The organism is Microbacterium sp. Gd 4-13 (assembly GCF_003095395.1).
Lineage (GTDB): Bacteria > Actinomycetota > Actinomycetes > Actinomycetales > Microbacteriaceae > Microbacterium.
The window spans coordinates 1-48,897 of sequence record NZ_QEIJ01000013.1 but is presented as its reverse complement, the minus strand read 5'-3'; the positions used below and the strand labels follow the sequence as shown (position 1 = coordinate 48,897).

The following is a 48,897-nucleotide window of genomic DNA, read 5'->3' as shown; positions in this document are numbered from 1 at the left end:
TCACGAACTACATCGCCAGATCACTCCTCGAGAGCGGAGGATTCAGACCCGCGCTACACCCTGGAATGCGATGAGCCCCTTTACCTGGAAGCGCGCGACGACGCTCGCCGCGGTCGCCGCCGTGACCGCACTCACCCTCTCCGCCTGCACCGACGGCGCGAGCGAGACGCCCGCCGCCGACGGCACCTACGTCATCGGCTACGACTCGTACTTCGTCGGCAACACCTGGTCGGCCCAGCTCGAGGCGGAATTCACCGCGGCCACGAAGCGCGACGCCGATCAGATCTCCGACGTGATCATGACGCAGTCCGACAACGACGCGCAGAAGCAGATCTCCAACGTGCAGTCGATGATCGCCCGCAACGTCGACGCCATCATCGTCACCCCGATCTCGCCCGAGGGCATCGTCCCCGTGCTGCAGCAGGCGTCCGCTGCGGGCATCGACGTCATCCTCAACGCCTCAGGCGCCGAGACCGACGACTACACCTCCTACGTGAACGTCGACGACGAATCGTTCGGCGCGACCGGCGCCGAGTGGCTGGTCGACAAGCTCGGCGGCTCGGGCCGCATCATCGCGATCAACGGCATCGCCGGCATCCCCACGAGCGATCTGCGCTACGCGGGCGCGCAGGCCGTCTTCGACGGGAACCCCGGCATCGAGGTCGTCTCCACGATCGACGGCGGCTGGGACCAGGCCACGACGAAGACGGCGGTCGAAGCCGTACTCGCGGCGAACCCCGACATCGACGGCGTGTGGTCGCAGGGCGGGTCGATGACCCTCGGCGCGATCGAGGCGTTCGAGGCCGCGGGCGTTCCGCTGGTGCCGATGACCGGCGAAGACAGCAACGGTCTGCTGAAGAAGTGGCAGTCGCTCGTCGCCGCCGGCGAGACCGGTTTCGACTGCATCGCGGTCGCCAAGCCCACGTGGATCTCGGCGCAGTCGCTCGAGAACGCCCTCGCCGCGCTCTCGGGCACCGAGGTCACCAAGGACGACATCCTCGACCCCGAGGTCATCACGTCCGAGAACCTTACCGAGTTCGTTCGCGACGACCTGCCCGACAGCCTGTGGGTCAACACCCGCATGACCGACGACGAGATCACCGCCCTGTTCGGCTGAGCGCCGCCCACCCCCACGAAACGAGGAACTCCCCCGTGTCTCAGCCCGCCCTGACGTGCCAACACGTGTCGAAGTCGTTCGGCGCGACCCGCGCCGTGGTCGATGTCGACGTGACGCTGAACCGCGGGGAGATCCTCGCCCTCGTCGGCGAGAACGGCGCCGGCAAGTCCACCCTCATGAACATGCTCTCGGGCCTGCTCTCCCCCGACACCGGATCGATCACCATCGCCGACCCTCCCGAGGGTGGCCGCGCGGTGTCGATGGTGCATCAGGAGCTGAGCCTGTTCGCCAACCTCACCGTCGCCGAGAACCTGTCCCTCGGCGACGGTGACACCACCCACCGGTCGGAGCGGGCGAAGCGCGACTTCGCCCGCTCCACCCTCGCGGGCCTCGGCGTCGACATCGACGTGGACGCGACGGTCGGCGATCTCACCGTGGGGCAGCGCCAGCTGCTGGAGGTCGCCAAGGCCATCGCGGTGACGCCGACGCTCCTCATCCTCGACGAACCGACCTCGTCGCTCGAGAATCCGCAGGTCGAGCTGCTCTTCGCTGCCGTACGGCGGCTGAGTGCCGCGGGGTCTGCCGTCGTGTTCGTCTCGCACCGCATGGACGAACTGTTCGAGCTCTGCGATCGCGTGCTCGTCATGCGCGACGGCAGACAGGTCGACGAAGGCCCCCTGGCCGACCGCACCCGCGATCAGCTGGTGGCGTCGATGGTCGGCCGCGAGGCGAGCGACCTGTACCCGCCGCGCGACGCACGCGGTGACGAGAAGGATGCTGCGGGGCCTGCGGCCGTCGAACTGGTCGACGTCTCGCTCGAGGGAAGCCTCTCCTCCGTCGACCTCCGCGTCACCGCGGGGTCGATCACCGCGATCGCCGGACTCGAAGGTCACGGCCAGTCGGAGGTCGCCGAGGTGGTCGCGGGCGTCCGCATGCCCACGAGCGGAACGCTCCGCCGCGCCGGACGCCCGGTGCGTCTGCGCTCCCCGCGTCAGGCGGTGCGCTCCGGCATCGGCTACGTCGCCCCCGACCGCCGCCTCGACGGACTGCTGCTCGACCAGTCCATCTCGGCCAACGCCCTCCTCGCGGCCATGCCCCGGCTCTTCCCCTCCGGCATCGTCAGCCCGCGCCGCGCTCGCCAGGTCGTGCAGCGCGTTGTCTCTCACCTCGCGGTCAAGCACGCCGCGCTCACCCAGCCGATCGTCGAGCTGTCGGGCGGCAACCAGCAGAAGGTGCTCATCGGCCGCTGGCTCGTCGACGACGGCCTCGAGGTGCTCGTGCTCAACGACCCCACGCGCGGCGTCGACGTCGGCTCGCGCGCCCAGATCTACCAGAGCATCCGCGAACTCACCGAGCGGGGCGTGGCCGTGCTGCTCGTCTCGACCGACCTGCAAGAGATCCTCGGGCTCAGCGACGAGGTGTACGTCATGTACTCCGGCCGCATCACCGGTCGCCTCGATTCCCGCACCGCCACCGAGACCGCCGTCATGCACCTCGCCACCGGAGGAACCGCCGTTGTCTAGCACCACCAGAGCCTTCCGCCCGCAGGCCCTCTCGACCACGTCGCTGCGTGCGCTGTCACGCGCGAAGTTCCTGTGGATCCTCGCCCTCGCCGTGATCGTCATCGCCTCGATCGCGCTCCCCGCTTTTCGCAGCACCGTCAGCGTCAACTCGCTGCTGGCGTCGCTGGCCCCGATCGTGCTGATCGCGGTGGGTCAGGGCATCGTCGTCATGTGGGGTGGCATCGACCTCAGTGTCGGAGCCATCGCCGGACTCGCCACCGTCGTGCTCTCGCTGAGCCCGGTGCTTCCCGGTGGGGCCGCCCTCGCCGTCCCGCTCGTGCTGATCGCCGGCCTCGTCGTCGGTCTCGCGAACGGTTCCGGAGTCATCGCGGGCATCAATCCGCTGCTGATGACGTTCGCCGCATCCGGCGTGGTGCAGGGTTTCGCCCTGCTTCTGCAGTCGACCCCGGGCGCCGGCATCCCTCTTCCCCTCCTGACCGTGCTCGGAACGAGCCTCGGTGCGGTCCCCCTGTTCGCGCTCATCGCTCTCGTCGTGCTCATCGCCGCTTGGGCGTGGATGGGTCAGAGCCGCGCCGGCCGCTACGTGCAGGCCGTGGGATACGACCAGCGCATCGCGACGCGCCTGGGCTTCCCGGTGCGCCGATCGGCGTTGCTCGTGTACGGCCTGTCGGGGGTCTTCGCCTCCCTCGGCGGCATGGCGATCGCCTCGCGCACGTACACGGCCGATGCGCTCGTCGGTGCCAGTTCGGTGATCGATTCGATCGCCACGGTACTCGTCGCGGGTATCGTCATCACCGGCGGCATCGGCTCGCTCCTCAGCATCCTCCCCGCCGCGGTCATCATCGCCGTGGTGGGTCAGGTGATCACGTTGACCGGCACCGACACGTACTACCAGACCATCTTCAAGGGCGTTCTGCTCATCGCCGCGATGGGCGTGTACGGCCTCGCCGATCGGGGGCTGAAGATCCCGTGGCGGTTGAGGCCGAAAGACAAGGATGCTGCACCCGCCCAGACCCGATCGGAGCCCGCGCGATGACCGCCCTCGATTCGCCACCGCTTCGCACCGACCGGCCCCGTTCGGGGTTCGGCTCGGCGCTCGGGCGCATTCCCACCTCGCTGTGGGTCGCTTACGGGCTCACGTTCGCGTGCCTGATCCTGCTGGGCGTCAGCACGTCCGACGGGTTCAACCCCGACCGCCTGCTGCGCATCCTCTCCAACGCCGCGCCGCTGGGCGTCGTCGCCATCGCGCAGACCATCGTCATCATTAACCGGGGTCTCGATCTCTCGGTCGGCCCGGTCATGAACTCCGCCGCGATCCTGACCGCCGTGCTCTCCGCCGCTCCCGGCGCGAGCCTCGCGACGACCGTGCCGCTGGTCATGCTCATGGGTGCCGCGATCGGTCTCGTCAACGGTGTGCTGCTCGCCTTCACCCGCATCCCCCCGCTCCTCGGCACGCTGGCGACGGCGACGATCATCGGCGGCGTGAATGCGCTGGTCACCCGCGGTCAGCCGCGCGGCATCGTTCCCGACGAGCTGCGCGTGCTGGCCGATGGGCGCCTCTTCGGCACCCCCTTCTCGGCCTCGCTCGTCATCTGGATCGTGCTGCTCGTGATCGTCGGACTCATCCTCACGGGCACCGTGGCCGGCAGGCGCTTCAAGGCCGTCGGGGCGAACCCCCGCGCGTCGTGGTTGTCGGGCGTGCCGGTGCGGCGCCACACCCTCGTCGCGTACACCGCCTCGGGAACCCTGGCGGCGATGGCCGGCATCCTGCTGATCGCCTACTCGGGGTCGCCGTCCCTCACCGCCGGTGACAGCTACGCGCTGAACTCCGTCGTCGCCGCGGTCATCGGCGGGGCGGCCCTCGCCGGTGGCACCGGTGGCATGGTCGGCACCTTCGCCGGCGTCGCGGCGCTGGCCTTCCTCACCACGGTTCTCAACTCGTTCAACATCCCCTCCCCCGTGCAGTTCATCGTCAACGGGGGTGTGCTGATCGGGATGCTGCTGATCAACGGTCGCCTGTCGGCTCGGCGAGGTGCGCGATGACCCGCTGGGCCGACCTCACCTGGCCCGAGGTGGCAGGCGCTGTCGAGAAGCAGCCGTGGGCGCTGCTGTGCCTTGGGGCGGTCGAAGAGCACGGTCCGCACCTGCCGCTGGGCACCGACGCGTTCGCTGCCGAGGCGTTCTCCGCGCGGCTCGCCGATGAGGCCGGCCTGATCGAATTGCCCGTGCTGCCCTACGGCCAGGTGTGGTCGCTCGAGCATTTCGACGGCAGCCTCTCGATCAGCGACGGCACGCTCGTCTCGCTCATCGTCGACCTGGCCGAGGGGCTTGCCCGCAACGGCGTGCGCGGGCTCGTGCTGTTCTCGGCGCACCTGGGCAACGCGGCCGCGATGAAGGCCGCGACGCGGGCCCTCGAGGAGCGCGGTGGCCTGCCCGCGATCGCGCTGACCTACCCGGGGTTGGCCGAGGTAGCCGCCGCGGTGGCCGAGAGCCCGCGAAGCCACCCCGCCATCATGCACGCCGACGAACTCGAGACCTCGATCATGCTGGCGCTGCGCGACGATGTGGTGCGCATGGATGACGCGGTCAGCGAATACCCCGACTACCCGGCGCATTTCGACGTCGCGCCGGTGCGGTGGGACACCATCAGCGAGAGCGGCGTGTTCGGCGACGCGACGGCCGCGACCGCTGAGAAGGGTCGGCGCATCGTCGACCACGTGGTGGCGACAGCCGTGCGCCTGATCACGGCATGGAAAGAGGCGCAGAAGTGAGAGACGACGAAGAGGCGCTGGGCGCCGATGTGCTGCGCGACCTCGACACCGACTCCCACGTGAGTCGCTACCGTCAGATCGCCGACCAGCTGGCGGCCGTCATCCTCGATCAGCGTCCGGGCGTGCGGTTGCCGTCGGAATTCGAGATCGTGCAGCGGCTGTCGGTGAGTCGGGCGACCGCCACCCAGGCCCTCCGCGACCTCGAGCAGCGCGGGCTCGTCATCCGCCGTCAGGGCCGGGGCACGTTCGTGGCCGATTCGAGCCGAGCCATCCGGTCGAACCGGGCAGGAATCCTCCCGTCCTTCAGCGAAGACCTGCGCGCCGCGGGCCGCCAGACCCGCGAGCAGGTCATCACGCTCGAGGTCGTCGGTGCGCCGAGCGAGGTCGCCGCGACCCTCGGACTCATCGCCGGCGACGACGTGTGGCGCGTCGAGCGCCTCATCGTCAGCGACGGTGATCCCGTCGTGCACCTCACCTCCTGGCTCCCCTGCGCGCTCGTGCCGACGCTCACCCGCTCGGCGATCGAGCAGGGGTCGCTCTACGAGCAGCTCGAGAAGATCGAGGGCTCGCCCGGTCGCCCGTGCTCGGCCGACGAGCAGTGGACCGCCGCATCCGCCCTCACCGAGACCGCGACGCTCCTCGCCGTCCCGCGCCACACTCCCGTCATGCGGGTGTCCCGCACCGCGTACCTGCACGACCAGCGCGCGGTGGAGTACTCCATCTCGTACGTGCGGGGCGAGATCTTCGCGGTGTCGCTGCATATCGACGCCCACAGCCACCGCAGTCTCGCGCAGATCGCCGAGGCTCCGTGAGCGCGACGACCGCGCTCAGTCTGGGCATCGACCTCGGCACGACCAGCACGAAAGCGCTGCTTCTCGACGCCGAGGGAACCGTCGTCGCGGTGGCGAGCGCCCACCACGGCATCGACCCCGTCTCGGACGGCGTGCAGGTCGATCCGGCCGTGTGGATCGCCTCGGCCCGGCGGGCGGTGGCCGAGCTCGGCGCATCGATCGACCTCGGTCGGGTCTCGGCGATCGGGTTGAGCGGCAACATGAGCGCCGTCGTCCTGGTCGACGGCGCCCTCGATCCGGTGGTGCCCGCGCTGCTGCTCGCCGACCGCCGCGGTGCCGACGAGCTGCGCGCCCTCGACGACGACATCACGGCGCGGATGCTGCGCCAGTCGGGCAATCTGCCGAGTGCCGTGTTCTCGCTCTCGAGCCTGCTGTGGTGGCAGTCGCGCTACCCCGAGACGCTCGCACATGCCCGCGCCTATCTTTCGGCGAAGGACTACCTGCGCGCCACACTCACCGGCGACATCGCCACCGACTCGACCGATGCGTGGAACGCCTTGCTCCTGCGCCCGGACGGCCAGTGGGACGACGACCTGATCGCCGCGGTGGGGCTTCCCCGCCACCTCTTCCCCGCCGTGCTCTCGAGCTCGTCGACGGCCGGCACCGTGCACGAGGGCGCGGCGGCCGCGTTCGGCGTGCCGCTCGGGGTGCCCGTCGCGATCGGCGCGGGTGATGTCGCCGCGACGCTCGAGGGGCTGGGCGGCATCGACGGCGACGAGGTGGCCGTGGCACTGGGCACGTCCGCCGTGATGATGGCCGCCATCGATCCGGCCTCGGGTTCGGGTTTCGCCGACGGCGCCTTCACACAGCATCCGGCCGTCGACGGCACGCGCTTCGCGCTGGCTTCGCTCCTGACCGGCGGGCTCGCGCTGAACTGGCTGCGAGCCACCGTCGGCGCCGCAGCGATCGCGCAGGCACCGTCTGATCCCGACCCCGACGATCCTCTGTGTTTCCTGCCCTACCTCGCCGGCACGGGCAGCCCCGATTTCGATGAGCGCGCCACCGGGGCGCTCATCGGCCTCACACCGACGACGAGCGCACCGCGCATGGTGTCGGCGGCGCTCGAGGCGATCGCCTTCGACCTGGCCGATCTGATCGACAGGCTCGAGCGCGACCGCGCCACCCCGTACCGGCACATCACCGCGTGCGGCGGGGGGACGAACGTCGCCGCGTGGCCGCAGATCATCGCCGACGTCACCGGTCTTCCGGTGCGCGTCGTCGCCCAGGCCGACCTGGCCGCGGTGGGCGCCGCCCAGCTCGGGTGGGCCGCCGTCGGCCACCGGGTGCGCTCGCCCCGCGCCGAGCACGCGGTGCTCCCCCGGCCCGCCTTCGCCGACGCGTGGCGTCGACGCCGCGACCGATTCCGCATCGTGCGCCGCTCGCTCCTCGAGCTCGAGCGGCAGCCCCACACCCCCGATCCCCCGTCACAGAAAGCAGCATCATGATCCGCACCGTCACCGGAGACATCCACTCCAACGACCTCGGCTTCACCTATTCGCACGAGCACCTGCTCGGCGCACCTCCCGTGCACAAGCGGGTCGACGAAGATCTCGTCATCCTCGACCCCGCGATGGCGAAGGTCGAGGCCCAGGCGGCCCTCGACGTCGGAGTGAGGAGCTTGTACGAGGCATCGGCGTGGGACTACTCGCGTCAGCCCGAAGACTTGCGTCGCATCTCGGAGGAGACCGGACTGCAGATCATCGCGTGCGGCGGGTTCAACAAGGGCGAGTGGTTCGACGACCTGCTCGCCGACCACTCGATCGAGCAGCTCCAGGCGCAGATCGTCGCCGACGTCACCACCGGGATGAACGGCACGACCGTGCGCGCCGGCGCCATCAAGTACGGCACGAGCTACAACCGGGTCACCCCCGCCGAAGACCGCGTGCTGCGCGCGGCCGCGCGCGCCCACCGCCAGACCGGTGCCGTGCTGCACGGTCACACCGAGACGGGAACGATGGCGATCACCCAGCTCGACATGCTCGAGGAGGAGGGCGTCGACCTCAACCGGGTCGGCATCGTGCACCTGATGCGCAACCCCGACCCGTACGTGCACAAGCAGATCGCGAAGCGCGGCACCTACCTCTGCTACGACGGGTTCGCGAAGATCAAGTACTTCCCCGAGAGCACGCGCATCCACGTGATCCTCGACGTGGTCGAAGCCGGGTACGCCGACCGCATCCTCATCGGTGGCGATCTCGCACGTCGTACCGACCTCACCGCCTACACCGGGGGCCCGGGCCTGCACTACATCGCCGGCGCGTGGCTGCCCCGCTTCCGCGACGAGCTCGCCCAGCGCCACTACTCGCAGGCCGACATCGACGAACTGGTGCGCCTGTTCTTCGTCGAGAACCCGAAGCGCTACTTCACCTTCGGCGAGCCCTACTGAGCCGCGCTCCCGCCCGCACCCGCACCACCTCGAACGGAACCGTCATGCCTCACGCCTCCCTGCCCGCCATCTCCGACGCCGGTGTCATCGCGACCCTGCGCGCCCCCAGTGCCGACGCGGCCTACCGCGCCGTCGATGCCCTGGTCGAGGAGGGCCTCGTCGCCATCGAAGTCACGTACACGACGCCGGATGCGGGGGCGGTCATCGCCGGCGTCGCCGAACGGTTCGGCGATCGCGTACTGCTCGGTGCCGGAACGCTGACCACGGTCGCGCAGGTCGAGGAAGCACGCTCCGCCGGGGCGGTCTTCCTCGTATCGCCAGGGTTCGACGACGAGGTGACCCCCGCCATCATGGCGTCGGGGGCCCTGTCGATGATCGGCGGCTACACCCCCACCGAGGTGCAGCGCCTTCGCCGGATCGGCGTCGACGTGGTGAAGTTCTTCCCGGGCAGCATCGGCGGACCGGCGGCGCTCAAGGCGCTGCGCGGCCCGTTCCCTGATGTCACCTACATTCCCACCGGGGGCGTGAACGGTGAGAACCTGGGTGAGTGGCTCGCCGCCGGCGCCGTGGCCGTCGGCGCAGGAAGCGAGCTGCTGCCCGCCGCCGCGGTGCGCGACGGCGACGCCGAGACGATCCGGGCGAACGCTCGCCACTTCCTGCAGTCCCTGCGCACCGCCCGAGCCTGACCGGCCTGCGTTCGAACGAGTTAGCCTCGGCCTGAGCCTGTCGAAGCATCCGATCGCTGGGCCCGCCGATTCTCCCGGCGGCGCAGGTCGCTGAGCCTGTCGAAGCGTCCGCTCAGAACCCGTCGATGAACATCTGGGTCGCGGTGGGCACGTAGTCCGCGCTGGTCTCGGGATCCCATCCGACGAGCGCGATCGCCGTACCTTCGTGCACGGCGGTGATGCCGACGAGCGTGAAGGGAGCGCCGGCGACCTCGCCGGTCGCCCGCCACGAGACCGACTCATCGGTGTCGGTCACGGTCGTGGGGATGGTCTCGAGCTGCAGGTCGATGGGGAGTCCCGACAGCTCGAACGACTGGCTGCCGTCGGCGCACGTCGCGAGCGCTTCTTCGGCGTCGGCGAACAGGGTCTGGGCCTGCTCGGGGTCGGCCGAGCTGACGACCACCGCGGTCATCGACCGGTCGTTGCTGGTCGCCATCTCTGCCGCGGCGTCGTCTGCGGTCGCCGCCGACTCCCATCCGGCGCCGAACGGCGCGAGGCACGAGGGGTCGGAAACCGTCAGACCCGGGTAGATCGAGCTCAGCAGCTCGGCGCTGGTCGCATACTCTCCGGGCGGAAACTGCAGCGTGTCGAACAGAGCGGTCAGCTCGTCCGACGAGAGGTGCTCGGCCGTAGCGGCGGTCTCGCTCGTGGCCGAGGCGTCGGAGGTGGCGGATGCACCAGCATCCGGTGTCGCGGGCGTCTCTCCCCCGGCACAGCCGGCGAGCGCGAGACCCAGCACACCGGTGAGCGCCAGGCCGGCGACGGTGGATCGAGCGGAACGACGGCGAGTCGTCACCGCGCGCCTCAGCATTCCGCGTCGAGGTAGTCGCGGATGACGCCTGTGGGCTCGTCGAGCTCGCCGACGATCTCGACCACCCGCGAGTCCATGACGGGCTCGCTCGCGGTGGTCTGCTCGGCGATCTCGACGCTCTCGGCGTAGAGGTCACGCGTGGTCTGCCACTCGGTCGCGATCTCGTCGGGCGCGGTGACCGCGTCGAACACCGCGATGCGCTCGCTCAGGTCGGCGATCGTCTGCTCGGCGGGCAGCCCGAGCTGGAAGTTGCTGGGTGTCGCCAGCGTGCCGCCGACGTCGGAGTAGTCGGCGCAGAAGGTGTTCGAAGCGGATGCTTGCGACTCTTCGGCGGCGGGGGTGACCGGCGAGACTTCGACCTCGGCGGCCGAGCAGCCGACCAGCAGAGACAGGGCGGCACCCGCGGTGACGATAAGGCTGACAGGACGCAAACGCATGAATTTCTCCTCAAATGCGGACGCTTCGACCCTACCGACGCACCTCAGCCGGGCCACTTCACCCCCGGGGCTTGACACCCGGCACGTCGTTGAACTCACCGCTGGGCACGGCGGCAATCTCCGCCGCCGTCGTCCGGACCGTGTCGCACGACGTCAGCGCCGCGAGAACACCCTCATCGCCACGGCGAGCGCGGCTGCCCCGAACGACGCCGCCCACAGCGAGGCGGAGCCGACCAGCGCGTAGCCCACGGCTCCCCCGACTGCTCCCGCGAGCATCGCGCTCCACAGCACGAGGTAGGGCACCCATCCCCACCGGACTCCCCCGCCCAGGGCGAACGCCAGGTGCTCGCCGACCTTCACGAGCGCGCCGGTCATATAGGTGACGCCGAACGAGACCCTGCCGCGCTCCGACAGCACCGTGTTCGACGCTCCCATCGCGAGCGCGAGCACACTGCCGGTCGCCACGGTCAGCTGCCACGTCGCGATGACGGATGCTGCGGCCAGAGCGACGGCGATGAGCCACAGCACGGTACCCCCCTCACGACGCGCGGCGATCGCGGTTCCGGCGGCGGCGCCGACGACGAACGCGGCGATGAAGAGCCCCGCCACCGCCGCGCCCGACAGATCGATCTCGGCGAGCGAGACGCCGGCGCGGGTGGTGTTGCCGCTCATGAACGACACGAAGTACCCGCCGAGGTAGACGAAGCCGAAGCCGTCGACGTAGCCCGCGAGCACGGCGAGTCCGGCGGCGAACGCGAGCCGCCGCTTCGTCAGCGTATGGACCATCTCCCACCACCCCTCAGCTGCGACGCTAGCCGCTCCGCCCGTTCGCCGAGCCCACCGAGCCTGCCGCTGAGCCCGCCCAGCCGGTCGCTGAGCCTGTCGAAGCGCCCGGCGCTGAGCCCGCCCAGCCGCCCAGCCGGCCGCCGACCCCGCCCAGCCGGCGCCAGCCGCCCAGCCTGCCGCCGAGCCCACCCAGCCGACCGCCGAGCCCGCCCAGCCGGCGCGAGCCGCCCAGCCGGCGCGAGCCGCCCAGCCGGCGCGAGCCGCCCAGCCGGTCGCCGAGCCCACCCGGCGGTCGCTGAGCCTGTCGAAGCGCCCGACGCTTCCCGCTCTACCGCTTGATCGCCTGGTCGAACTCGCCGCGGCGCGAGTCGACGATCTGCTTGCCCAACGGCATGAGCGAGACCGAGACCAGCTTGAAGTTCGCGATGCCCAGCGGGATGCCGATGATCGTGATGCACAGCGCCAGGCCCGAGAGGATGTGCCCGAGCGCGAGCCACCATCCGGCGAGGATCACCCAGATCACGTTGCCGATCGCCGAGAAGACTCCCGACCTCGGCTTGTCGATCACGTCGCGCCCGAAGGGCCACAGCACGTAGCCCGCGATGCGGAACGACGCGATCCCCCAGGGGATCGTCACGATCAGCACGCACAGGATGACGCCGGCGACGACGTATCCGAGGAACAGCCAGAACCCCGACAGCACGAGCCAGAGGACGTTGAGTATGGTGCGCATGCTCCGATCATGCCCCCTCGCGCTGAATGTGCGCCGGGGTTTGCAGAGCGTGTCATGTCGAGCGACCAGCTCCCGCCTCCCAACCGCCGCGGCGCCAGGTGCTCGCCTACCCGCCTCAAGCGGTTGGTCGCCCCAAACCGGTCACAGGGGCAGTTTGGCCGCTCCTGGGGCCCCATCCGCTCGATTCGCGAACGATGAGTTCCGTCTCGACAAAACTGCTCGACGCCGCTCCGGTCTCGACGAGTTCACGCGTCCGTTGGAAGGCCACCCGTCCCATAGCCGAGAGATCCGCTCGCACCGAACTAAGAGGAACGGGCAGCTGAGCGCTGATCGGGATGTCGTTGTAGCCCACGACGGCGATGTCATGACCAGGCCGGACACCGGCTTGCGTAAGAGCAGACATGGCACCGATCGCCGCGAAGTCATTGACCACAAAGATCCCCTCCGGCAGTCCGCGTGCGATGACCTCCTCCATCGCACGGCGGCCGCTGTCGACGTCGAACCCGGCGGAGACGACCTCGACTCGCGCATCTGCCGCGCTCGCCGTGAAGGCTTCGAAGCACCCTGCCACGCGATCACGCGAGGTACTGGCGTAATCGGGGCCCGAGATTATCGTGACGTTCCGCACCCCTGTGCTTGCCAGGTGCGTCCCGGCCTGTGCGCCGCCCCCGTAATCATCACCGGTGACGAACGGCAGTTCCGCGGTGCGACGACTTACGAGAAGTACAGGAGGCCCCGAGCCGGCGAAGGCATTGATGTCGGCGTCGTTGAGCCGCGAATCGGCGATCACTATGCCGTCCACCCGGCGGTCGACAAATCTGGCCACCGCTGCGCGTCTCTTGTCGGCCTCATCCCACGTGCTCGCCACCAGCACGAGATAGCCGTTCTTCGCAGCCTCTTCCTCGAAGGACTCGAAAACTGTTGCAAGAACGACGTCGGTGATGCGAGGAACCAGCATGCCGATGATGTTGGTGCGCCCGCTCCGCAAGCTCGCTGCCCAGTGATCCGCGCTGTACCCCATCGCTGCTGCGTGCGCGCGCACGCGCTTCACGGTTTCGGGACGCACCCGCTGGACATCCCCCCGCAGCACACGCGAGACGGTGGAGGTGTGCACGCCGCTCGCCGCAGCGACGTCCCTCAGTGTCACGCGCATGCATCGTCCGAACGCTCAGTTGAGATGACTGCCCCCATTCACGTCGAATGTCGTTCCTGTGACCGAGGCGCAGACATCCGACAGCAGAAACAGAATCATGTCAGCAATCTCCTCAGGCTCGGCGACGCGCGCATACGGCATTTTGGCCAGAATCCGCGCGCGCTGTTCGTCGTCGAGGCGGTCGTGGATGCGTGTGCGAACGGGACCCGGCGCGATCCCGTTCACGCGTATGTTTCGTGGCCCCCACTCCACTGCGAGGTGCCGCATGAGGCCGAGCACTCCGGCTTTCGCCGCCGCATAGGCGACTCCGGACATAGTGGTGCCCCCATCGCGGGCGTTGAGACTGCTCATGAGGACGACCGATCCCCCACCGGCTGCAGCCATGCGTGGAACGACCTCATGCATTACGGAGTAGGCGCTCGTGAGATTGGCGCGAATGACCCGCTCCCACTCCTCGAGACCGACTTCGTCGATACCACCCCTGCCCACCGCGCCGGCGATGTGGGCGACCCGCGTAGGGGTGGGGATGTCGTCAAGGAATGTCCTCACGGCAACCGGGTCGGCCGCATCCACGCCGTTCTCGAGGTCAAGGCTGAAAACCTGCTCTCCCGCGCCTCGCGCCCTTTCGACGATGGCCGCCCCGATTCCGTTTGCCCCACCGGTGACCAATAACGTCATGTCGTCACGCTCCGAATTGCTTCGATACCGCTCCGGTAGACATCGCTGAGGATCATCTCCGGCTGCGAGTAGGCAACGAATTTGACGCCCTTGGCGATCCATGTCCGCGCCTCCTCCGGCGAGTACGCGAGGACTCCGGGTACCACGCCAGCTGCAAGGGCCCGCTCGACGACAAGCTCGGATGCGGCCATGACCTCGGGATGCCACGGCGCGTACCCCAACCCCATGTCGAGCGAGAGGTCGGCTCGGCCGAGCATGACAACATCTATGCCCGACGCGAGGATGTCGTCGAGGGCGTCCATTCCGCGCTTGGTCTCGACCAGGGCGACGGTGATGACGTTCTCCGCCGCCCAATCGAGGTACTCGCTGAAACCTCCTCTCGCCGTGCCGTGCCCGGCGGCGCGTGTCGCCGAGCAGACGGTGCGCCTTCCGCGCGGTGGGTAATAAGAGGCGTTTACGAAAGCGCGTGCGTCTTCGCCCGACTCCACCGTGGGCATCACGATCCCGCCAGCACCCGTGTCGAGCGCCCAGAGGATCTGCTTGGGGTCTGCACTGCGAAGACGGATCAGTGGCGTGAGGTTCGCGGCTTGCGAACCTCTCACCATGCCGAGGACCGTTTGTTCGTCGGCAGCCGCGTGTTCGGTGTCGATGATCAGAAAGTCGTAGCCGCAGCGGCCCAGGATCTCTCCGATCGCGGCGTCCTGGAGAAGGGTGAGGCTGCCAAGGGCCACCTCGCCCGCCTTCAGGGCGGCAACAACCTTGTTCGTCGAGCCGATCACGGCACGTCCAGGGGCGTCACGTCGCTGCAGCTGCGGGTGTCCTCGACCTCGCCGACGATTTCGAGTGCGGCGTTGACGATCGAGTCGTTGTACCACTGATCAACCTCGGGAAGCGCATCGACGATGCCGTTCTCGACGAGCCACGCCCCGTCCTCGTCCATCGCGGTCTCCGTGTCGACGGCACCGTTCGGATTCATGTAAGGCCACTGATCGGTGCCGTAGAGCGCGTCGAGGGTCTCGACCGGGACGCTCGTGCCTTCGGCGATGATCTGGACAACCTCGTCGCGGTTTGCGGGATCGAGGTAGTAGCGCACGCCCTCCAGCCACCCGGCCATCCATCGTGCTGCGACCTCAGGACGCTCGTCGATGAACTTCTGCGACATCGTGATTAGACCCTGCTGTTCGTCCGGAACAATTTCGTACGTCGCGAGCAGTCGCTTCGCCGTGCCATCGGCGAGCACACCGTATCCGATGGGCTGCGCCAGGAAGCCGGCGTCGACGGCCCCCGTCTTGAGAGCGTTGGCGATGTCGGGGTATCCGAGGGTGGTGAGCGCCCCGAGGTCGTCGATCGTCATGCCTTCTTCCTCAAGCGCGCGGCTCAACCAGTACTCGGTCGAGGAGCCACGCGCGAGAATAGCGACGTTCTTGCCCGCCAGGTCAGCGACAGAGTCCACACCGTTGTCGTACTCTTCCGTCCGAACGACGAGGAGACTGTCTGCCGTGCACTTGTACTGGTTGCGGTCGGCGACGGCACTCAGGTTGAGGTTCTGATTGATCGCGTTGAAGAACGCCCCACCGAGGCCGGGAATGTTGACGTCGAGGTTGCCCTGGCTCTGGAGAGCCATCTGGGCGTAGATGTCCGCGTCGGTGTAGGTATTCTCAATACCCTGTTCGGCGAAGAACCCCTTTTCCTGCGCCACGAACATCGGGCCCATCGCGACGATGTTGAGCGAGTTGACCCTGACCTGCTCGGTCGTACCCGATGCGGCGGAGTCTGCCGAGGGTTCAGCGCTGCTGCTGCAAGCCGCCGTTCCGAAGAGCAGACCAGCCGTCGCGACGACAGCGAGGATTTTCTTGTTTTTCACGAGGTGCCTTCCGTCCAGTTGAAGTAGCGGCGCTGAATCCGCAGCGTCACGGTTGTGAGGGTGAATCCCATAGCGGTAATGACGGCGAGCGTCGCGTACATGTTGGTGATCTGGTAGACCTGCCAGTACTGCCAGGTGAGGGAGCCGATTCCGTCCGATCCGGCCAGGAACTCGCCTGCGATCACGCCGAGAAGCGCAAGCCCGGCCGAGAGCCGGACTCCGGCGAAGATCGACGGGAGCGCCCCGGGCAGGATGACTTTCCACAGGAGCTGCCTCTGAGACGCGCCCATGTTCCGACCCATCTGCGTGAGCCTGACGTCATTTTGAAGTACCCCCGCCATCGAGTTGACCGCGGTGGGGAAGAACGAGATGATCCCCGCGAGCACGATGATGGGCGTGCTTCCCGTTCCAAAGATGACCAGCAGAAGGGGAAGAAGCGCAACGGCCGGGATCGGATAGAGGATCGAGATGATCGGGTCGATCACCACGCGCGCCCACGGCAGCAGCCCCATCGCCAATCCGACGATCACTGCGGGGATAACACCCAACGCAAAGCCTGACAAGACACGCTGCACGGTGATCCATAGATTGGGCAGCAACTCGCCGTCGACGATCAGGTCGACGAGCGCGGCGAAGGAGTCGAGAGGCGCAGGGAAGAAGATTCGGTCGATTACCCCGATGGTGGAACCGAGCTGCCAGAGCAGAAGGATCACCACGACGGGTACGAGGCTGCCCCAGGGGCTCGCCATCGCCCGGAAAGCTCGGCTCGGTCCGCGCTGCGCACGTTTGTTGGGCCCGTACTCGACGGTGGTCGGCTTCGAGTCAGACGTAAGCGTCATGAGTTGGCACCTTCGACTTCTGCCCATTCGGCGGCCCGGGTCGCATCGCGCAGACGCTCCCAGAGATGTTGCTTCAGCTCTCCGAACTCGGGGGTCTGGGCGATGTCGGCGGTGCGCGGACGGGCGAACGGAACCTTGAGATCTTCGACCACCTTGGTCGGCCGGCCGCTCAGCACCAGGACACGGTCGGCGAGGAGGAGAGCTTCCTCGATGCCGTGCGTGATGAAGATGACGGTCTTGCGGTGGTTCTCCCAGACGGTCAGAAGCTCCTCTTGGAGAAGCGTGCGCGTCTGCGCGTCCACTGCGGCGAACGGTTCGTCCATCAGCAGGACCTCGGGATCGCTCGCCAGGGCGCGGGCGATGCCCGCACGCTGGCGCATGCCACCCGAAAGCTGCTTGGGTTGCGCATTCGCGAACGCGCCAATACCCATGGTCTCGAGATAGCCCTGGGCGATGGCTTTCCGTTCCTGTTTTCCCACTCCGCGCACTTCGAGACCGAACGCGACGTTGTCGATGATCGACCGCCAGGGGATGAGCGCGTAGTCCTGCCAGACGATCGATGTCATCTCGCCGGTCGCCGTGCGATCGCCCGAGAATCGGATGGTCCCCGCATCAGGCGGAAGGAGGCCGCCGAGCATCCCGAGCAATGTGGACTTTCCGCATCCACTCGGCCCGATGATGCAGACGAACTCGCCCTGCTCGATCGACGCGGTGAGACCGCCGACCACGTGCAGGGGGGCCCCTGCCGAGTCGACGTAGGACTTGCTGATCCCGTCTATTTCGACGCGCATCAGGAACCACCTCCAAGTGTGGGTGTATCGGCATAGTGGGCGGTCCACCATTCGGCGATGTCACGACGCCGGGCGAACCAGACGGCGCCGGTCGACTGGCACCACTCGATGAGTTCCGCGAGAGCCGACGTGCGCCCCGCTTGCCCGACCAGACGTGCGTGCAGCCCGATCGAGATCATTCGCGGGTGTGTCGCGCCCTCCTGAATGAGGTAGCTGATGCCCCTGCGGCAGTTCTCGAAGAAGTCGCCGGGCTCGCTGTAACCCGGGTTGAAGGCGAAACGCCCGTCGTTGTACGTATGCGTGTACGGCACGACCAGGTGACGTTTCTCTTTCACCGTCATCCAGTACGGAAGATCGTCGTTGTAAGCGTCCGAGTCGTACATGAACCCGCCGTGCTCGATCAGCAGCTCCCGGGTATTCACGGAAGGCGCGTAGCGGGAGTACCAGCCGACGGGTGTTTCGCCGGTGGTCTCCGCGATGATCTCGACCGCCCGCGCGAGGTCTGCTCGCTCTTGCTCGCGCGTCATCGAGGTTGGCTCCGTCCACCGCAGCCCGTGACCGCAGACTTCGTGGCCGGAGGGGACGATTGCCTTCGCCAGTTCCGGGTTTCGCTGCAGTGCCTGTGCGGCGGCGTAGAACGTGACCGGCGTCTGGGTGCGATCGAACAGCCGCATGAGCCGCCAGATCCCCGCTCGACTGCCGTACTCGTAGACGGATTCCTGCGAGAGATCGCGGGCCGTCTGATCTTCAGGCACATAGCTGATCTCGCCGACCCACTCGTTGCGGTCGTCGCCGTCCAGGATGCTTCGTTCCGCACCCTCCTCGTAGTTCATGCACAAGCTGACAGCGACGCGCGCTCCCCCAGGCCATTCGATCTGAGGTGCGTCCGAGCCGTAGCCGATGAAATCTCGTGTGGGTCCGCCGATGGCGTTCATTCGCTTCCTTCCTCTTTCGTCGTGTCGACTCGCGCAGTCAGGGCCGCAGGACGACTTTTCCGGTGATAGTTCGGGTGTCGATGAGTTCGTGGGCGGCCCTTGTCTCGGCGAGCGGGAGCACTTCCGCGACGTGCGCTTGGATCGATCCGCGCGCGGCCATCTCCAACGCGATCGCGACGTCGTCAGGACGCTGACTTCTGACCCCGAGCACGCGGAGCTCGCGGCGGAAAACGTCGATCAGGTCGAGAGGGGGGAACTCCCCACCGTGACCGCCTGCAACGACGAGTCGCCCGCGATCCGCGAGCGCCTTCACGCTGCCGACGAAGTTCGCGCCTCCGACGTGGTCGATGATGACCTCCGCCCCGCGTCCGTTCGTGATCTCACGCACGCGGTCCGGCCACCCGGCATCCGTCGTGAGCACCACCTCTTCCGCGCCGCACATCTTGACGAAGTCGGCCTTCGCCGGGTCGCGGACCAGTGCGATGGGTCGGGCGCCGGCGAGCGCGGCAACCTGGAGACAGGCATGACCGAGGCCGCCGCTGGCACCCGCGACCACGACCCATTCGCCCGACACCACATGGGCGGTGTGGTGCAGGGCGCGCCACGCCGTACCGAAGCCGATGGGGAGTGCGGCGATCTCAACCGGATCGAGGTCGGGTGCGGCCACGAGACCGCGCGTGGGAGCGAGCATGACCTCGGCGTTTCCACCCCACGCGTGGATGCCGGGCATCCACCCGTTGAGACAGATGTTGGCCGATCCGGTGAGACAGTGACGGCACGATCCGCACGGCACGTGCGGGAGGACGACCACTCGGTCGCCCGGACGCCACGACGAACTCTCGTCGCCGACCTTGATCACTTCGCCGACGACCTCTCGCCCGAGCACGTGGGGCAGCCGGATCGGCATCCTGGACACCCCCGCACGAATCTCGAGATCGAGGTGGTTGACCGAAACCGCGAGAACGCGGACGAGGGTCTGACCTGCTTCGGGCTCGCTGATATCGACTGGCTCGACCTCGAGCACCTCCGGTCCTCCGAACTCCCGGAAGACGACCGCCTCGACGCGCATCAGCGCGGCCCCATCCACATGCGGCGCAGCAACTCTTCTACCGACGCAGAGGAGTCGGTCGACACATGACCGAGCGCAAGGGAGAGAGCCACTCGAGCCCTCGACGCGGTGAGGTCGCCGCCAAAGATGGCGCCGGCTTCGCGGAGGTCGGCGCCGCCGCCCACGCCGTACGCGGGCCGCACGACGCCGGCGCCGGTGCGCGAGGTGATGACGACCGCGACGCCTGCCGCGACGGCGCGCGCGACGGCAGCGACGAATGCCCCGCCCGCGTTGCCCCGCCCCATGGCTTCCAGCACGATGCCGCCGGCTCCGCCCGCCACGGATGCATCGACGTGGTCGGCATTCGACCCGGCGCCGATCTTCACGATGTCGACGCGCGGCATCGACGGGGATTCGACCGCCTCGAAGATCGCGCCACGGCAGGGCTTGGACAGGTTGATGACCTCGTCGTCGTCAATGATCGCGAGGGCGCCAGCAACTCCCCCCGAGAACGCATCGATCGCCGAACTATGGATCTTCCGCGCCTCGGCACCCGCGATCGCGACTCCGCCCATCACCACGGCGACCGGCACGCCCTCACGGACGGCGGCGAACGCATCGCTGAGGTTGCGCATCGCGTCGGTATCCACCTCCCCTGCTGGGCGCTGCGCACCCGTCAGCGCGACCCTCGCGTCGATCGGCAGCAGCATGGCCGCAAGGAACGCCATCTCCTCGAGAGTGTCGGTGCCGTGAGTGACGACGACCCCTTCGCAACCGGCGGAGAGAAGGTCACGGACCCGCTGTACGACTCGCACCATCGCGGGCAACGTCGTTGCGAAGCTGGCGACGGGTTCCAGGTCGACGATCTCTACCCGCACAGCGCTGCCGAGACGAACCCCCTCCAGGAGTTCGGCACCAAGGACGACCGGCACCAACGCACCGCGCTCGTCGCTGCGCGATGCAATGGTTCCGCCCGTTGCCACCATTCCGACTCTCAACACTGCCTCCGCGCAATCGTTATTCTCGTGAGATCATTAGAGTGAAAGAACGTTTGTGCAGTCAAGCTTTCAGCCCCAAGTTTTCATGCTCGTAACAAAGCAGGAGGCACCAGATGGAGATGGATCCCCGCGAGGACGTGGTTGCCGGATGGCGCTGGCGACTGCGTGATCGCCTGTCGCGCCTCCAGCTCACAGAGCCCTTGCGCCGCCGCGGGGCGTCTATCGTTGCCGACGACTTCGCGGCGATGATCGCGGGTCTGGAGTCAGATCCAGCGCGCAACCTCGGTCAGACGCGACGATCCCTTGCCGGGGAAGCGTCCCTGGTCGCAGGGGGACGCGCGGGACGCGAGCAGGCCGCTCAGCAGAATGCAGTCCTCTGCGGCTGGAACGAGCTCGACGAGGGATACCGGCGGGCGGGGTGCCACGGCGGGCTCTACACGGTGCCGGCCGCGATGGCCGAGTGCGAAGCAGAAGACCGATCCCTCGCAGACCTGCTGACGGCGGTCATCGCGGGATACGAAGTGGCCGCGACGGTCGCGCGTCACCTCGCTCCCGAGCAGGCGCGCGCCGTGCACCCGCATTCCCAACTCGCGCCGATTGGTGCCGCGGCGACGATCGCCTGGCTGCGTACCTCCGATTCAGACGCCGTGCTCAGCGCCGCTGAGATCGCCGCTGCCACCTCACCTCGGGGGTCATACAGGCTGGCGCGAGAAGGTGTTCTGGCACGAAACCTCTGGGCTGGCGCCGGCGCGTCGCTCGGATTTCTGGCGGCCGACGCCGCGGGGGTTGGCATACGCGCCGACGCCCGCGAGTTGCACGACATGACCGTCGACCTCGAGGAAGACGACCCCGGCTGGGCCGTCGAAGACGGCTATCACAAAGAGTTCGCGGCCTGTCAGTACGCGCACTCGGCTATCGAGGCCGCGAAGCTTCTCGCCGAGACGTTCGACACCTCCCGCGCACGGAAGGTCGCCGTCGAGGCGCATCCCCTCGCTATGACTCTGCGAGAGTCGGCCCCGACCACCGATCTGGGCGGCAAGTTCTCCGTCCCGCATCTTGTGGCGGCAGTGCTCGTGACTGGGCGCACAGGGGCGGATGTGTTTGGAGAGCGCTTCCTCCACGATTCGGCGGTCGTACGGCTACGCGAGAACGTGGAGATGAAGCCGTTCCTCCCTCTTCCTCCATATCCGCTCGACCGCCCCGCGCGAGTCGCGGTCACTCTCGATGACGGATCCACCCATAGTGCAGAATGCCTGAGCGCACGCGGGGGCCCCGACAACCCGCTCAGCGAGAGCCAGTTGTTCGACAAGATCGAGGCGATCACGCAGCACCGTGCGCCGCTCTTCGCGCCCACAGCACGTCAGCTCATCGCCGGCACCATTCCCGTCGAGACACCCTGGAGACAACTGATGAATCAAATGATGTCCCCCTGCCGCCACTCGGAGGTCGGACGATGAGCGAAGCCGCCCGAGAAGAGCTCGGTGCGATCCGAAGAAGCATCGACAATATCGACGGGGGTCTGATCTACCTGCTCGCTGAGAGATTCCGACTCACGACCAAGGTGGGCATTCTCAAGTCACTGCACAACATGCCGGCGAGCGACCCTGAGCGCGAGGCCCGCATCGTCGAACGCCTGCGGGCGCTCGCCCTCGACGCCGACCTTGATCCGGCATTCGCCGAGGCTTGGTTCTCGTTCATCGTCGAGGAGGTCATTCGACATCACCAGCATGCGGCCTCCACCGTCGCCATCGACGATTGGCTTCCTGCTCCACAGGCGTCGCCTGAGGAATGAGTGACCCCACGCGCCCTCAGGAAGGGAGGCGCCAAGCCCCCCAGCGCACCTACGCGAACAGCTCGCGCATCCCCTCCCAGTGCTCCGACGCCACGAACACCGGCACGCTCGCGCGCTCCGCGACCTCGACGTCGACCACCCGGCCGCCGTCAAAGCGCTCCCCGCTGCGGGCCTCGATCCATTCGCCCGCGGGCAGGTACACCGGCCACGAGACGGCGCCCGGCTCGAGCACGGGCGCGACGAGCAGCGCGTCGCCCAGCATCCACTGCACTGGCTTGTCCCACACGCGCTCGTCGAGCGGGTGGTCGAAGTACAGCGGACGCATGAGAGGAACGGATGCGGCGACCGCCCGCTCGGCGGAGGCCACGAGGTAGGGAACGAGCCGCTCTCGCAGCTCGACGAGCGCCCGCACCTCGTCGATCACGGCGGGGTCGTCGAAGCGCTCGGCGATGTTCCACGGCGTGCGGTCGTTCGAGGGCAGCCGGTGGTGGTTGAACTCGGAGTGGTACTGCATGATCGGCACGAACACGCTCGCCGCCATCGCGCGCACGTACAGCTCGGGATCGGGGATCGGTCCCGAGAAACCCGCGATGTCCCACCCCCAGTACACGATCCCGCACGAGCTCGCCGAGAGCCCGGCGAGCATCGACCACCGGAAGGCGTCCCACGTCGAGTTCTCGTCGCCGGCCCAGAACGCACCGTGCGCGCCCGAGCCGGTGAAGCCGGCGCGGCTGAACGTCACCGGCGCCTTCCCCGCCGAGGCGAGCAGCTTGCCGTAGGCGGCCGCGTACGCCACGGGGAAGCGGTTGTTCGACTCGGCGCCGGTCGACCCGTCGAGGTAGACGAGGTCTTCTCCCCATGCGTGCTCGCCGCCGTCGGTCTTGAACCCGTCGATGCCCACTTCCTCGACGAGGTAGCGACGCTTCTCGGTCCACCACTCGGCCGCGCGCTCGTCGGTCAGATCGGGCATGAGCGACAGCGGAAACCACCAGCCGCGGTTGCGGTACGGTCGCAGCTCGCCGCCCGGGGCGGTCTCGCGGATGAGCACCCCGGCTTCGATCGCCGCGCGCGCGTCGGCCGCGGCCTGTCCGGTCGGATGCGGGCGCAGTTTCATCAGCGGAATCTGCCACAGGTGCACGCGAACGTCGTGCGCGTGCAGGTCGTCGACCATCCCCTTCGGGTCGGGCCAGGCGCCCTCAGCGGGGAAGGTGAAGTCGCCCAACCGCATCGGGGCGCCGTCTTCACGCACGGTGTACTCCGCGTCGCGGAAGATGGTGAACGTCTTCTCGTCGCTCCAGGCCTCGATCACGACGTTGCGCACGGGAATGCGGTGCTCCCGGTGCAGCGCCATCTGCCGCTCGACCTCGGCCTGCGTGTTCCACTCGTTGCCGCTCGCCCACAGCCCGAAGACCCAGTCGGGCAGGGCCTCGGGGCGCCCGGTCTCGGCGACGAACGCCTCGAGCACCGCGGCCGGCGGGCCGGCGTAGAGCCCGAGGCTCAGGATGCCGCGCTCCCCCGGCGCACCGTCGACCTCGGCCTCCACGGCCAGCCGGTCATCGCGCGAGCGCCCGACGTCGAACCACACGCGTCGCGATGTGCGCACGTGGAATCCCCATCCCTCGCCGCCGATGACGTGCGCGAACGGCATGGGAAGGTAGGTGCGCCGGTGCTCGCCCTGGCTCTTGTACTGCTCGAACACGACCGAGTCGAGCGTCTCGCCGCGGTGGTCGAGCGCGTCGTAGCGTTCGCCGAAACCGGTGACGTGCTCGCCGGGCTGCAGGGGCAGAGAGAAGCGGATGCGGTGGATCCGCTCGCCGTCGTCGAGCACGGCGACACTCGCCGGGTCGACCTCGACCACCGAGCCGTCGACCTCCAGCTCGTCGTTCGACGCGGGGCGCCACCCCGCCGCGCGGGTGCGGAACCACCGGGTCGCCTGCGGACGGTCGGCCGTGAGCGCGACGAGTCGGTACTCGATCGCGCTGCCCGCGGCGGGCGTGTCGAGCACGACCTCCCAGCCGCCGGCTGATCGGGCCGTGCGCGCCTGCGCCGAGGCGAGGTGCCCCCCGTCGACGGCCTGCCCGCGCGACGATCGCGCGACGCGGTCGAGCGGCACCTCCTGCACGGCGCCCCCGTCGATGCGCAGCTCGAGGGTGACGGCCTCCACGTCGGCAGAGGTGCGGGCGCCGATCCGCAGCGGTTCACCGGCGACCGGCTGCACCGGCGAGCGCTGCTCGGTGTCGTCTGAGTAGGGGTGCCCCGAACCCGACGGGCGGTGCCGGATCACGCGGCCACCTCCTCGCGGTTCGCGCCGAGCTCGGCGGCGAGGCGCAGCACCATCGCGTGACTCCACAGCAGCGGATTCGCGACCGGCCCCCACCGGTCGATCCACTCCTGCTGGTGTGCGGGAGACAGGAGGTGCCCCGCGACCTGTTCGGGGAGGGTCCCCTCGTCGGTCGCGGTCGAGGCCGCCCAGTCGAGCAGCCGCTGCGCCGACTCGCGGTCACCCGATGCGGCGTAGGCGAGCCCGAGGAAGCACGACAGCAGCGGCCACCGACCGCCGCCGTAGAAGGTGTCGGCGAGGAAGCGGTGCACTCCCCCGTCGACCTCGAGATCTGCCGAGACCGCCCGCAGCGTCGCGACACCCAGCTCGGAGTGCGCGTCGATCACGCCGAGCGGCGCGATGAGGGCGCTGAGGCTGGCGTCGACGGCCGCCGATCCGAACCACTTGACCAGGTGGCCATCGACCACGCCCGACTGCTCGATACGGGCACGCACCCGCTCGGCGCCCTCGCGAGCGCGCAGCGCCCGGTCGCCCGAGACGAGCCCCGAGTCGGCCGCCGCGGCAAGGCCCGCGGCGATGCATCCGAGTGTCGAGACGTGCACCTCTTCACTGTGCTCTTCCCACCAGTCGAAGCAGGGGCGCTGCCACGAGCTCAGCAGGTAGTCGACGGTCAGTGCGGCCGCGGCCGACCAGCGGCACACGTCGACGCCGTGCCGCGATGCGTGCTCTGCGGCAGCCCACAGCCACGTGCCGTATCCGTCGAGCTGGAAGTCCCACCAGTCGTCCTCGCCGAGCGCCCCGTCGAAGGTGAAGCGGGCCGGCAGCATCCGATCGTCGGGCAGCGGAGCACCCGCGGCAACAGCCGCTACGATCTCGCCGATGCGCGAGCCGTGACGCTCGACGACCATCGCGCACCAGTCGAAGAAGGCCGACGCCGACGCGACCTCACCGGCGGCCGATGCGCCGTCGGCGATGAACGCGCCGTCGCGCAGCCAGCAGTACCCCCGGTAGGCCGAGAACGTCGGCGACGCCGGGTAGGCGCCGTTCGGCTGCTGCAGCGTCGTGATGACGGCGCGAGAACGGTCGAGAAGCGCGTCGAGGTCGACGCGAGGGGTGGTGGTCATGTGTCGTTCCTGTGTGAAGCGGATGCGGAAAGAGAAGCCAGTCGCTGAGCCGAGAAGCCGGTCGCCGAGCCTGTCGAAGCGCCCGTCGCTGACCCGAGGAGCCGGTCGCTGAGCCTGTCGAAGCGCCAGTCGCCGAGCCGAGAAGCCGGTCGCTGAGCCTGTCGAAGCGCCAGTCGCTCAGCCGAGAAGCCGGTCGCTGAGCCTGTCGAAGCGCCCGTCGCTGAGCCGAGAAGCCGGTCGCTGAGCCTGTCGAAGCGCCCCCCGTGGGCCTCGGACCATTCGACAAGCTCAGGGACCGAGACCCACGCGACGCGTCAGCCGAGCAGCGGCGTGACGCGCTCTTCGGCGTCGGCCAGCGCCTGCTCGACGGTCTTGCGACCGGCTGCCGCTTCGGTCAGCTCCTCGGTGACGATGTCCTGCATCTCGGCCTGGCCTTCCCCGATCGACGGAGCGAGAGCGACCTCGTCGAGCGAGTCGAACACGGCCTGGCGGTTCGTCGGCGGCGTCTTCTCGAGGTACGGCGCGAGGGCCGCCTGGTCAGCGATGGGCGGAAGCTCCCAGCCGGCGTCGAGCCGCACGTCGACGGTCGTCTGCGAGCTCGTGAGGAACTCGGCGAAGGCGGTGGCCGCCTCGACGTTCTTCGAGCCCGCCGAGATCGCGACGCCGTTGGAGAACAGGGCGCTCGCGTGCTGGGTGTCTCCGGGCTCGACGGCGACGTCCCAGGTGAAGGCGGTGTCGGCGAGGGTGCCGAACATCCAGATGCCGGTGTGCCACATGCCGAGCTTGCCGTCGGTGAACAGCGTGCTGTCGAAGTCGGGCGTGCCCGCTCCCTGCTCGGCCGTCGGCATCGTCGTGCCGCTCTTGCCGATGAGCCACTGCGCGGCGGCAACGCCCTCGGGCGAGTTGAACTCGACCGAAGAACCGTCTGCGCTCAGGAACTCGCCGCCGGCCTGAGCCACGGTCTTGTAGAACTCGTTGTAGCTGATCGGCTGGTAGTCGCCCCAGACGCCGGCCGCAGCATCCGTCAGCTTCTCGGCGGCGGCCTGCTCGTCTTCCCACGTCCACTCCGACGTCGGGTATTCGATGCCGGCGGCGTCGAAGAGGTCGGCGTTGTAGAACAGCACGACGTTCGAGAACGAGCTCGGCAGCGCATACTGCGTGCCGTCGGTCGCGTACGCGTCGGCGAGGGTCGACTGGTAGACGCTGGTGTCGACGCCTTCGATCGGCGCGAGCACACCGCTCTGCTGGTACGCGGCGTAGTTGGCGAACTCGATGTCGAAGACGTCTGACACCGTGCCGCCGGCGAGGTCGGTCTGCAGCGCCGTGAAGTAGTCGGCGTAGGGCAGCGTCGTGACCTCGACGGTGACGTTGTCGTTCTCGGCCTCGAAGGCGTCGACGATCTTCTGCAGGTTCTCTTCGTTGCCTCCGTTCGAGGTGAAGTTCGTATAAGTGATGGTGACGGGTCCGTCACCGGCGGGCGTGCCGCCGCCGGCGCATCCGGCGAGGGCGAGACCGGCGACGGCGACGATGCCGACTCCGACCAGGCGAGCTGTGTGAGCCATGGGGTATCTCCTTCGATGGTGAGGTGCGGGTGAGGTGCGGGTCATTTGATGCCGCTCGAGGCGACGCCCTGAATGACGAAGCGCTGAGCGAACAGATAGATGGCGAGCATGGGCAGGATGCTGACGACCGAGCCCGCCATCATCACGTCCCACTGGGTGGTGTATTGGCCTTGCAGGCCGGCGAGCGCGAGCGGCAGGGTCTGCAGTTCGCTCGATCGGAGGATGATGAGCGGCCAGAGAAAGCTGTTCCAGCTGTTCATGAACGCGAACACCGCGAGCGTCGCGATCGACGGGCCGACGAGGGGCAGCACCACGGTGCCGAAGATGCGGAAGTGCCCGGCGCCGTCGAGGGTGGCCGCTTCGTCGAGTTCGCGCGGCACGGCGTTCATCGCCTGGCGCAGCAGGAACACCCCGAACGCGCTGGCAACGCTCGGCAGCAGCACGCCCAGGTAGGTGTCGACGAGGCCGAGGTCGCGCATCTGCACGAACAGCGGCACGATCAGCACCTGAATCGGGATCATCATCGTCGCCAGGTACAGCGCGAAGACGACGCCGCGCCCGCGGAAGGGCAGACGGCTGAACGCGTAGGCCGCGAGCGCGCTCGTGACGATCTGCAGCAGCGCGGTGACCACCGCGAGCCCGAGCGAGTTGGCGATGATGCGGGCGAACGGCAGCTCGGCGAACAGCGTCTGGTAGGCCGAGAACGAGGGGTTCTCGGGAATGAGCTGCGGCGTCGCGTCGAGGCCCGCTCCGGGCGAAAGCGATGTCGTCAACGTCCACAGGAACGGGAAGAACATGATGAGCGCCCCGATGATGAGCACGCCGGTGAGCGCGATGCGCTGCGTCTTCTCACGCATAGGTGACCCACCTCTTCTGGCCGATGATCTGCACCACGGTCACTCCGAGCACGAGCACGAAGAGCATCCACGACAGGGCGGATGCTTCGCCCGCGGCGCCGTAGCGGAAGGTCAGGTCGAAGATCTGCTGCACGACGACGGTGCTCGCCCCCGCGGGTCCGCCTCCGGTCATCGCGTACACCTGGTCGAAGACCTGGAACCCGTTGATGAGCGAGATGACGACGACGAAGAACGTCGACGGCGAGAGGAGTGGGAGGGTGACGTTGAACAACCGCCGCCACGCGCCGGCCCCGTCGACCTTCGCCGCCTCGTACATCTCCTGCGGGATCGCCTGCAGACCCGCGAGCAGGATGATCATGACGAAGCCGAGGTCTTTCCACGCCGAGGCGATGATGATCGACGGCATGGCCCACGCGGGGTCGGTCCACCACCCCGGTCCTTCGATGCCGAAGACGGCGAGCGTGGCGTTGACGATGCCGACCGAGGGGTTGAGCAACCACCGCCAGACGAGGGCGACGACGATCCAGCTCGTGACGACGGGCAGGAAGTAGACGCCACGCAGGATGTTGCGGCCCTTGATGCGCGCGTTGAGTGCGAGGGCGAGAGCGAGCCCGCCGACGTAGACCAGCGGCAGGTACCCGGCGAGGTAGTAGAAGGTGTTGAAGAACGCCCGCTGGGTCGTGGGGTCTTGCGCGAGCGAGACGTAGTTGTCGAAGCCGACCCATTGCATCGGCGCGAGCAGGTTCCACTTGTGAAAGCTCGTCCACAGGGCCCCGAACATCGGGTAGATCGTGAAGAAGGCGAGCGGCAGCGCGCTCGGCAGCAGGAACACGAGCACCGTGAGCGCGTAGCGCCCCTTCTTGCGGCGGCGGCGCACGGGAGGGCTCTCGATCGCCTCGCGGCCCTCGGTGGCAGGGACCGGCCGGTAGGTCAGCGTCATTCCTTCGCCGCCTCGGAGTCATTCGCCGCGGTGTCGGGCGCGGCCGTGCGTGAGACAGCCAGGCGCTCGCGCACGAGGCGCCCCTGCTCCCCCGACTGCCCCTGCGCGTCGAACGGAGTGGAAAGCACGAGCGATGCCGCGCCCTGCGCCCACCGGTCGTCTTGCCAGGTCTCGACAGCGACGGGCACGGCCCGGTTGCGGGGAATGAGGCCCGCACGGAAGGCGGGTTCGAACCCGAACGACCAGTGGCTCCAGGCCTCCACACCCTCACCCAGCACGATCACGATCTCGGGATCGACTAGGTTGACCACCCCGGCGAGTACGCGCCCGAGCAGGTGACCCGCGCGAGAGAAGAGCTTCTGAGATGCTTCGTCACCCGCGTCGGCGAGACCGCGCAGCACGGCGATGCCGGCGTCTGCCGAGATGAGGCCGCGCTCACGCGCCTGAGCGACGAGCGCGCTCTGCCCGATGAGAGCTTCGAGGCAGCCGTGGCCACCGCACTGGCAGAGGGGCCCGTCCTCCTCGACGGGGGTGTGCCCGATCTCGCCCGCGCCGCCGCTGCGACCGCGCAGCACGCGGCTGTCGCTGAGCAGGCCCGCGCCGACTCCGGTTCCGATCGTGATGACCAGCACGTTCTCGTGCCCCCGGGCCTGGCCGTGCAGAGCCTCGGCGATCGCCAGCGCATTGACGTTGTTCTCCACGAGCACGGGCAGGTCGAGTTCTCGCCGCAGCGCCTCGCCGAGGGGAACCCGCAGCCAGCCCAGCTGGGTGGAGTCGACGGTGCCGACGGCCTGCTCGTCGACGTTGCCGGGCACCCCCACCCCGATGCCGAGCAGGGGCGCCTCGCCGCCACCGGCGATAAAGCCCCGCAGCATCTCGCCGAGACGAGTGACGGCGGTGCCTGCGGCGGCGTCGAAGGGCTCGGTCGCCGAGCGCACGACCGCGCCGTCGATGCCGACCTCGACCGCTGTGATGTGATCGGCGACGATCTTCACCCCGATGGCGCGCCCGGCGTCGGCGACGAGCCCGAGCAGCCGTGCGGGGCGTCCGCCCTGCGAGGGGCTGTGCTCGAGCTCGACGAGCAGGCCGTCGGCGATGAGCTGCCGGGTGTGCTGCGTGATGAGCGCGGGCGAGACGCCGAGCTCGCGGGCGAGGTCGGCGCGAGACGTCGGACCGCTCGCCCCGATGTGAGCGAGAACGGCCGAACGCATGACGTCAGCGCGTGCAGTGGACTGGGCCAAGGGAACCCCTTTGTTCAGGACTGAATTAAGGGTACGGGCGTCATCTGGGTGGCGTCAACTGTTAAAACTAATTTCCGGGCCATCTACCTACAGACATGAAGAAAGTTGCGGCCATCTCGAGCCGACTATGTCGCTCGACAGGCCCGCGCGATCGAGTGATCCTCCGACCCGCGCATCACTGTCGTCTGCACTAGCCCGGTCACTGAGCCTGTCGAAGTGGCCGCCAACCCCCAAGAAACCCGACGCCCCCTCCCCCGTTCCGCCAAACTGCTCACGTGGAGAACACTGATGTGGCTGTATGACCTGCCGGTAGCCGCCGGGCTGCCGCTCTTCGTCTTCGTCGTCGTCGGCGGATCGCTCGGCATCCTCTTGGTGCTTCGACGCTGGGTACGCCGGATGGCCCGCGAAGACGTCGAATGGGATCGCGTGCTCGGCTACGCCGTGGGTGCCTATGGGGTGTTCTATGGCGTCACGCTCGGCCTCATCGCCGCCGGCGCCTACGGCAACCTCGTCGAGGTCGACGACGCCGTCTTGTCCGAATCCTCGTCGATCGCGGCCATGTACCGCAGCGCTGACCAGTTTCCCGAGCCAGCGTCGTCGGAAATGCAAGCCGCGCTCATCGACTACACGAAGAAGGTCGTCGAACTCGACTGGCCCCTGCAGCAGCGACTGATCGTGCCCGAGACGACGGATGCTGAGGTGGGAATCATCCAAGACGCGATCCTGTCGTTCGAACCGACGACGACGACCGAGACGACCCTGCAGGCGCAGACGCTCTTCGTCTTCAACGACTTCGTCACCGAGCGGCGGCAGCGTCTCGCACTGACGAGCCTGGCCCTACCGGGAGTGCTGTGGATCGTGCTCGCCGTCGGCGCAGTGCTGAACGCCGTCCTCATCGGCCTGATCCAAGTCACCAACCTCCGGATACACCTGCTGATGGCCGGGCTGATCGCGCTGTTTGTCTCCCTGCTGCTCTACGCGGTCGCGGGGTTCGATCATGCCTATGCAGGACCCGTCGCCGTCGAGCCGACCTACTTCCAAGACCTGATCGACGGGCTCTTCATACGAGTCCCCTGAGCATCCCCCTCCCTCCGCAACCCGTCGTTCCGCACCGTGTTATACGGCCGACACAAACGGGTGATAGCGTTCCCCCCACGGGGAGATTCTTCAGGGGAAAGGGATCGCACAACTGTGACGTCGCACCTTCGGGTCGACGCGACATCGGCGTCGCAGCGAGCCATTCAAATGAGTTCCAACCGTTCCGATGAGCTGAGCAACGTCCTCGCTGAGCCCGCCACGCACTCGCCTTCCGCACCGCCACTGCAGGTTCCGACCGCACCAACTCTCAACTGGCGCAAGCGGTATGCGCGGATGCTCTGGATCAGCGACCTGCTCGTCCTGGCATGGGTCGTGTTCGGTGCCCAGATCGCCTGGATGGGCATGGGGAACGTCGCTGTGGCTGTCCGCGCAGACTCGCGAATCAACGAGTTTTCGTACTGGGCCTTCTCGGTGATCCTTATAGCCGCGTGGATGTACACGCTGACGTTTGTCGATTCCCGCGGCTATCGCGTAATCGGCAGCGGGTCTACCGAATACGTTCGCATTGCGACGTCGAGTTTTCGCCTCTTTGGGGTAATCGCGATCATCGCGTTCCTCCTGCGCGTCGACGTGGCGCGTGGTTTCCTCCTGCTAGCCCTTCCCGCAGGGATTCTGGTGTTGCTAGTTGAGCGATGGCTATGGCGCCAGTGGCTCGGCGCGAAGCGACGCAACGGCGAGTATGCGGCTCGGGTACTGCTTGTGGGATCCGAATCATCAGTGGCCCAGATCGCTCGTGAGCTGCACCGCTCCCCCGGATCGGGCTACCAAGTCGTCGGAGCATGCGTGCCGTCCGGCCAGATCGCTGGGACCATCGCCGGGACATCAATTCCGATAATGGGCTCAGTATCAGCGGTCGGGCGGGCCATCGAAGCCACCGGTGCCGACACAGTTGCCGTGACGAACACCGACGAGCTGCCCCCTGACAAGGTCAAGGAGATTTCTTGGAACCTCGAGGCCGGCAAGCAGCATCTTGTTCTCGCTCCGAGCATTGTCGATATCGCAGGTCCTCGCATACACATGCGGCCGGTATCAGGACTCCCGTTAATTCACGTCGAGACACCGCGCTTCACCAAGGGTCAGCTCTTCGTGAAGCGATCTCTCGACCTAGGCGCGTCCGTCATCGGTGTCATACTTATCAGCCCCATCCTTGCCTTCCTAGCCGTGACAGTGCGCCTTACAAGCCAAGGACCGGTGTTCTTCCGCCAGACCCGCATAGGGCTCCGCGGCAAAGAGTTCACCATGATCAAGTTCCGATCCATGGTGACGAACGCCGAAGATCTCCTTGAACAGCTGCAGCGTGAGCAACGCGATGCCGGCAACGAGGTGCTCTTCAAGATGAAGAATGACCCGCGCATAACCCCGGTCGGGCGGATCATGCGGAAGTTCAGCCTCGACGAATTGCCCCAGCTATTCAACGTCATCGGCGGGTCGATGTCGCTGGTCGGACCGCGCCCTCCTCTCCCGAGCGAAGTGGCCCAGTACGCCGACCACGTTCACCGGCGGTTTCTAGCCAAGCCCGGCATCACAGGCCTGTGGCAAGTGAGCGGCCGATCCTCGCTCTCGTGGGAGGATTCAGTGCGGCTCGATCTCTCCTATGTTGAGAACTGGACGCTTCTCGGGGATCTTGTCATCGTATGCAAGACGGCGCGGGCGGCGCTGGCACCAGGCAACACGGCCGCATAACATCGCCGAGCGGAAGCGACGCACACATGACCAAGCGAGCGAGAGATGGCCAGATGAAAGTAGGGCTGCTCTGCGTTGGATGGCCGGGGCGCCACGAGGTAGGCGGCGCTGCTCGCTACGCCTGGCGCTTCGCCGAGATGATGAGGGACGATGTTGACCTCCATGTGATTACATCCGAGGGTGGAACTCCCTTGCCCGGCGCAACTATGCACTTTCTGGAGAACGGTGGCGGGAGATTCAAGCACTACTACCGCTTCCCGTTTGAAGTCCGTCGCGCACTGCGCGGCCTCGACCTGGACATATTGCATGCTTTCGGAGACGACTGGGCGCTCACGGGACGTCGATTCAGTTGGGTCCGTACTTTTCATGGCAGCTCGCTATCTGAGGCACGGGCCTCCACGGGTTTGAGGCGATGGAACCACTACGTCTTAGGCGCTCTCGAGCACTCAGTCCGACGTCGATGTGACCTAGCGATCTCAGTCGGGCCGGAAGGCGAGTCCGAATTCAAGACCGATATCCTCATACCGCCAGTCATCCCGCGCGACGGCGACTTCACACCCCCCGAACCCAGCACGAAGCCAACCGTGACCTTCATTGGGACCGCCACCGGGCGCAAGCGCGGCCTCATGGCTGCAAGCTTGGTCAATGAGGCGTCTCGCCGAACAGGCCTCGCCATCGAGCTGCGGGTGGTGGGACCCGCCAACGACAAGAAGAACTGGCCGGCCGGCGTGATGCACTACAGCGACCCGCAGGACGAAGAAGTCACCGCACTCATCCGCGAGTCATGGCTACTGATAGCTCCATCGGCATACGAAGGATTCGGCATCCCTGCTTTCGAAGCGGCCAGCCTGGGTGTTCCCAGTGTCTCGAGTCCAAACCCGGGCAGCGAGTACATTGCCCAACAGATCGGGAACGACGAGCTGTTCGCAGTGCGTGACGACGCGACCTTCATTGACGCGTTGGTTGACCGCCTAACTCGCGGTGCTCCAAGCCAATCTTCTTCTATTCGAGCCGCTGTTGATGCGGCCGATGCCTTGGCAAGCCAGGCTTCAAAGTCGCGCATCCTAGAACTCTATTCATCTTTGAGGACGGGGCGTAGGTGAGCCTCGGATCTCGCTCAGCGAGAATTCATACCAATCCGAGCGCAGGATTTGCCCGCCCTATTGTCATCGCAGCAGGCTTGTGCGCCTCGGTAACGGTCGCGGTCCTCGCAACCCTCACTATCGGCGGCCCGGCAGTTATTCTCCTCCTGATGACAGCCATCGTTATCGTCATGGGGGTCAAAAAGCCCGAGGTCGCCTTCGTCGCTGCCATAACCGTCGGCGTGGGCAACGGTGCATTAAGGCGAATCGCGGGCTGGATAGACCCATCCGGCATCGCGACTCAGATTGTGCCAATCATACCTGCCGTAATTCTCGTGACTCTGTACGTAAGCTTGCTCGTGATCAGGCGGAATCACTGGACCGATAAGGCCCCGATTGCTTTTGTGCTGGTCTGCATCGTTGTAATCATTTCGGGAATAAATCCCGCAGGTGTAGGCATTGTGAACAACCTTCTTGCGTCGTCGCTCTTGATCTCGGGGATCCTCGCCTTTATTCTGACCTTCCGAAGGCTAATACCCCACTCCTCGGTTATCAACACCCTCGCAGTTGTGGGCTCAATAAATGCTGCATACATGATCCTTCAGGAGATCAACGGGCTCACACCTTGGGACGCGTACTGGGTCGATAATTTCGGCTATTCCGCACTTTACCTCGGCCCCAACCTTGTCCGCCCATTAGGCCTCGGCGCGAGCGCAGCGGAGAGTGCGGCGATTTGCGCGATGCTAGTGGGCGTAAGCGTCGCTCGCCTTCGCGTTTCCCGCAATCCAGCCTGGCTTGTACCTATCAGCCTGGGACTGTATGCCGCGCTCACGAGCGGAACGCGAACCTTCGCATTGCCAGCTTTGGCGGTAATCTTGCTGGGGTTCGCGATTGGTCGCAAACGTCCGATGCTCGTCGGCCTGGTCACCTTGGCGGTTACTCTGCCAGTCATAGTCGTCATTGCAGGGCGCCTCATGCCGGCCGTCTCGTCGGCGGGAGCCGGCCGCGTTCTCATGCTCGTCAGCGGGAGCGAAAGCGAGGAGACCAGCACGGTCGGCATCCACCAAGACCTCATCCTGTCGTCCCTTCTTCGAGGTCTATCTAGCGTCATCGGGACAGGAAGTGGTCAAGTCTCGGTGCTCGCTTCGGGGGGACTCGGCAGTTCCGAGCAGGACATCTCGAACATGGCATTGATTGGAGGCGTTCTTGGGGTTGTGGCGATGCTCGCCCTGTACATCACCTTCGCGCGCGCAATCCCGGGTGCATTCCGCGACCTAAACACCGCACCTTTCCTATTCATAACGTTCGCCACAATAGGCCAGTGGATGAATGTCGGATATTACGGAGCGACCCCCCTCATCTGGGCCAGCCTCGGAGTTGTACTATCACTAAGGACCAAGGAAACCAAGGAATATGCACTGGATACTGGTCGGAAAAGAAGCTCCAGGGACTAAGACCGGGGGGTTGAACAGATACGTCGAGGGCTTCGCCCCTGCAATGCGCCATGCTGGAGTTGAGGTGACAGAAGTATTCCTTGGATCGGTCGAGTCAGGCCAAGGCAGCTCAGGCTTGGCGCGGATTTGGCGTTCCTTCCTGTTGGGAATCCGCACTAAAGGCGTCGACGTGATCGATAGTCATTTCGCTATGTACGGCATGCCATTCGTGATGGGCGCGCTACTTCGTGCGCGTCTGCGCGCCGTACAGCCGCCGGTCGTGGTCGTCCACTTCCATGGCCCGTGGGGCGACGAGTCCGCTATTGCTTCTCGCACAAATCGATCGATCGGGTTGACAGTAAAACGGGGTATGGAACGCTGGGTGCTCGGGCGGGCCGCGGTTGTAGTTGTCCTGACGAAGGTGTTTGCCCAGGAAGCGGCCCGGACGGGAGCAGATCCGTCGAAGATCGCTATCATTCCGCCGGGTGTCGGAGAATTCTGGAGTCAACGCTCGTCCGAACCTGTCGACGAGGGCTCCGTCAAGTTGCTGTGCGTTCGGCGACTCACTGAGCGCATGGGGCACGAGCGGCTGATACGCATGCTCCACACGATGAACTTCCGGGTCGACGGCCGAGCCGTGTGCCTGGAGGTAGTGGGAACTGGCGAGCTCGAGTCACATCTAAAGAGCGTCACGCAGGGTCTGGGCCGGTCCGATTCGGTGCGCTTTCACGGACGACTTAGTGATATCGAGCTCCGCGCCATCGCACACACATGCACGGCCGCAGTGGTGCCGACCCTGGCGCTCGAGGGATTCGGGTTGGTTGTCCTCGAAGCAATGGCGATGGGGTTGCCAGTCATCAGCACCGGGCAGGGAGGCCTTAGCGAGGCAATGGGCCCGTGGGCCCGGGTACCGTTTCTCTTCTCCCTCCAAGAACCCGATTCACTTCACGCGGCGGTTAGGGCGGTGAGCATACCAGGACGCGCGACTTTAGGACACGAGGTGCGAGAGTATGCCCTTCGCCACACCTGGGAGCAGGTCGCGCGCCGCACCCTCGACACGGTGTCGACCAAGTCATGAAGCCGATCTTGTACTGCCACACATCTCGAGTAGGCGGCGCCGAGATCGCTTCGCCGGCCTTGGCGGAACACATTGGGGCTGAGATCTGGAGCCGCGGGGGTGGTCCAACTGTTGACCGCGCGGCAGAACTGGGCGTCCCCGTGACGGTCCTTCCAGTCGCAGCCGACAGTCGACCGAAGTCACTAGTTGCCCGTCTAGCGACCGCCACTTCTCTTCTCACGTCACAGGTAGATGTTCTTCGTCAGATTCGGCGCAGCCGACCGCCGTTGCTGATCAGCAACACAGTGCAAGGGCTACTGCATGTCGCCGTTCCCGCGCTCGTGACGCGCACCCCGCTCGTCGTGTATGTGCGGGATTTGGGTCGAGGCGGCAACCGGCCGCCCCTCGAAGTCTGGGTCTACGAGTCCCTCATGCGCCTGTGGTCATCCGGCGTCATCTTCAATAGCGAGACAACGCGACGCAGTTGGCGAGTCAGTGCACCGAGCATCGTGGTCCCGACAGCTATCGAGGACCGTTTCTTTACGGCGTCCGCTCCTGCCCGTCACGGCGGAATCGTCATGGTGGGCCGAATTGCGCGCTGGAAAGGCCAAGCAGAGGTCATCCGAGCGCTCAATCACCTCGCCGATGGTGGAAGATCGGTCGAGCTGACGCTAGTGGGCGACCGAACCTTCGGCGACAACGTCGACCTTCCCCCCGCTCGCTTTCCCCTCACGCTAAAGGGTTTTGCCGACCCACTCGAGTATCTGACGCATCGCCAGCTGCTAGTCCACGCGAGCAAAACACCCGAGCCGTTCGGCCAGGTTCTCGCCCAGGCCGCCGCCGCAGGCATCCCGATTATCTGTGCAAACCGTGGGGGACAAACTGAGTGGTTAAAGCACGGCGAGTCCTGCCTCATGTCGGACCCGCATGACACTGACGCGCTCGCCGCCGCCATTGAGCAGACATTGGACGACCCCGCGCGATCTGCACAACGCGCCGACGTCGCTAATGCGGCATCAGAACAGTTCCGCGCGGAGAAGGCATACGGGCCGCTCCAAGACTGGCTTAAGAAGGTGGCAAACCTGTGACTCCCTTGACAATCGATGTGATCGTTCCTTCCGTGGGCCGTCCCCGAGACGCACAACAGGCGGTTGAGTCCGTGAGACGCGCCATCGAGAGCCGGCTCGATCCTGGTTTGCAGATCCATGTCATAGTCGTTCATCGTGAAGACGATCTGCCGACACACGCAGCAGCGGTAGCGAGCGGCGCTCGGCCAGTCCACGTAAGTCAAGCCGGGCTCGCCCATGCCATGCGTGCGGGCGCGGAAGCCTCAACCGCAGAGGTCGTCGCCTTCCTAGATGATGACGCACGCATGCGACCTGACTGGTTCGACCATGTCGCCCCCCACTATGACAACCCGCGCGTCGGCGGCGTCGGTGGCGCAGATGTTCAACCGAATGGCTATGCGGTTCGGATCGCGCAGGACAACATCGGCCAGATTGACCGATTCGGACGCGTGCTTGGCGGACACCATCAAGCGACCGGTTCAGCTCGCGTTGTGAGTCATCTCAAGGGTGCGAACTGCAGCTTTAGACGCGAATCTTTCATACGTTGGCCGTACCAAGGATCAGTTGCCGGAAGAGGCGCCCAAGCGAGGAACGAGTTCATTGCGTCTCTGGCAATCCACGCGCAGGGTCTCGATCTCATACTCGATCCTGAGGCGGTCGTCGATCACTACCCTGCACCGCGAGAAGCGGGAGACGCGCGCGGCGATGCCTCCAAGGCATACGAGACCGCCTACAACGAAGTCTTTGGCTTCGCCATGTCCGACCATCCCCGACGTCTGCGAAACATGATCTTCCTAGCGACCGTCGGGTACCGCAATACGCCGGGAATGGTGCGTTTACTCTTACGACAGACAACGGCTGCGCACGTTAAGGCAACTCTTTCTGGACTCACTGCAGGTCACCGCGCTGGGCGACAGTTTCGACACTCTTCAAGTGCGGAGGCGAGCCGGTGACTCGGTCGGTTCTAGTGCTGGCGGCCCAAGGAGTCGCAAGCTACGACGCGGAACGGGCGCGGGAGCTCGTCGGCGGGACGTCTTACTCGTCGACTCTTCTTAAAATCGAACGTTCTTCTGGCGCATTTCGTGTCTTTTGGCAGACGCTCCAGACACTTCAGCAGGCGGACAATGACATCGTCTACCTCGAAGGCACTGGTATGCGTGTCGGTATCCCGCTACTGCTGGCCTCACTACGACGCGGAAGGCGTCTCATCTACGTCGTCTCGAGCGGTGACGCTGTCGATCGCTACTTCCGGAACAAGTACGGCGTGCTCGCAGGCCTCATAGCCGGAATCTACGAACGGTGGCTCTATCGGCGCTCTTCCGGCTTCATCGGTTGGACGCCCTATCTTGTTGGACGCGCAATCCGAATGGGCGCACCAACAGGACTAACGATCGAAGGTCAGGTCCCGAGTGAAATGTTCCCGGCGACACCTGGAGATCGCGCGGACATTCGAAATCGGCTCGGTGTTGCGAACGAAGACATACTCGTTGGAGTGACAGGGAGCCTAAACTGGTCGAAGAGACAAGCATACTCGTACGGGCTTGAGCTTGTTGAAGCCGCCTCCAGAGTCCGTAGGACAGACATCTCGTACGTGATCGTCGGCGGCGGGACAGGTCGGGCAAAACTCGTCGAACGTGCGCGGGAGAGGGGCGTAAATGTGAGGTTCATAGACCGGGTGCCCCGCGCCGAACTATCAACGATCATGTCTTCGCTTGATCTCGCTGTCATTGCACAAACGCCGGACGAAGTCGGCCTTCTCCGCTTGACCACTAAACTGCCCGAGTATCTGGCCGTCGGAACCCCCGTTGTGATGCCAGCTGTGCCCGGCGCGTTCGATTACATGCCCCCGGGACCAGAGTCGCCTGTTTTCATCCTGCCAGCCCTACACCCCGGACGAGGCGAGTTCTGGGTAGCCCTCGCGAAGCAATTTGACAAACTCGATAAAGACGATCTTGCGAAGCGACGCTCGACCGCGCTTATAGCCGCAGAGAGGTTTAGTTCCGGCAATCCCTCTCTCAAACTTCAGACGCTCTTTGACATTCTTCCCGATACGGCAGGCACCAATGACCGTTGACCGCTCTCTCACAATATTCATCTGCACCCGCGATCGGCCTGACGAGCTGTCATCAGCACTCGCCAGCATCGCGCGCGGGTCCATGGCGCCTGCTCGCGTTCTAGTGAGCGACGACAGCGAAGATGGTCAAGCGACGGAGGAGATAGCTCGCAAATTTGGCGTGGACTACCAGCGTGGCCCACGGCGGGGGCTCGGCGCGAACAGAAACGCCTGTGTCGAGGATCTCAATACGGACCTTTGCGCATTTATCGATGATGACGTGATCGTCTCGTCAGATTTCGTAAAGCACGCATCAACCGCCCCGCAGACTCAAATTACAACTGGATGGGAACTCAATTTCTCAACGGAACCGGCGCGGAGGGTATTTGCCAGTAACGCGAGCTTCCTCGGATTTCAGAAGAGCGACACTCGACACGGGCTGAAATCAATTGTAATCAATGCAACCGCGATTCCTCGCAAGGCCTTCTCAACTATCAGGTTCGACGAACTGACGCGATACGGATATGAAGAAATAGACTTCGCCCGCCACGCCAGCGCTGCGGGATGGACTATCGCCCACAATCCGGATCTGTGGGTCGAGCACCACCCGTCAGCCTATGGGCGAGCCGATTACAACGCGCAACTTGATGTGTCACGAATCTACCTAACGCGATTCGCATACGCCAGGTATGACCGCAATCCAATAAAGTCCTGGACCTATTCCGTTGTTTCCGCCGTGCATCTGCTACTCAGCGCTGCAAAATCCCGACGGCCAATCGGTGAAACACTCAATGTGATCCGCCGATCGAACGCGATCTACAGAACCAGAATTCGGGCGGAAGAAGCTTCGTGAAGCTTCCCTTCGCGAGACTTCTTCGCGCACTGAAGAGCCCGTCCGGCCGTGGAGTCGCAGCAACAGCGGTTGTGACGTACGCGGGCATGGGACTTAGCCTGCTGTCGGCGCCGATCCTCGCGCAGGCGATAGGGGCGGACGGGCGTGGGGTCGTCGCCGGTTCATTCGCTCTTATCCAGACCCTGTCCTGGGTGGGCTTCTTTTCCCTACCGCGAGTTCTCGGGCGTGACTCAGCGTCCGGGCTTAGCCTGTCCCGCGCGGGGCTGGTGTGGCTGACCGTGCTCGGAGCCGCCAACACAATTGCTGTACTGCTTCTTGCCGACGTGCTTTCCAATGGAGACGATCGAATCGCCCTTGGAATGCGTGTGGCCGCGATCGTTCTACTATTCAACGGTGTCGGTCAGGTTGGCGTCGAGCAATCCTTGGCTAAGGGACGTATTGGTCTATTCAACTTATCGCGACTTGGATACACCGTCCTGCCATCGTTGACGATAGTCGCGCTCGCTGTTACTGGAAACCTAAATACAACGTCGGCCTACCTGGCGACGCTTTCTGGTCAGTTGGTCACGACGGTAGTAGGTGTCGCGTTAAGCGTCGCGCTGACGCCTAGGCTTTCTCGAGCCGTGACACCGTGGCGCGAAGCGCTGCACTTGTGGTCTGCCAACGCGATGGATAGCGTGTCTGGACAACTCGGTCAGGTTTTGCTCGCCGCATTGTCAACCGCTAGCCAAGTGGGTGTGTTCTCGATCGCCGTTATGCTCGGTTCGGCCGCCGGCGCCCTTGCCCAAGCGCTGACCCAGGTCGGCTATGCCAAGTTTCTTCGCCATGCTGGCGACGGATCGACCTCATCTCCGGGCATGCTACGGGGCCTATCATTGCTAGGTATCAGTTCCACTATTGTTGTCGGCTCAGCACTCACGGTGTTTGTTTACTTGTATGGCACGCTCCTCTTCGGAGATACGTTTGCAGGGCTAGCTCTCGTGACAGCGGCAGCTCTCGTCTCGCAGGTGTTTACCGATCAGTGGAACCTGAGGGTCCTACATGATGTCGCCCACCGCAATGTGGCCCAGCTGGTAGCGGCCTCGGGGACCGGGGCCGTCGTTACTGCGGGAAGCTCGATCATCTTGGGTCTCTCGAACAGCCTGAACGCGACATCAATGGCTATCGCCTTGGCCGCCGGCGCGGCCACTAAAATTGCCGTTCGAATTCTTCTACATCGTTTTCGTAGCCGTCGAACCGCGGAGCCATGAACGAGTCGCTTGCCGCGTAAGTAACGGCGCACCAGAGCCTCGACGTCCTAACCTGCCTGCAAAAGGAACACACAATGTCCGTAGTGGTTGCGCACGATTACCTGACTCAGCGTGGAGGTGCTGAGAGAGTTGCCCTCGAACTCGCACAACAGCTGGGCGCCTCCGAGGTTGTAACGTCGGCTTATCACCCTGGCCAGACTTTCGATGGCTTTTCTGATTTCAGTGTTCGGCAGAGTGCAGACCCGCTGGTACGGCTTCTTCGTAAAGATCCGCGACGCGCGCTTCCGTTTCTTGCCCGCGCCTGGGACCGCATGCCGCCCGTCGACGCTGACGTGGTCGTCTGCAGCTCGTCGGGTTGGTCTCACGCAGTACCCACCACTCCGGGTACCAAAAAGGTGGTGTACTGCCACAATCCTGCTCGTTGGCTTTACCAGCCCACCGACTTCCTGCAAGATCAGGGATTGATGTCTCGCGTCGGGCTCGGCCTGCTCCGTTCGAGGCTGACGGCGTGGGACGTGCGGGCCGCCGCGACCGCTGATGTCTACATCGCGAACTCTACGATTGTGGCTTCTCGCATACGGGACGTTTATGGGATCGAGCCCACCGTCGTGCACCCTCCGGTAGCAGTTGACACCAAGGCCGAGCAGTCAGCGGACGATCGCTTATCTAGCGGGTTTTTCTTGAGCGTCGGCCGCGCTCGCGGGTACAAGGGCGTCTCGCGCTTGATAGAGGCATTCGCTATGACGCCGGACGAGCGACTGGTGATAGTCGGAGTGGAATCACAGGAGTCGTTCCCGCCCAATGTCGTCGGTGTCGGCCGCGTAAGCGAAGCGCGCTTGCGCTGGTTGTATGCCAGCGCGCGTGCGTTGGTTTCCGTGTCGAAAGAAGATTTTGGTCTCACTCCAATCGAGGCGAACGCGTTCGGCACACCGTCTTTAGTTCTCCGCTTCGGCGGGTTCCTCGACAGTACTGTCGAGGGCGTGAACGGCATCTTCATACCATCCGATGAACCCTCCGCAATATCAAGCGCTGTACGCGAGTTTCCATCATCTTGGAAAGTTGGCGATATCATTGCGCATGCAGATCGATTCTCCGTGGAGAATTTCACCCGTCACATGACCGCAGCTATTAATGAGCTGGGATAGCGAGTACATCTATGACACCCGAGCAGGTATGGCGCTGGTCGCAGGCGCTGCATCGTCATGGATTTCGGCGTTCGGCTCGAATCCTCAAATTTGTGAACTACATGCTCTTCCGAGCAATTCTCCCCCCTCAGGCCCAGACAGGTCGTGGCCTACGTTTAGGACACCTCGGGCTGGGCGTCGTGGTTCACCCGAACGTCACCATCGGCGCAGACGTTACAATCTGGCACCATGTCACCATCTCAGCGACCACGTGGGTGGGGTCTGATGTAAGGATCACTATCGAGGACGGCGTGACTATCGGCGCCGGTTCAATCATTGTTGGTCGTCATAACGAATCGCTTGTTCTCGGACGCCGATGCTCAGTCGGAGCGGGAAGTGTGGTGACGCAGAGTATCGAGTCAGGCGCGGTGGTTGTCGGAAACCCGGCCCGTCCGATCAGATGAGGACCGCCACGATTCGCTCGGTATGACGCAGAATGACGGATTAGTCATTTGCGCGGTTCTGACGAAACCTCAAGGTTCCGCACAACACGGGCCGGGTTTCCTGCGACAACCGTGAACGCTGCGACGTCCGACGTGACTATGGCGCCAGCGGCAACTACGGCACCGTCACCTATTGACACGCCGGGCAACACGATGGCCGATCTGCAAATCCACACTTCGTTTCCGATATGGACAGGTTGCGAGGTGACGCCAAGTCCGGGGCTCAATTCATGCGAGTTAGTGTCGGCGATGGAGGCGAAAGGGCCGAGTTTTAGCCCATCGCCGATTTCTGTCACTGATGAAGCGTGGATACTCGAGCCCGAGTTCATCATGAGGCGGTCGCCGATAGTCAGTCTCGCCCCGTCATCAGTGCGTAAGTGAACGGGGGCCTCGAAGCCGTAGATCACGGCGCGCGACCCGATCGAAGTAACTGCGCCCCGCGCGTCCAGGTACGGCGCCTTGCCCTTTATCAGCGGCCGCACCCCTGTACGCACTCCGTGCACTCGGAACCACACGCGGGCCCGAAGGATGCGCAGCTCGCGTAGCAATCGCTGGAGCATAGTTATCACCGACTCTCACTCTCACTGCCTCATGTTATTGGTCCGCAGGCTGGCACTCCCACAAACCTACCCCCGGGCAACCCTCCGATATATATGATCAATTCATGACGTCTCGGCGCACGGCCAACAGGGTGTGGAATCTCCGCGTGAACATCCTGGCAGCCTCTCCTCTTATTCATGGACACGTCCGTGAACGTCTTCTGCGGTCGGGAGGAGTCAATCCCAATGGAACTTCTATCCGACCTGGGGTTTATTTTGCCTCAGATCTCGTTACGTTTGGATCTGGCGGGCTCGTTGAGCGTCACGTAACGTTCGAGAATCGCGAACACGTAAGCATCGGCTCTCGCGTTTACATCGGACCGGAGTGCTACATCGGCACATCGTCTCACGAGGTTGCCGGCCCTCAGCAACGTGCGGGAGCCTACAAAGGCGCCGGGGTGAAAATCGAGGACGGTTGCTGGATCGGCGCACGTGCAGTGGTCTTGCCCGGCATCACCATCTCAAGAGGCTGCGTGATCGCGGCCGGCTCAGTGGTCACACGGACTACTGAGCCAAACGGTCTCTATGCTGGGGTCCCGGCCACGCGGAAGAAGGATCTGTAACCCACGGCTGAACATGCGTGAAGTCCGCGACACACCGCCGGTTCGGCGCGATGGCGGTTTTCGTTCCGTGAGGCCCCTTAGTCCTTTTGGTCCGGGACCGTGGTCCGCGTGCTCATGGTCGACGCTGACGTGGGAGCACTCGAAAAGTGTCCCGAGCGGATCGACACAGTGAAGCTCGCCTCGCGGGGCACCGCGTGACCGTTCACGACGAGAGATACATGATGAGCGGCCTCCACGGCATAGCTCCGTCACGCGATTCCCGCGGATAAATTGTCCGATTATCGTGGTCTGGAGACGGGGATGACGGCTTCCGCTCCGAGCCCGACCCAGCTTGCTGTCGAATCGGCTCCTAGCCGTCTTGTAAGACGGAAGGCGCGTCGAGGAACGACAGCGAATCGACGTCAAGGTGGAGGCAGGGAGGCGAGGAGGCGAGCGCCCATAGGAGTCACCCTACCGAGGTCGGCGCAGTCGCAGAAGGCCATCGATTCTCTGGCTCCCGAAGTGGCCTGGGTGGCGAATACGCCCGGCGAAGGCGCACTCATTGACGGGGCAGCCGACGACAGCACGTGGTCGGCACCAGCCTTGACGAGGAATGGGTGCGAGCGCGTCTCTACGACAACCTCCAGCGGTGGCTCACCTGCGATGTGTTACCCACCGTCGTTATGGGCACACGCATCCTTGTCATGGTCGTGCCCGAAGCAATCGAACCTGCTTTTTTACGGCGACCGCATCAAGTGGCGTGTCAGTGACCGAAGCGTCGAGATCGACGCGGCGACCTGGCATGGTCGGCGCCTCACCGGACTGCGCGTCGACTAATCAGCGGAATACAGTGCTCGCACGATCTACGAAACGAGGGCGAGAGCGATTCAGATGGCTCGCGACTGCCTCAAGGCGTCGGGTCTGCGGCCGTCGACACGCTGCGCGCCCTCGAACCGATTGCCGGCGCCGAGCTGTGGCGGGTCGAGCTGTCTACCGGCACCCGCAAGGATCGATCGATCGTCGAAGACGCGACCTTCGAGACGGATGCGGCATTCGTACGCTTCATCGCACTCCCCGAGCACCGCGCGGCCGGCGAGGTCATGGCCCGCATCGCCGGGCGCGAGAACGGGCACGATGTCTCTCCAGATGAACGACGAGAACGGCGTTCCGTGCAGCAGCACCAGCGGCTCGCCCTCACCGTAGACGCCCCATCGCACTTCTCCGTCTCCGACGTCCCACCGCTCGGGCAGCGTCCACGTTGTCGTCGAGGGCTCTCGAATGTTTCTGGTAAACATCTCTCTAGACGTAACGGAGGATGCGGCTATGCTGCGCGGCCTCGCAGCAGTCGCTCGAACAACACCGCACACCCCGGCCACAGGGGCCGCGGCAGGTCGTCGACGGCGAACCAGCCGAAGTCGAGCGCCTCGTTCTGCGGCTGCGGATCCCCGATCGCGGTGACCACGAACGACAACCCGATCGCGTGCTTGCGTGGGTCATCGCCGTAGCGCAGGTGCGCAGCATCCGCCGGCAGATCGTCAGGAGGAAACCACTGGTACACGTAGCCCGGCTGCGGATCGGCGGGCAGTTCGAGGTCAACGGCGATCGTGTCGCGTGCGTGACGGCCGAGCGCCTCGCGGATGCTCTCGCCCCGACCGATGCGTCCGCCGAGGTGGCACCACACCTGCCCGTGCGGAGACTCGCGCAGGATGAGGCCGATCTCACGGCGGCCGTTCTCGATGCGTTCGGGAACGAAGTCGACGCACGCCAGCGGCACCGATCTCTCGACCAGGGCGTAGGTGTCATCGGGCAGGAAGAGCATGCGTCGAGCATCCCAGACCTTGCCCCGCCCGGCGCTCGACCCCTCGTGCACAACGGAGGAGATGTGCATTTCGGAGGACCGTGTGGCACCCAACGCCCTCCGAAGTGCACATCTCCTCCGCAGCGGACACGCTTCGGCGGCTACGCGGCCGGGCGACGTCGCGGGCCCGGTTCGATGTCGGAGGTATCTGCGACACTAGAGCCATGACCACGAACCCGACCTTCGATGATCGCGACGATGCGGTCATCGACGACATCGTGAGCACGCTCGTCGAGAACGAGCGCGCGGCCGCCGCTCTCGAGGCCGAGAACGTCATGGGGTTCGCGACGGCGATGCGCGTGGCCCTCTCTCGATCGGCCCACAAACCGAAGACCGTGCAGGTGCGCGAGATGCAGCTGCGGTCGATCGCCGCCGAGATCGGCATCGCACTGCGGTGGAACGACCGCGTCGTGCAGCGCCGCATGAACGACGCGATCGATCTCGTCGACAAGTGGCCCGCCACGCTCGACGCGTTGTCAGAGGGCCGCATCTCGATGCGTCACGCGAGCGTCATCCGCGAAGAGGGCGCTGTGATCGACGATCCGAACGAGCGGCAGGCCTTCGAAGAGGTCGTGCTCGAGCGCGCATCCACCGATACCGTCGCGCGCACGCGCACCCTCGCCCGGGCGATCGCCGAAGAGCTGCACCCCGAGTCGATCACCGTTCGCCACGCGCGCGCCGAGAACGAGCGCCGCGTCTGGGTCAACGACGTCGGCGACGGCATCGGCGAGCTCGTCGTGCGCCACTCCATCACGCTCGTGCGCGCAATGCGCGACCGCCTCACCCGGCAGGCTCACGCCGTGCGGTCGGTCGCCGCACCGCCGACCAGTGACACCGAGGCGGATGCTGCGGCCGCCGCCGAACGCGACGGTGACGCCGCATCCGACACCGCATCTGCCACCGGCGCGGCATCCGATTCCGACGCGGAATCCGACACCGTCGTTCACGACACGCGCACGCTCGACCAGATGCGCGCCGACCTCGCCTGCGACCTCATGCTCACCGGGCAACCGGCCATCGACCCGACCACCGACGTGGTGCCCGGCGGGCTCGGAGCCATCCGCGCGCACGTGCAGGTCGTGGTTCCGGCCCTCACCGCCGCCGGAGTCTCCGACCGCGGAGCGACGATCGACGGACTCAGTCCGGTCGACGCCGAGACCGCCCGCTGCCTCATGGCCACCGCACCCGGATGGGATCGCATTCTCACCCACCCCGTCACCGGTGCCGTGCTCGCCGTCGACCGCTACCAGCGCAACCGGGCGATGGAGAGGTTTCTCGCCGCGCGCGACATCCATTGCCGCTTTCCGGGGTGCCGAATGCCCGCCCGCTACTGCGACTACGACCACAATTACGACTGGGCGCTCGGCGGGCCCACCGATGTGATCAACCTCGCGTGCCTGTGCAAGCGACATCACACGCTCAAAACCGAAACGAAGTGGACGGCTCGGCAGCGTCCCGACGGATCCATCGAATGGACCTCGCCCCTCGGTCACACCACCATCGACAAGCCCGAGCGCTACGTCACCTTCGTGCCCGACGGCGACCCGCCGCCCTTCTGACCCGGCACCACCCTCACCCGCGCACGACGGAGCGATCTCCTCTGCGCGCACACGAGATCGACGGCGTCCCCGCCGTCAGCGCTCGTGCGCACACGAGACTCGCGGCCTCCTCACCGTCAGCCCTCGTGCGCACACCGGAGGAGATGCGCACACCGGAGGATCCCCCGGTCCCATCCGCCCTCCGAACCGCACATCTCCTCCGAACCGCACGCCCGCACCGCGCGCCGCACCGCGCGCCCCGCACCGCACACCCCGCACCGCGCCGAGGCGCACACGCGCCTGGACCGCGGCCGACGGATGCGGCGCAGCGACGTCAGCGCGAGAACAGACCGACGGTGCGCGCCTGCTCGATGATGGCGTCGGCGTACTCGTCCAGGAACTCCTCGCGCGACGGCGTGCCCTCGACCCGACGCGAGAGCGCGAACACCCAGAAGTAGTAGTGGTGCTCGCCGTGGCCCGCGGGCGGCTGCGGCCCGTAGTACGACGTGACCCCCGCGGTGTTCGGCCCCTGACGAACGCCATCGGCATCGACGTCGAGCTCGGTGCTATCGGCCGCGACGCCGTAGACCACCCAGTGCGTGAATCCCTGAGGCAACGGAGCATCCGGGTCATGCACGATCACCGCGAGCTCCACCGTCCCCTCCGGGACACCGTCGAACACCACACGCGGCACGCGGTTGCCGCCGTCGGCCGAGAACTCCTCCGGGATGCGCGTGAGCGTGTCGAAATCGGGGCTCTTCACCGCCAGCTTGTCGATGGGCAGAGACATGGGCGACTCCTCTCCGGGGGGGGGGGGGGGGGGAGCACCACCCCCCCCCCCCCCCCCCCCCGCCGCCGGGGGGGGGGGGGGGGGGGGGGCGGGGCCCCGCCCCCCCCCACGCCGCCGACGGCGG

The 48,897-nt window shown here is 66.0% G+C and carries 46 protein-coding genes; 23 read left to right on the top strand and 23 right to left on the bottom strand.

Annotated elements, in window-relative coordinates; all coding sequences use genetic code 11:
• The first annotated feature begins 70 nt into the window (after nt 1–70).
• From DEA06_RS16055 to DEA06_RS16015, 9 genes are read left to right on the top strand one after another with little or no spacing between them, the layout of a single operon-like run.
• Complete coding sequence (locus tag DEA06_RS16055) at nt 71–1,117, top strand: ABC transporter substrate-binding protein (RefSeq protein ID WP_116649023.1); 1,047 nt, start codon at nt 71–73, stop codon at nt 1,115–1,117.
• 35 nt (nt 1,118–1,152) lie between these two features.
• Nucleotides 1,153–2,640: a sugar ABC transporter ATP-binding protein gene (locus DEA06_RS16050; RefSeq protein WP_165818067.1), complete on the top strand. Its 1,488-nt coding sequence runs from the start codon at nt 1,153–1,155 to the stop codon at nt 2,638–2,640.
• Nucleotides 2,633–3,676: an ABC transporter permease gene (locus tag DEA06_RS16045; protein ID WP_165818066.1), complete on the top strand. Its 1,044-nt coding sequence runs from the start codon at nt 2,633–2,635 to the stop codon at nt 3,674–3,676. Before DEA06_RS16050 ends, DEA06_RS16045 begins: the two co-directional genes overlap by 8 nt.
• Complete coding sequence (locus DEA06_RS16040) at nt 3,673–4,683, top strand: ABC transporter permease (protein WP_116649020.1); 1,011 nt, start codon at nt 3,673–3,675, stop codon at nt 4,681–4,683. The genes DEA06_RS16045 and DEA06_RS16040 overlap by 4 nt, the downstream gene beginning before the upstream one ends.
• A complete protein-coding gene (locus tag DEA06_RS16035) occupies nt 4,680–5,411 on the top strand; it encodes a creatininase family protein (RefSeq protein ID WP_116649019.1) in 732 nt (243 codons plus the stop codon). Before DEA06_RS16040 ends, DEA06_RS16035 begins: the two co-directional genes overlap by 4 nt.
• On the top strand, nt 5,408–6,223 hold the full coding sequence (locus DEA06_RS16030) for a GntR family transcriptional regulator (RefSeq protein WP_165818065.1): 816 nt from the start codon (nt 5,408–5,410) through the stop codon (nt 6,221–6,223). The genes DEA06_RS16035 and DEA06_RS16030 overlap by 4 nt, the downstream gene beginning before the upstream one ends.
• Complete coding sequence (locus tag DEA06_RS16025) at nt 6,220–7,707, top strand: FGGY family carbohydrate kinase (protein WP_116649017.1); 1,488 nt, start codon at nt 6,220–6,222, stop codon at nt 7,705–7,707. Before DEA06_RS16030 ends, DEA06_RS16025 begins: the two co-directional genes overlap by 4 nt.
• Entirely contained in the window at nt 7,704–8,648 is a 945-nt protein-coding gene (locus tag DEA06_RS16020; protein WP_116649016.1) for a phosphotriesterase, read from the top strand. The genes DEA06_RS16025 and DEA06_RS16020 overlap by 4 nt, the downstream gene beginning before the upstream one ends.
• 44 nt (nt 8,649–8,692) lie before the next feature.
• On the top strand, nt 8,693–9,334 hold the full coding sequence (locus DEA06_RS16015; protein ID WP_116649015.1) for a bifunctional 4-hydroxy-2-oxoglutarate aldolase/2-dehydro-3-deoxy-phosphogluconate aldolase: 642 nt from the start codon (nt 8,693–8,695) through the stop codon (nt 9,332–9,334).
• Nucleotides 9,335–9,446: 112 nt separating this feature from the next.
• Here the strand turns inward: DEA06_RS16015 and DEA06_RS16010 are convergent, their stop codons facing one another.
• From DEA06_RS16010 to DEA06_RS15950, 13 genes are all read right to left on the bottom strand, one after another.
• A complete protein-coding gene (locus tag DEA06_RS16010; protein ID WP_133241808.1) occupies nt 9,447–10,169 on the bottom strand; it encodes a hypothetical protein in 723 nt (240 codons plus the stop codon).
• Between the two features lie 8 nt (nt 10,170–10,177).
• Nucleotides 10,178–10,621, bottom strand: a complete 444-nt coding sequence (locus DEA06_RS16005) for a hypothetical protein (RefSeq protein WP_116649013.1) — start codon at nt 10,619–10,621, stop codon at nt 10,178–10,180.
• A gap of 153 nt (nt 10,622–10,774) precedes the next feature.
• The gene (locus DEA06_RS16000; RefSeq protein WP_116649012.1) at nt 10,775–11,407 is read right to left on the bottom strand and encodes a YoaK family protein; all 633 of its coding nucleotides are present in this window, start codon (nt 11,405–11,407) and stop codon (nt 10,775–10,777) included.
• A 328-nt stretch (nt 11,408–11,735) separates the two neighbouring features.
• Nucleotides 11,736–12,140, bottom strand: a complete 405-nt coding sequence (locus DEA06_RS15995) for a YccF domain-containing protein (protein ID WP_116649011.1) — start codon at nt 12,138–12,140, stop codon at nt 11,736–11,738.
• 115 nt (nt 12,141–12,255) lie between these two features.
• Nucleotides 12,256–13,293, bottom strand: a complete 1,038-nt coding sequence (locus DEA06_RS15990) for a LacI family DNA-binding transcriptional regulator (protein ID WP_116649010.1) — start codon at nt 13,291–13,293, stop codon at nt 12,256–12,258.
• 15 nt (nt 13,294–13,308) lie between these two features.
• Entirely contained in the window at nt 13,309–13,971 is a 663-nt protein-coding gene (locus tag DEA06_RS15985) for an SDR family oxidoreductase (protein ID WP_165818064.1), read from the bottom strand.
• Nucleotides 13,968–14,750, bottom strand: a complete 783-nt coding sequence (locus tag DEA06_RS15980; protein ID WP_165818063.1) for an aldolase/citrate lyase family protein — start codon at nt 14,748–14,750, stop codon at nt 13,968–13,970. The genes DEA06_RS15985 and DEA06_RS15980 overlap by 4 nt, the downstream gene beginning before the upstream one ends.
• Complete coding sequence (locus DEA06_RS15975) at nt 14,747–15,835, bottom strand: ABC transporter substrate-binding protein (protein WP_116649008.1); 1,089 nt, start codon at nt 15,833–15,835, stop codon at nt 14,747–14,749. The genes DEA06_RS15980 and DEA06_RS15975 overlap by 4 nt, the downstream gene beginning before the upstream one ends.
• Nucleotides 15,832–16,584 carry an ABC transporter permease gene (locus tag DEA06_RS15970; RefSeq protein WP_165818062.1) on the bottom strand — a complete coding sequence of 251 codons (753 nt, stop codon included), beginning with the start codon at nt 16,582–16,584 and terminating at the stop codon, nt 15,832–15,834. Before DEA06_RS15970 ends, DEA06_RS15975 begins: the two co-directional genes overlap by 4 nt.
• Before the next feature lie 86 nt (nt 16,585–16,670).
• Complete coding sequence (locus tag DEA06_RS15965; protein ID WP_165818061.1) at nt 16,671–17,465, bottom strand: ABC transporter ATP-binding protein; 795 nt, start codon at nt 17,463–17,465, stop codon at nt 16,671–16,673.
• Complete coding sequence (locus tag DEA06_RS15960; protein WP_116649005.1) at nt 17,465–18,400, bottom strand: polysaccharide deacetylase family protein; 936 nt, start codon at nt 18,398–18,400, stop codon at nt 17,465–17,467. Before DEA06_RS15960 ends, DEA06_RS15965 begins: the two co-directional genes overlap by 1 nt.
• 37 nt (nt 18,401–18,437) lie before the next feature.
• Nucleotides 18,438–19,469, bottom strand: a complete 1,032-nt coding sequence (locus tag DEA06_RS15955; RefSeq protein ID WP_116649004.1) for an alcohol dehydrogenase catalytic domain-containing protein — start codon at nt 19,467–19,469, stop codon at nt 18,438–18,440.
• Nucleotides 19,469–20,434 (bottom strand): asparaginase, encoded by a 966-nt coding sequence (locus DEA06_RS15950; RefSeq protein WP_116649003.1) that lies wholly within the window; start codon nt 20,432–20,434, stop codon nt 19,469–19,471. Before DEA06_RS15950 ends, DEA06_RS15955 begins: the two co-directional genes overlap by 1 nt.
• 125 nt (nt 20,435–20,559) lie before the next feature.
• Here DEA06_RS15950 and DEA06_RS15945 point away from each other — a divergent pair, with 125 nt between their 5' ends.
• Nucleotides 20,560–21,903 carry an MmgE/PrpD family protein gene (locus tag DEA06_RS15945; protein WP_116649002.1) on the top strand — a complete coding sequence of 448 codons (1,344 nt, stop codon included), beginning with the start codon at nt 20,560–20,562 and terminating at the stop codon, nt 21,901–21,903.
• Nucleotides 21,900–22,238, top strand: coding sequence for a chorismate mutase (locus DEA06_RS15940; RefSeq protein WP_116649001.1), 339 nt, complete (start codon nt 21,900–21,902; stop codon nt 22,236–22,238). Before DEA06_RS15945 ends, DEA06_RS15940 begins: the two co-directional genes overlap by 4 nt.
• A gap of 49 nt (nt 22,239–22,287) precedes the next feature.
• Here DEA06_RS15940 and DEA06_RS15935 read toward each other — a convergent pair whose 3' ends face one another.
• The 6 genes from DEA06_RS15935 to DEA06_RS15910 form a co-directional block, all read right to left on the bottom strand.
• Nucleotides 22,288–24,522: a TIM-barrel domain-containing protein gene (locus tag DEA06_RS15935; protein WP_116649000.1), complete on the bottom strand. Its 2,235-nt coding sequence runs from the start codon at nt 24,520–24,522 to the stop codon at nt 22,288–22,290.
• A complete protein-coding gene (locus DEA06_RS15930; protein WP_116648999.1) occupies nt 24,519–25,643 on the bottom strand; it encodes a glycoside hydrolase family 15 protein in 1,125 nt (374 codons plus the stop codon). The genes DEA06_RS15935 and DEA06_RS15930 overlap by 4 nt, the downstream gene beginning before the upstream one ends.
• Nucleotides 25,644–25,957: 314 nt before the next feature.
• Nucleotides 25,958–27,205 (bottom strand): sugar ABC transporter substrate-binding protein, encoded by a 1,248-nt coding sequence (locus tag DEA06_RS15925; RefSeq protein WP_116648998.1) that lies wholly within the window; start codon nt 27,203–27,205, stop codon nt 25,958–25,960.
• A gap of 41 nt (nt 27,206–27,246) precedes the next feature.
• The gene (locus DEA06_RS15920; protein ID WP_116648997.1) at nt 27,247–28,062 is read right to left on the bottom strand and encodes a carbohydrate ABC transporter permease; all 816 of its coding nucleotides are present in this window, start codon (nt 28,060–28,062) and stop codon (nt 27,247–27,249) included.
• Nucleotides 28,055–29,002: a sugar ABC transporter permease gene (locus DEA06_RS15915; RefSeq protein WP_116648996.1), complete on the bottom strand. Its 948-nt coding sequence runs from the start codon at nt 29,000–29,002 to the stop codon at nt 28,055–28,057. Before DEA06_RS15915 ends, DEA06_RS15920 begins: the two co-directional genes overlap by 8 nt.
• Nucleotides 28,999–30,243 (bottom strand): ROK family transcriptional regulator, encoded by a 1,245-nt coding sequence (locus tag DEA06_RS15910; RefSeq protein WP_205781312.1) that lies wholly within the window; start codon nt 30,241–30,243, stop codon nt 28,999–29,001. Before DEA06_RS15910 ends, DEA06_RS15915 begins: the two co-directional genes overlap by 4 nt.
• A gap of 288 nt (nt 30,244–30,531) precedes the next feature.
• On the opposite strand from DEA06_RS15910, the gene DEA06_RS15905 reads away from it, so the two are divergent.
• The 11 genes from DEA06_RS15905 to DEA06_RS15860 all read left to right on the top strand — a co-directional run bounded on the left by DEA06_RS15905 (nt 30,532) and on the right by DEA06_RS15860 (nt 42,964).
• A complete protein-coding gene (locus DEA06_RS15905; protein ID WP_116648994.1) occupies nt 30,532–31,320 on the top strand; it encodes a DUF4239 domain-containing protein in 789 nt (262 codons plus the stop codon).
• Nucleotides 31,321–31,488: 168 nt separating this feature from the next.
• Nucleotides 31,489–33,024 (top strand): sugar transferase, encoded by a 1,536-nt coding sequence (locus DEA06_RS15900; protein ID WP_116648993.1) that lies wholly within the window; start codon nt 31,489–31,491, stop codon nt 33,022–33,024.
• Nucleotides 33,025–33,050: 26 nt separating this feature from the next.
• Nucleotides 33,051–34,127: a glycosyltransferase family 4 protein gene (locus DEA06_RS15895; RefSeq protein WP_165818059.1), complete on the top strand. Its 1,077-nt coding sequence runs from the start codon at nt 33,051–33,053 to the stop codon at nt 34,125–34,127.
• Nucleotides 34,128–34,276: 149 nt separating this feature from the next.
• The gene (locus DEA06_RS15890; protein WP_133241806.1) at nt 34,277–35,560 is read left to right on the top strand and encodes a hypothetical protein; all 1,284 of its coding nucleotides are present in this window, start codon (nt 34,277–34,279) and stop codon (nt 35,558–35,560) included.
• Nucleotides 35,520–36,617: a glycosyltransferase family 4 protein gene (locus DEA06_RS15885; protein WP_116648990.1), complete on the top strand. Its 1,098-nt coding sequence runs from the start codon at nt 35,520–35,522 to the stop codon at nt 36,615–36,617. The genes DEA06_RS15890 and DEA06_RS15885 overlap by 41 nt, the downstream gene beginning before the upstream one ends.
• A 266-nt stretch (nt 36,618–36,883) precedes the next feature.
• Nucleotides 36,884–37,684, top strand: a complete 801-nt coding sequence (locus DEA06_RS15880; RefSeq protein WP_165818058.1) for a glycosyltransferase family 4 protein — start codon at nt 36,884–36,886, stop codon at nt 37,682–37,684.
• Complete coding sequence (locus DEA06_RS15875; protein WP_116648988.1) at nt 37,681–38,616, top strand: glycosyltransferase family A protein; 936 nt, start codon at nt 37,681–37,683, stop codon at nt 38,614–38,616. The genes DEA06_RS15880 and DEA06_RS15875 overlap by 4 nt, the downstream gene beginning before the upstream one ends.
• Complete coding sequence (locus DEA06_RS15870) at nt 38,613–39,737, top strand: glycosyltransferase (RefSeq protein WP_133241805.1); 1,125 nt, start codon at nt 38,613–38,615, stop codon at nt 39,735–39,737. The genes DEA06_RS15875 and DEA06_RS15870 overlap by 4 nt, the downstream gene beginning before the upstream one ends.
• Nucleotides 39,727–40,569, top strand: a complete 843-nt coding sequence (locus DEA06_RS15865; protein ID WP_116648986.1) for a glycosyltransferase family 2 protein — start codon at nt 39,727–39,729, stop codon at nt 40,567–40,569. The genes DEA06_RS15870 and DEA06_RS15865 overlap by 11 nt, the downstream gene beginning before the upstream one ends.
• Nucleotides 40,566–41,819, top strand: coding sequence for an oligosaccharide flippase family protein (locus DEA06_RS16410; RefSeq protein ID WP_133241804.1), 1,254 nt, complete (start codon nt 40,566–40,568; stop codon nt 41,817–41,819). Before DEA06_RS15865 ends, DEA06_RS16410 begins: the two co-directional genes overlap by 4 nt.
• 74 nt (nt 41,820–41,893) lie before the next feature.
• A complete protein-coding gene (locus DEA06_RS15860; protein WP_116648985.1) occupies nt 41,894–42,964 on the top strand; it encodes a glycosyltransferase in 1,071 nt (356 codons plus the stop codon).
• 487 nt (nt 42,965–43,451) lie between these two features.
• Here the strand turns inward: DEA06_RS15860 and DEA06_RS16870 are convergent, their stop codons facing one another.
• The 3 genes from DEA06_RS16870 to DEA06_RS15835 all read right to left on the bottom strand — a co-directional run bounded on the left by DEA06_RS16870 (nt 43,452) and on the right by DEA06_RS15835 (nt 46,475).
• Nucleotides 43,452–43,775 carry a DapH/DapD/GlmU-related protein gene (locus tag DEA06_RS16870; RefSeq protein WP_240606995.1) on the bottom strand — a complete coding sequence of 108 codons (324 nt, stop codon included), beginning with the start codon at nt 43,773–43,775 and terminating at the stop codon, nt 43,452–43,454.
• Nucleotides 43,776–45,474: 1,699 nt separating this feature from the next.
• Nucleotides 45,475–45,882 (bottom strand): hypothetical protein, encoded by a 408-nt coding sequence (locus DEA06_RS16745; protein WP_205781311.1) that lies wholly within the window; start codon nt 45,880–45,882, stop codon nt 45,475–45,477.
• Nucleotides 45,883–45,908: 26 nt separating this feature from the next.
• Nucleotides 45,909–46,475: a DUF4916 domain-containing protein gene (locus DEA06_RS15835; protein WP_116648981.1), complete on the bottom strand. Its 567-nt coding sequence runs from the start codon at nt 46,473–46,475 to the stop codon at nt 45,909–45,911.
• A gap of 134 nt (nt 46,476–46,609) precedes the next feature.
• Between DEA06_RS15835 and DEA06_RS15830 the strand changes: the two genes are divergently transcribed.
• The gene (locus DEA06_RS15830) at nt 46,610–48,004 is read left to right on the top strand and encodes an HNH endonuclease signature motif containing protein (protein ID WP_116648980.1); all 1,395 of its coding nucleotides are present in this window, start codon (nt 46,610–46,612) and stop codon (nt 48,002–48,004) included.
• 313 nt (nt 48,005–48,317) lie between these two features.
• Here DEA06_RS15830 and DEA06_RS15825 read toward each other — a convergent pair whose 3' ends face one another.
• Nucleotides 48,318–48,773, bottom strand: coding sequence for a YbhB/YbcL family Raf kinase inhibitor-like protein (locus DEA06_RS15825; protein ID WP_116648979.1), 456 nt, complete (start codon nt 48,771–48,773; stop codon nt 48,318–48,320).
• Between the last annotated feature and the right edge of the window lie 124 nt (nt 48,774–48,897).

Excerpts from the sequence above, each read along its gene's own strand:
- DEA06_RS15990 (WP_116649010.1), bottom strand. The coding sequence starts at position 13,293 with ATGCGCGTGACACTGAGGGACGTCGCTGCGGCGAGCGGCGTGCACACC.
- DEA06_RS16055 (WP_116649023.1), top strand. The coding sequence starts at position 71 with ATGAGCCCCTTTACCTGGAAGCGCGCGACGACGCTCGCCGCGGTCGCC.
- DEA06_RS16040 (WP_116649020.1), top strand. The coding sequence starts at position 3,673 with ATGACCGCCCTCGATTCGCCACCGCTTCGCACCGACCGGCCCCGTTCG.
- DEA06_RS15965 (WP_165818061.1), bottom strand. The coding sequence starts at position 17,465 with ATGCGCGTCGAAATAGACGGGATCAGCAAGTCCTACGTCGACTCGGCA.
- DEA06_RS15890 (WP_133241806.1), top strand. The coding sequence starts at position 34,277 with ATGACAGCCATCGTTATCGTCATGGGGGTCAAAAAGCCCGAGGTCGCC.
- DEA06_RS15985 (WP_165818064.1), bottom strand. The coding sequence starts at position 13,971 with ATGACGTTATTGGTCACCGGTGGGGCAAACGGAATCGGGGCGGCCATC.
- DEA06_RS15930 (WP_116648999.1), bottom strand. The coding sequence starts at position 25,643 with ATGACCACCACCCCTCGCGTCGACCTCGACGCGCTTCTCGACCGTTCT.
- DEA06_RS16000 (WP_116649012.1), bottom strand. The coding sequence starts at position 11,407 with ATGGTCCATACGCTGACGAAGCGGCGGCTCGCGTTCGCCGCCGGACTC.
- DEA06_RS16035 (WP_116649019.1), top strand. The coding sequence starts at position 4,680 with ATGACCCGCTGGGCCGACCTCACCTGGCCCGAGGTGGCAGGCGCTGTC.
- DEA06_RS15925 (WP_116648998.1), bottom strand. The coding sequence starts at position 27,205 with ATGGCTCACACAGCTCGCCTGGTCGGAGTCGGCATCGTCGCCGTCGCC.
- DEA06_RS15885 (WP_116648990.1), top strand. The coding sequence starts at position 35,520 with ATGCACTGGATACTGGTCGGAAAAGAAGCTCCAGGGACTAAGACCGGG.
- DEA06_RS15860 (WP_116648985.1), top strand. The coding sequence starts at position 41,894 with ATGTCCGTAGTGGTTGCGCACGATTACCTGACTCAGCGTGGAGGTGCT.
- DEA06_RS16020 (WP_116649016.1), top strand. The coding sequence starts at position 7,704 with ATGATCCGCACCGTCACCGGAGACATCCACTCCAACGACCTCGGCTTC.
- DEA06_RS15830 (WP_116648980.1), top strand. The coding sequence starts at position 46,610 with ATGACCACGAACCCGACCTTCGATGATCGCGACGATGCGGTCATCGAC.
- DEA06_RS15900 (WP_116648993.1), top strand. The coding sequence starts at position 31,489 with ATGAGTTCCAACCGTTCCGATGAGCTGAGCAACGTCCTCGCTGAGCCC.
- DEA06_RS15865 (WP_116648986.1), top strand. The coding sequence starts at position 39,727 with ATGACCGTTGACCGCTCTCTCACAATATTCATCTGCACCCGCGATCGG.
- DEA06_RS15895 (WP_165818059.1), top strand. The coding sequence starts at position 33,051 with ATGACCAAGCGAGCGAGAGATGGCCAGATGAAAGTAGGGCTGCTCTGC.
- DEA06_RS15945 (WP_116649002.1), top strand. The coding sequence starts at position 20,560 with ATGGAGATGGATCCCCGCGAGGACGTGGTTGCCGGATGGCGCTGGCGA.
- DEA06_RS16015 (WP_116649015.1), top strand. The coding sequence starts at position 8,693 with ATGCCTCACGCCTCCCTGCCCGCCATCTCCGACGCCGGTGTCATCGCG.
- DEA06_RS15920 (WP_116648997.1), bottom strand. The coding sequence starts at position 28,062 with ATGCGTGAGAAGACGCAGCGCATCGCGCTCACCGGCGTGCTCATCATC.
- DEA06_RS15950 (WP_116649003.1), bottom strand. The coding sequence starts at position 20,434 with ATGGTGGCAACGGGCGGAACCATTGCATCGCGCAGCGACGAGCGCGGT.
- DEA06_RS15955 (WP_116649004.1), bottom strand. The coding sequence starts at position 19,469 with ATGCGCGTCGAGGCGGTCGTCTTCCGGGAGTTCGGAGGACCGGAGGTG.
- DEA06_RS15970 (WP_165818062.1), bottom strand. The coding sequence starts at position 16,584 with ATGGCGAGCCCCTGGGGCAGCCTCGTACCCGTCGTGGTGATCCTTCTG.
- DEA06_RS15940 (WP_116649001.1), top strand. The coding sequence starts at position 21,900 with ATGAGCGAAGCCGCCCGAGAAGAGCTCGGTGCGATCCGAAGAAGCATC.
- DEA06_RS16745 (WP_205781311.1), bottom strand. The coding sequence starts at position 45,882 with ATGTTTACCAGAAACATTCGAGAGCCCTCGACGACAACGTGGACGCTG.
- DEA06_RS15905 (WP_116648994.1), top strand. The coding sequence starts at position 30,532 with ATGTGGCTGTATGACCTGCCGGTAGCCGCCGGGCTGCCGCTCTTCGTC.
- DEA06_RS15960 (WP_116649005.1), bottom strand. The coding sequence starts at position 18,400 with ATGAACGCCATCGGCGGACCCACACGAGATTTCATCGGCTACGGCTCG.
- DEA06_RS15835 (WP_116648981.1), bottom strand. The coding sequence starts at position 46,475 with ATGCACATCTCCTCCGTTGTGCACGAGGGGTCGAGCGCCGGGCGGGGC.
- DEA06_RS15995 (WP_116649011.1), bottom strand. The coding sequence starts at position 12,140 with ATGCGCACCATACTCAACGTCCTCTGGCTCGTGCTGTCGGGGTTCTGG.
- DEA06_RS15915 (WP_116648996.1), bottom strand. The coding sequence starts at position 29,002 with ATGACGCTGACCTACCGGCCGGTCCCTGCCACCGAGGGCCGCGAGGCG.
- DEA06_RS16870 (WP_240606995.1), bottom strand. The coding sequence starts at position 43,775 with ATGAACTCGGGCTCGAGTATCCACGCTTCATCAGTGACAGAAATCGGC.
- DEA06_RS16005 (WP_116649013.1), bottom strand. The coding sequence starts at position 10,621 with ATGCGTTTGCGTCCTGTCAGCCTTATCGTCACCGCGGGTGCCGCCCTG.
- DEA06_RS15825 (WP_116648979.1), bottom strand. The coding sequence starts at position 48,773 with ATGTCTCTGCCCATCGACAAGCTGGCGGTGAAGAGCCCCGATTTCGAC.